The organism is Halobacillus locisalis, assembly GCF_013694105.1.
In the GTDB taxonomy this organism is placed as follows: domain Bacteria; phylum Bacillota; class Bacilli; order Bacillales; family Halobacillaceae; genus Halobacillus; species Halobacillus locisalis.
The window spans coordinates 1-57671 of the sequence record NZ_JACEFG010000004.1 but is presented as its reverse complement, the minus strand read 5'-3'; the positions used below and the strand labels follow the sequence as shown (position 1 = coordinate 57671).

Below are 57671 nucleotides of genomic sequence, written 5' to 3'. Positions count from 1 at the left end.
TCATCATCAGTATATGTCGTTGAAATCATAGAAATATTAACAAACCGCTCATCGATTTCATCTAGAATGGCTTCTTCTAATTCTTCCTCTAAGGCACTGATCGCATAGTCATCCCCCATCGCTCCCTCACCATTTCGATCATAGATTAGAAATTGCACCCCATTCGACGTATCCCTCACCTTTGCGGCATATGTAAAATCCGGGAAATTACCCATATTATCGTACAAAGTATCATAAATCTCCATCTGCCCTGAGTAATGACGATCGATGTACTGTTTAGCGTTTTCTTTAACAGCCTTCTCTTCGCCTCGGTCCGGCGTCATTTCAATTATGAATATAAGGACCACAAGGGCAAGAAAGACAACAATTGCTCCAACACTGATTAAGACCCATTTCATTGCCGTATTCATGAGAACCTCCTCTATTACGGGCACTCCTTTTCCTATACATATTTGCAGGAATATTATTCCACACACTCATACATATGTACACAAAAAGAGTGGTCCTTTCACGGGACCACCCTTTTGCTTACGCGGTAGAATGATAATCCACCATCGTTCTCTCTTTTAACGCAAGCCGAGCACGGTGCAATCTCGACTTCACGCATGAAGCAGAGATCTCTAGCTTTTCGGCAATCTCTTTTTCTTTCCACCCTTCAAGGCAACTTAACTGCAATACCACTCTCAACTTAGGCGGCAAGGCCGTGATTCTATGATGGACGAACTCCATTAGTGAACGCTGCTCGACAAAGGCTTCGACGTCAAAAGCTGCTTGTGACAATGGCAAGTCTTCAACAGGTAACGTAACCAGCCGCTTTTCTTTTCGAAGTAGATCAATCGCTTTTCGCGTCGCAATCGTTGCGAGCCAAGCCCCCACCTTCTTCTCTTCTTCTACTTCATCCATCTTATCGTAGGCTTTGATGAATGTTTCCTGGACAATATCCTCGGCAAGGCTCCGGTCTTTTGTAATTTTCACAGCAGCATAATAGACACGTTGATAGTAGGTGGTATATAAGTCACTAAAGGTACTGTCCATCATTGATCTCCTCTATTCGTTGAAATGTTGTTTGATGAAGTCTGGAGCCTCAGAAGCTGAAATACTTATGGCTCGCTCATCACTTCCACCGCTTTTCAAATTCGGGTAGAAAACAATTAGATATTCTGCATGGCTCCATGACTCTTCAGTCCGTAATAATGATTCAATTTCATCTGATCCGTCTAGAGTAAAAGGTTGAATGTTCCCTTCACTCTCGATGCTTCGATAGGCCCTCAAAGGAGAAGTGTAAGAAGGTTTCCAAGGGTAGACATCTACCTTCTCAATTTCTTCTGCTTGTAAGAAGGCCTTCTCATAAAGACCTTCCTCTTTCAGCCACTCCGTCGTCTTCATGAAAGATTGATCAATACTCAAATTATAACCGGGACGATCATTGTATTCTCTGTCTTTTAATTGAACATAAAGAGTGGAAGCTGCAGAGTTCGTTTTTATCATAGATTCATAGGACAAGTTATAGATATCCTTTTTGAGAACTTCCCAAAACTCACTCAACTTCTGCTTATCAAATAGATTGACATCCGTATCAGGTACCAGCTTAGGTGCTAGATTCACACCTAATACTTCACTTAAAGAGAGCTGCGTGATGGGATACCTTAATTCTTTATATTCTTTAGTAGCTGCTAATTGTTTGAAGTTTTCTTGTACCTTCTCGCGATCAAAGAAATAAGAACGATAGACGGACTTCCCATTTTCTAACTGATAGACAATGAAATGTCGGTTCTTACTTTCAGAGAAAGGTTCAGCTCGATCGATTAATTCACTGTGCAGTTCTCGAGTAGCAGCTATCGCTTCCTCTGACTGCATCAAATTGGAGTGATCACTTTGTAAGACCCTCCTATATTCATAGTACCCATCACCTACGAAAACGCCTTTAATGTCATCTTGCTCAGGCACAAACCCTTCAAATGGCTGAAAAGAAACCGGAAGTAGTACAAGGACCACAGAAACAGTTGCTGCATACTTCCCGAAAGCTTTCCAGTGAGCAGAACTGAACACTCGCCATGTTTTCTCGATAACCATAGTCGATAGTAAATAACCCAGTGATCCACCAGCAATATAACCGAACACCAATCCGTAATAGCTTCCTTGAGATTCACCGAAATAAAGCCCCGATAGTAAAGCCAAGCATAAAGATACACCGAAGATAAAGATCGGTTTCAGCCAAGAGATCGCAATGGCTTGAGAGGCTGATTCAAGTAAACGATTCTTATAAGCAATCAAACCGACGGCATAGAAAAGTACTGAAAAACCGAAGTAGATTGCAATAGATGTATATTCAACAGGTAATGGTTGTTCACCTTGTAAAGCAGGAGTAAATCCGAAAACATCTACAATCGGAGAATAATACTGCACGTTGTCTAGCATCACGCTGTCGCTCGAAATCCCAGTTACAAAAAAGCCAACATTATAGGCAACTAACCCGTATATACCGACAGGGAACAATAGAAGAATATAGGTTAATACACCTTGAACTGCAGACAATCCCGTAAGAGTTCCCACAAACACACTTGCCATGAAAACGACCACGGTGATTCCGATCATAACGAGTATCCAATAGCCTAAATCACCTATGCTATAAAAGAAAGATACATCCGTCGTTCCAATAAACAAGAGTAATACCAGACCCGTCATTATAATAGGTACAGTTAAAAAAATCAGACCCGACAGTAAGTGATAGTGAAAAAGTTTTTCCCTACGGATCGGCAGGCTATGCATAAAGTCTGAAGACGACCTCACATGCATGTAACGCATAAGGAAAACGCCCATTAATACCGGTATCACAAACAAAAACAGTCCCTGCAATTCATAGCTGAACATTCGAGAGAACAAACCATGTTCATTTGGTTCACGATGCAACATATCTGGTAGCGACAAAACGAGATTCATTGGTAATAGAAACAGTAATCCTACTAAATAAACAATCCCGATCCACCCGACATTCCTGAAATCCTGCTTCAACAGTTCTTTTCTAAACAAGGATGTTTTCGATGGCATAGCCAGCACCTCCCATTTCATAGATGAAGATTTCCTCTAGCGTCAATGGCAAGCGATCGAAAACAACCGGTTTATAAGACTGAATCGTTTGTGTTACCTGTTCTTCGCTTCCTTTGACAATCAACAATTGCACGCTACCACGCTTCTCCTGATGCAGAATTTGCAACTCACTTTCCAATAGAGCCTCACCGTCTTCCCTGAACGCAACTTGCACTTTATGGATATCGGCTTTAAGGTCATCCAGATCGCGTTCTAATAAAATTTCTCCCTTATGTAAAATCCCGACATGGTCGCAGATATCTTCGACTTCTCTTAAGTTGTGGGAAGAAATCAAAATCGTCATTTCACGATCGGCTACGTCTTGAATAAGTAGGTTACGAATTTTTTGCCTCATCACGGCATCTAAGCCATCAAACGGTTCATCTAACATAAGCACGTCTGGCATCACAGACATCGACAACCAAAAAGCGACTTGGCGCTGCATGCCTTTTGAGAACTGGCTGATTTTTTTATTCTCATCCAACTGAAAAAGCGTTTTTAGCCTTTGATAACGTTCTTCGTTCCACGACGTATAAATTCCTTGGTAATAATGAGCCATTTGTTTCGTTGTGTACTGCGGTAAGAAGTATAACGAATCTGGCAGAAATACTAGCCGCTGCTTGATCGATTCATTCTCAAACACTGATTCTTCAAGGACTTTAACCTCACCTGACTGTTGTTGAAGAATACCTGCTATTGTTCTCATCAAGGTCGTTTTTCCTGCGCCATTCGATCCGAGTAACCCGTAAATCGATCCCTTCTTTACCGTAAAACTGACGTCTGAAAGGATTGTTTCTTTCTCAAACGATTTATGTACGTCTCGTACTTCAATCATCCTGTTCCCCTCCCTCTACTTCACGAAGAAGTGTCTGAATTTCCTCGGTTGTAATGCCGAGATACATGGCTTCTGCGAACAATTTCTTCAATTCTTCGCGCACTTTGGTCAACTCCTCTTTATTTTGTGATTTCGTTACAGGGTGCACGAAGCTCCCTTTTCCTTTTAATGAATAAATGTATCCTTGAGATTCCAACTCACGATAGGCCTTCTGGATCGTGTTCGGATTGATGGTCAATTGTTGGGCGAGTTCTCTCACGGAAGGAAGCTTTTCATCTTCCTTCATCACATCATTGATGATCAGCTGCTTCAGCTTCTCTACAAGTTGTTCATAGATCGGCTTTCGACTTCTGATATCCAATTCGAACATGCACGCACCTCCTTGGTCGACTGTATTAACTGTATTAATATTTGTAGTACAGTAACTAGTATAGTGGAAGATATTTCATTTGAGAAGGGCTTTTTTTAAATTTTTCCATAAAAAAAGACAGGTAGATGGACTCGGTCAGCCCATCTACCTGTCTCTTTGCTCCCTTTTACTTAGGTAAATCTTCATTCGGTAACGTGTAAAAATCACGAATGTAACTGTAATCCCCAGCCATCCGACCGACTGGTTTCAATTTGTGCGGATCGACTTTATCTTGATCGTAATACACTTCATCTTTGATGTGGTACCCAACCACTTTTCCTAACACGAGATTGCCTTTGCCGACTTCTAACACTTGATCTAGCTCACACTCCATCTGCACAGGCGCATCCGCTACACGTGGCACTTGAACGAAGCTGCCGCCTTCTGCTTTCGTACCAGCAAGATTGAACTCATCTTCCTCAGAAGCATGTGCCTTACTTGTTTCGTGCATCTGATTCGCAAGCGATTCAGAGACGATATTGACGACGAACTGCTTAGTCTCTCTGATATTTGCAAGGGTATCTTTGTCTACTTCCCTCGCGCCCACTGAAAAACATAAGGTGATCGGATCCATGGACGCGACAGTGAAAAAACTGAACGGCGCAAGGTTCCGGATTCCGTCTTTGCTGATCGTCGATACCCAGGCGATCGGGCGTGGTACGACAGCCCCTTTGATCAATTTACTCATGTCATGATTCTTAAAATCATCGTGATGAATCAACATACAATCACTCCTTCTACTTCTTATCATACGTGACTTGAATGCTTTCCTCACGCCTTAAGATTCTTTGTTTAATAATGTTATATAAGGGAATATGTGGAACGTCAATCATGAAGGAGGCCATTTCCATGGCAGAATTATGGAGTGCATTTGAACAAGGGTTGGCAGACACTTCGAACTTCTTATGGACGTACCCCCTTGCTATTCTATTAATTGCAGGCGGGATTTTCCTGACGATTCGAATCAAGTTCTTTCAGTTTCGTTTCTTCGGTCACGTTCTGCATCAAACCATCGGTCAAATCTTCAATAAAACGAAGAAGACAGGAACCATCACTCCCTTTCAAGCTTTCACATCGGCCCTCGCCTCAACGGCCGGAGCGACTAACATCGTAGGGGTTCCGGTTGCGATTTCATTAGGTGGACCAGGGGCTTTATTCTGGATGTGGGTCGTCGCCTTGATCGGAATGGCAACGAAGTACTCCGAGATTTTGTTAGGAATGAAATATAGAGAAAAGAACGATAAGAACATATGGGTCGGCGGGCCACAGTATTACATAAAAAAGGCCCTCGGTTGGAAGTGGGTTTCGAGTGCGTTCGCCTTCTTCCTCATGATTGAACTGATCCCAAGTACAATGGTTCAATCGCTACTCAAACCGAGGGGGCATTTGGTTGGCCTGTCTATATCACCGGCGCCATTATGTGTGCAGCAATTGCCTTAGTCGTTTTTGGCGGGATTAAACGAATTGCCAAAGTGACGGATAAAATGGTTCCAGGCATGGTGCTCATTTACTTATCCATCTGTCTTTATGTCATTTTTGCCAACATCGATCAAATCCCGAACGTCTTCAGCCTCATTTTCACGCATGCCTTTACGCCGATTTCTGCGGCTGGAGGGTTTGCGGGGGCCGGAATTGCACAAGCGATCCGTTGGGGTACAGCGAGAGGATTGTACTCAAATGAAGCCGGACTCGGAACGGCACCCGTCGCTCACGCCGCAGCGAAAACAGACCATCCTTCGCGCCAAGCCTTATGGGGGATTTTCAGCGTATTCATCGATACCATTGTCATCTGTACCATCTCCGGACTCACCGTTTTGGTAACCGATGCTTGGACTCAAGTAGGAGAAGACAACGCCTCTAACATGATCAATGTCGCGATTGGAAATGAACTTGGTGATGCCTTTGGCAGTACTTTCATCTCACTCTTCCTCTTATTCTTCGTCATCACGACAATCGGCGTTCTCGTCTTTTACGGAGAAAAGCAGGCCGAGTATCTCTACGGGTTAAAAGCAGCTAAGGGCATGAGGATTGTCTATATCGTTGCTGTTTTCGTCGGAGCTATAGGTGGACTTCAATTCGTATGGCAATTCTTAGATTTGATTCTAGCTTTCGTCTTACTCACCAATATCATTCCGCTGCTCTTCTTACACAAGGAAATTGCAGCACTCACAAATGATTATGTGAACCGCGTGTATAAGAAAAAGACGAAGAAGCAGTCTGTAGAAATCTTCTATGAAAAGGATGTAGGATAAAAAAAGCAAGCGGGTAGTCCGCTTGCTTTTTTCAGTGTGGGGAGAAAGACGCTTTCGGTTCTTCCAAAATGAGAAGGAGCCGGTGGCGTGAAAACGACTCCCTTTCCGCAGGAGGCGGTGAGCTTCGCAGGTCGCTACGCGACCTGCGGGATCTCACCCAAGCCTCAGGATCCTGCAGGAGTGTCGCCGTTTCCACGCCACCTCAACAAAAGAAGGCTGAACCTCTAAGGATTCAACTACAATGAGGACCTCTACTGATGAAAGCACCATTTCCGGCAAGGTTCTGTTCTCCCTAATTCGTGCAGAGTGGGATGGAAAACGACTCGCTTTCCATTCCACGGTATTCTTAGATGATCTAACAAAACCTCTCCACAGACTTCTGCATTCAGCCTGAAAAAAGCAAGCGGGTGGTCCGCTTGCTTTTTGTCGTATAGAGATTATCTCAAGAAGACATGATTGCCGATGACGGTCGTCACTTCTTTTTTAGATAAATAAGCGCTCGTCGCTTTAGCTGGATTATAGAAAAATAGAGACTCATTATCAAATCCCTGGTAAGCGAGGGCTTCTCGAACGGCAGCTTTAGATTGTGCACTTGCCGGTTTGTTGATTTCGCCATTCATGACAGGTGTAAACTGATAGTCTTCATGGATGACTCCATAAAGAGAGTCTGGGAAAATCTCACTTTCTACTCGGTTCAACACAACGGTTGCTACAGCTACTTTGCCTGCATAACTCTCGCCCTTAGCCTCGGCTTCAACCAATCGGGCTAGAAGACCCCTCTCATACGTGTTCGGGTCAACAGGCAACTCTAGTTGCTCACCTGGATAAATCGTTGTCCCTCTTTTATTATTAACGGCCATCAATTGCGTTGTCGGTATGCCATTATAGGCGGCAATCTCATACAACGAATCTCCCGGCTTTACAGTGTACGCATTCCCGCTGTCCGCCGATGCGGGAGATGTGACCACTAGCAAACTAGCCATCATCGTTACAAAAACCATCAAACGCTTCACTACTATTCTACCTCCCTGTCACTTGTTCGTTAATAAAGTAACATAAAAGGCAGAATTGTTTCATTATTAATTCTTTCCATGTTTACCAAGGCTTTTCGAAGCATTTAAAAAGCCCCCTGCCTAAGTGAGACAGGGGTTCGAAATTATGCTTTTGACCATGTGGCGTTCATAGTCGTTCCGGCTGCTTTCATCGTCGTAAACACTGGACAGCGCTGGTCTGTCGTCTCTTTCAATTGATCAATACGTTCTTGGGATTCTGATGTCTTCACTTTCGCTTCTACGTTGACCGTGTCGAAGAAAGGCTTCACATCCGCTGTTCCCATTAATCCACGCATATCAAGCGTACCATTGATATCGAAAGAAATCGTTTCTAAATCGAAATCCATTTCCTTTGCGACCATATTGGCAATCACGGTCTCACAACTAGCAAGAGAACCAAGCATCGTCGCCAATGGATCTGGACCTTGATCGGTTCCGCCCATTTGTTGCGGCTCATCAATGGTCAGGCTGTGGTTCCCCGCCTTAATCTCTGATTTCATCCCTTCAGATTGACTGGAAATTTGCACTTTATGTTGTGACATGTACACATTCCTCCTCATTATGTTTGTCCGTTATACTATTCACAATAAATGACGATTTCAAACGGACGAATCGACAGAATGTAATCTATCTTACACGAAGGAATCCGTTATGCGGGCTCCATGTTTGAAAAAGGGTATAATAGAGAGAACGTTTCATTTCATACGCAAATAGGTATAGTCTATTTGGACGAAACTTTTATACTGTAGGTGATGTTATTGTTAGATACGCATGCACGTAAGTTTGTACAACCCACCATTGATAAATCCGCCGACTTTTTCTTGAAGCGCGGAAGAACGGCGAATCAAATAACCGTCCTGGCATTGATTGTCGGACTATCCACTAGCTTTCTATATGCATGGGGCTTACCTGTCGTTGCCGTGATTATGCTATGGCTATCAGGTTTTCTCGACGCCGTTGATGGAACGATGGCACGCCATACGAAAACCTCCCCATTCGGAACCGTCATGGATGTCACCTTTGATCGGATTGTCGAAATCGGTATGATCATCGCCATCGCTTATGTACACCCTGAAGTCCTATGGCCGCTCTTACTCCTCAGTGTCTCGATTATTGTGTCCATGACGATTTTCCTAGTTGTCGGAACGGTTTCTGAAAAGGCAGGCATGAAGTCTTTCTATTACCAAGCAGGGGCAGCTGAGCGTACGGAAGGATTCATTTTCTTCAGCATCATGCTATTGTTCCCAGATTTCCTATGGTGGTCGACGTTACTATTCTTCGCCGTTGAATTGTTTACTGGAGCGCAGCGGTTTTTGGAAGCGAAAAGGATTCTCTCCTGAATAGGAAAAACAAAGAATCATCCAGGTCTATCGCGCTCCTAGATGATTCTTTGTTTTATCTGCTTCGATCGCCAGCACACGGAATTTCCGTAGAAAACCTTCTTTTTTAAGCTGGCTCATGACCGAACTAGTCGTCTCTCTTGTGGCCCCGATCATATTTGCTAAATCTTGATGAGTCAGCTTCATTTCAATGGTCTGCCAGTTTTTCTTGCGCTTCCCTGTTTTTTCACTAAGCATAAGCAACAGGTACAGAAGGCGCTGCCTCACATCACTCAGCGCAATCTTTTCACTTAGACTATAGAAATCTTTCAGGCGAGAAGAAAGGATATCAATCAACTTCAAAGCAATCTTCGGGTTCTTCTCTAAAAAAGCCTCAAAGTCTTGGTGACTCAGTGTACATAAATAAGTATCCGTCATCGCCTCTACGTACATGTGATCATCCGTCAACGTAACAGTCGACGTTTCACCAAACACATTTCCGTCTACCAAAATATCCATTGTGAATTGCTTGCCTTCCTCATTCATGCGATATAGCCTAACTTGACCTTTTTTCAATAAAAAGAGGGCTTCCATTGGATGTTCGGGAGACAGGATCACCGTCCCTTTTTTCACGGGACTCATATGGCTCATCTGATCCAGTGTCTTCAGCTCCTCGTTCGATAATTCATCGAACAGGCTGATTTCAGATAATAAGGAAAGTTTGTCCATGTTGTTCACCTCATTTTTCGTTAGAATCTTAAAGGAGATGGAGTGTATGAATGTTCTTTATACGATTGATGGATGCCACATGTGCGCCGAGGCTCGTAAATCTTTATTGGACCGCCATATTCCATTTAAGGAAGTGAATCTTTTTCGCACTCCGGGAGCCCAAAAGCAGCTGAAAGAACGATTTGGTGAAGTGTACGTACCTGTAGTCCTTACTTCTGCCGCATCCATTAAAGGTAAGGAGATCTTTACACATTCTTTTCATAGTATAACGAATAAGTAAATTCAAACATACAAAAAAGGCTGCAGTCTCATTGTGCAGCCTTTTTACATATTGACTTCTCCACCCGCGATCCGTTTCACTCCTCGTATACTCGAAATCTCTTCTATGAGAGACAATACAGCGCGGTCCTTCGCTTTCGCCTCAATCATGAAATCAACCGGTTCTCCTAGCGACTTGAGTTCCTTAAGTAACGGACGAATAAAATTTAAGTCCACATAATCCGAGTGACTGCGGTATTCTTTCTCTGTCTTTGGGGAGGAAATATGAATCTTGGGCGGCACGTTCATATGACTCCACGTTTCATAAAAACGCGGAAGTAATGTTTCTAACGACTCGTCCTCTGTGTGATTCGCCATATAGTGGTGATAATCGAACATCATCGGAATCTGCTCTTTCTCACAAACTTGGAGCGTTTCTGTTGTCGTGTAGGTTTTATCATCGTTCTCAAGCGTCATTTGTTTCTTGATGGGTGCTGTGAGTTCCTTTAGGTTTTCATGAAAACGAGCGACAGACTTCTCTTTATCCCCGTAAGCACCCCCGACATGAAGATTAATATGACTCTCTTCGTGGAGGTCCATGGCGTGCATCATGGCGTAATGATACTCCATATCTTTCACCGCATTGGCCGTCACATGAGGACGATCGCTTGTGAAAAGCGTAAACTGATTAGGATGGAAACTCGTTCGTAAACCGTGAGTGCGGACCAGTTTGCCAATCTCCTCGTACAAGGATTGGAAAGGCGTAATGTAATCCCAAGGCACCTCATCATGGGTCGCGAGCGGCACGATGGATGAAGAAAAACGATACAGCGGCAGTTCGTGTGCAATATTGTAATGAATATTCCGGATCGTGTGTTGCAGATTGGTTTTTGTAATACGTTCGAGTTCTGGAATGCGGTCTTTTTCATCGAGCTTCTGATACCTGGAGTATGTCATCGTTTTGGCAGGGGTTGCGTCCCAAAGCGATAGTGCGTGTGACACGTAACCGAACCGGATTCTCATACTGTGGCCTCCTCTCTCGTCAACTGTTCCCACTTTTCAGGGTTTTTATTCTCTTGTTGGGGGGTGGATGGGTCTTAGTTGGGTGAGGCTTTTTGTGTTTATGTGGTGTGGTTTGCGCGCGACTTTTGGATTTTTTGGGAGTGCTCAGACTCTTTTGCGAGCGCTCAAACCTTTTTGCGAGCGCTCAACCTCTTTTGCGAACACTCAAACCTTTTTGCGAGCGCTCAACCTCTTTTGCGAGCGCTCAAACCTTTTTGCGAGCGCTCAAACCTTTTTGCGAACGCTCAAACCTTTTTGCGAGCGCTCAAACCTTTTTGCGAGCGCTCAAACCTTTTTGCGAGCGCTCAAACCTTTTTGCGAGCGCTCAAACCTTTTTGCGAGCGCTCAACCATCAGTCATTCACTTAATGCGGTACCTTACACTTTTTCCGATTCCGCTCACCTCTAGCGAGTACCTCTTCAGCAACCTCTTGATCACATGACGAGAATCTACTCTAAGAAAGAACCTCGCCTCTTCATTAGTAATCCACGGCGAAATGAGATAAGCGTATTCTTTCAGGGCCTGTTCGTGTGCGTCTATACTTCGTTGTTTACAATACAAGCAAAACCAAGCCCTTTGCTTCCGCCTCATATAATAACGCCCACACCCCAAGCACCTTACCCCATTCAAAAAGTCACCCCTCTTCAATCTAAAACGATTCACTACATCCACGTTCGGTTCTACATGAGCATCCCGGAGCGCCTTTCCAATTTTCAGAAGAGCTTCTTTACTCCACGCACGTCCGCGGTAGTCCGCTCCCACTCTTTGAATCGCATCAAACAAGGAAGATCCTCGGATCACTTTTTCATGAATATCGGGTTCACAGTTCTGGAATTCGAGGCTGCATTTGGTATGGGACATGATGACGAGATGATGGATCGGCATCTTAAGAGAAAAATGCTTCATGAGCCACTCCCCCAGTAGTCTTGATTGCCGCTCGACTTGTTCGACAGGATCAGCGTCTCCTTCTCGTGTTCCGTCTTCTTTGATGCGGGTCATTTGATGGGATTGTCGGTCGATGATGATGCGGCCGGAGCGATTTTTCACTTCTAGGAGTAATACATAGGTAGGAAATAGAATCAGGGTATCGATTTGAAAGTGGGCGATGCCATCGTACAAGCGGAGGTCATGCAAAATGAGGTGGTAGCCTTCTAGGTATCCAAGATGAAAGGTGATGGATTTCTCTCCATACTCCCCTGCTTTTCTTATTCCCAAGGCTTCTTCAACGTCCTTGCGTTTAGGGTGGTCTGCGGCTAGTCTGACAAAAGCAAACTCACACCCCACCCGTCTGACGGATTCATTTTGTTCTTTTAACAACAAGCGTGATCACATCCTTTCTTTTCCATTAAAGCACATTTAGACAAAAAAAGAACGGCTGACCTGAGTCAACCGTTCCTGATTTATTATCTTACGTTCATTTCTGATGGTTTTGGACCTTTGCGCTCGCCACGATCTAATTTGTTGATCGCATTCATATCTTCAGCAGACAATTCAAAATCGAATACATCGAAGTTTTCTTCAATACGTGATGGTGTCACGGACTTCGGAATGACGATGGTATCGTTTTGTAAGTGCCAGCGAATGATCACTTGCGCAGGCGTTTTGCTGTGTTTTTCTGCAATTGACTGAACCGCTTCATCCTTCAACACTTCGCCACCTTGCATCAAAGGGCTCCATGCTTCTAAATGGATGCCGTGTTTGCGGCAGAATTCTTTCAGTTCATTTTGCGCCAAGTACGGGTGACACTCGACTTGGTTGACCGCAGGCTTCACGTCACACTCATCCATCAAGCGCTCAAGGTGCTCGATATCAAAGTTACAGACGCCGATCGCTTTCACTTTGCCATCTTTCTGCAGCTGTTCAAGCGCTTTGTATGTTTCTACATAGTCATCAAACTCAGGAGTCGGCCAGTGAATGAGGTATAGATCCACATAATCAAGACCTAGTTTATCGAGGCTTGTCTCAAGTGCCTGCATCGTATTGTCGTATCCTTGATCGGTGTTCCACACTTTTGTTGTGATGAACATTTCATCGCGACCTAGTCCGCTTTGTTTGATGGCTTCGCCGACTTGCTTCTCGTTGCCATAGATGGCAGCTGTATCAATATGACGATAGCCTGTTTCAAAGGCTTTTGTGACAGCAGGTACCGCTTCGTTCTCTTCAACTTGCCAAACACCAAAACCAAGCTGTGGCATTTCCACTTGGTTATGTAACGACATGGATTTCATAAGATAGACTCCCTTTCTTTTTGAGATTACATGTAAAATAGTAGCACACGCGCGCCTCTACATGCCGAGATTTTGCTCAGCCAGCCCCCTTAAGCGAGCACAAAAAAAGCACTAACGAACGCTTACGAGCGCTTCCTTGATGCTTTCGGATAAATCATGATCATGCGGTACATTAAAAAGGAAAAAATAGTAAAGTACAGCAGGGCACTGATCGAGTCAGGCACGGAAATGTTTTTCAGCACGACCGTCAAAATCAACGGAATTGTCGATGCGTAAGCGGTCATTTTCCACAACTGCTGATACGTCAGCTTCCTGCCTAATGCTTTCCTCAGCAGTAGCGCTCCCCCTGCAAAAACCGATACGCCGACAATGATCAAGAATATGATCAAGAGCGGGTAAAAGACGAAGACTTGGGCGAGATACAAACCGCGTGATACTTCAGTTAAGCTTGAGTCCAGGCGAATGATGGTCCCGATCAAGTCTGGTAAAAATAATATGGTCAGAAGCAAAAATAAATAGCCGATCGTAGAGGTTATCCCCTTACGGTTCAACCTGAACATCGCTTCTTTTTTCGGTAAACGAAAACTGTTCATAAGTGAGTCGAAAAATACCATGATGATCTCCTGCCTTACTCAGCAAAAAGCGCTAATTCTTCTTCAATTTTGGTACGAATTTTCTCAAGCGCCTCTTCAGATGTTTTCCCGAACACACGCGTGCCGTTGACGATGGCGTATGGTCTGACGGCACACATGCCACAGAAGGAGAGGCATTCGTTCATGAGTACGGCCACATCAGGGTATTCGGACTCGATGATGCGCTCGATGTCTAGTTCGGTAATTAAGTTTCCATCACAAATCTCGACGACTACAACCCCCATGGTTACCTACTCCTTTCTATCGTTAAGCTAAACCTAAAATCTCCCGTGCATACGCTTCATCTTGCTCCATCTGTTCAACAAGGGCATCTAAGCCCTGGAAATCTGTTTCGTCTCTTAAGTGTCGTAAGAATTTCACAGACACTTGTTGATCGTATAAATCACCGGAAAAATCCATGATATACGCTTCTACTTTATAGGAATCCCCGTTGACAGCGGGACGATAACCGGCGCTGATCAACGTGTAATAGTAGTCTGGTGCTTCTGGATACAATTTGACCGTTCCAAGATAAACGGCTGGTTTCACTTCCACGTATTCTTCAATCTGTCCTAGATTGAGCGTTGGATAGCCGAGCTCACGGCCAAGTTGCTCACCTTTTACAACCTTGCCCGTTATTTCAAAAGGACGTCCGAGCATCGATTGGACAGCCTCCATCTTCCCCTCACGTACAAGGGTACGAATGGATGTGCTGCTGATTTTCTCTCCGTGGTTTTTCGTATGCGGTACAATCGTTACAGCTATGCCGACTTCTTCACATAGCTCCTTCAAGCCGTCGGCATCAGAGCCTCGTCCTTTTCCAAAGCGGAACCCTTCACCCACGACCAGATGTGTAATCGACAACGGACGTAAATGCTCATTCACGAAGTCACGAGGAGATGTCTTGGCATATTCTTTGTTAAACTGAACATGGAAGTACCGATCGACACCGAAGTCTGTGAGCAACCGTTTCAAGTCCTCATAGGATGTTAAGGACGTTTTGTACTGCTCGTCTTCTTGAAGCACCCACTTAGGATGATCTGAGAAACCGTACACCGCCAGTTCTTCATCGGTGACAAGCGATTTTGCCGTCTCCAACAGATGTTGATGACCAAGGTGAAGGCCATCAAACTTCCCGATGACGACGACCTTCGGATGATCTGATTGTGGCGATTTTGATGTGATCTGGATTGTTTCCATCCCCAAGCATCCCCTTTATCCTTTGATTAAACCTATTAATTATATTACACCATGTCTATTGAAGCAACCAACCGAGCCGTTTTCAACTATTTTGATTGGAAGTGATAAAATGATTGAAAAAGCAAGAAGAATTGCGACAGAAGCGCACGCTGGACAAAAGCGCAAAAACTCGAATGAGGACTATATCGTACATCCAATTCGCGTCGCTGAACGATTGGCCGCTGCCGGTTTCGGCAAGGAAGTCGTTTGTGCAGGGTACCTTCACGATGTAGTCGAAGATACTTCTGTAACTCAAGAGGACCTTGAAAAGGAATTCGGACGAGAAGTGACAGCCCTCGTAGCTATGCACACCGAAGATAAAAGCAAATCTTGGAAAGAACGCAAACAACATACGATTGACGTGGTCAGGAGTGGTTCCTTAGAGGTGAAAGCGTTGATTGTCGCAGACAAACTAGATAACTTACAATCCATCCACAATCAGCTTCAAGCAGGCGAGCCTGTTTGGGACGCCTTCAACGCAGGATACGAACATCAAAAATGGTATTACACATCCGTCCGTGACGTCATGAGTGAAAATTTAGACCCAGAACTAGTCCCTCGCTATTTTGATGAATATGACCGATTAGTTAAAAAAACGTTTGATTAAAAAAACCTGGAACCATATAGGCTCCAGGTTTACTGTACGACTGGTGGATAGTACGCTTCAATAATGTCCTCATCTGAATGAGGGATTTCTTCGCCTCTTACCATTTGAGCGTTATTGATACACCCGCTCGTAAGGAGGATGATGTCATTTTCCTGTCCGAGTTCAAGCGATTGTTGGACGCCTTCCGCTCGGGTGAGCGTCGTGTATATGTGTTCCGCATCTGGCTGGCGGAATCCGGATTTCACTTGTTCGACAATCACTTGAGGATCGTGATAGCCAGGATGGTCAACCGTGACCACAATGGCATCTGCCTGTCCATCAATCATCGAAGCCATCTTCGGCATTTTATTGAAATCACGGATCCCGATGCCAGCAATCATGACAATCAATCGATTATATTCAAGCTTCTTCACTTCTTCCACGAGGCGGTTCAGCGCAACAGGAGTGTGCGCATAATCCAGAATCACCTTTTGCCCACAAGAGGTGTGAATGACTTGGAAACGTCCTTCTGGCCCTTCAAGGTTAGGCAAAACCTCTATGATTTTATCGATGCTGTACCCTAAATGAAGAGCCGTTCCGATGGCCGACAAGACGTTTGCCACGTTGTACGTACCATAAACCGGTACGAATACTTGTCTGACAGAACCCTTGTAATAAAGGTTGAAAATCGAACCTTCCTCCAGCACTTCGATCTGATCGGCTCTCAAATCCGCCTTTGGATTTCCTTCAATGCTATACGTAATCATTGTACCTTGATGTTCACGTACCAGATCTTCTCCCATGCCCTCATCGTCTATATTGACGACTTGATGGGCTGCTTGCCTGAACAAACGCATTTTACATTCTTTATAATGATCAATCGTCTTATGGTATTCCAAATGTTCTTCCGAGAAATTCGTGTGAATGGCGACATCAAAGTGGATGCCTTGCACCCGCTTCTGATCTAAAGCGATAGAGGACACTTCCATCACCGCCGCTTCGTCTTCTAATTCATATAAATCATTAAAAATATGATGCAGATCGGCCGATTCCGGGGTGGTTGGCGTGCTCTTCTTATAAATGAGCTTATCTTTCGATGACCAGATTCCCGTTGTTCCGATCGATCCCGTCGGTAATCCCACTAGTGTCAAAAGAGAACGAACATAAGCAGCAACCGTCGTTTTACCATTCGTTCCGGTAACACCAATCATTTTCATCTGTTCGTCGATGGCACCATAATAGAATTTTGCAAATGAAGCCATCGAGTCCCGAATATCTTCAACGACGATAAACGTACTTCTCGGGTGCTTAGCACTCCATTCCCGAAGAACGACTACGTCTGTGCCAATCACTACACTGGCCCCGAAGCGTAAAGCTTCTTCAACATATAGATGGCCATCATATTGATCTCCTTTGATGGAGAAAAAGGCAGACTGCGCTTCAACTCGTTTCGAATGAAAGGAAAGGCTTGAGACCTCTTGTTCCATGGGTCCGAAAATATGTGTATGTTTCATATGCTGATGTGTTTCAAAATTTATTTTCATCGTCATTTCCTCACTCATAGTATAGTCTTTATCGTCGTCTGAATTCGATAAAAGTATGTATGTTTGCAACAAATAAATCGTATGTATTTGATAACTATTTTACCACTGTTTACTTAGACTGTATCGAAACTTTTTCCCTGAGTGTGGCGGTTTAAAACGTAATTAATGAAAAAAGGACATACGTCCCGGTTTTATGGAATAAAAAGGTTCAAAAAAACCCGCTTGAGCTATTTCAAGCGGGCACCTATCATGTAGTCAAAGGCTCTACGTCCCTATCTGCCTGTGACGTATTTTTCTCTTTATACATCAGTACCGTCAAGCTGATCAACGTCACGAGAATCGTCGCGCCCATATCTGAGAGAATCGCCACCCATAACGTCAACCAACCCGGAATCGTCAGCAACAAGGCAATCGCCTTTAACCCAAGGGCAAGCCCGATATTCAACTTCACGACACGATTGACGCGCTTCGCAATATTGATCGCAAACGGCAATTTCCCTAAGTGGTCCTGCATCAGAACGATATCCGCCGTTTCAATCGCACTATCCGTCCCTTTGCCCATCGCAATGCCAAGGTCAGCCGTCGCAAGCGCCGGCGCATCATTGATGCCATCACCGATCATCGCAAGCGATCGCCCTTCCTTCAGCACTCTCACTTGTTCAACCTTCTGTTCTGGTAAAAGGTCTGAATAGACGTCCGTCATACCGATTTGGTCGGCCACCATACGAGCGGTCTGTTCATGGTCGCCTGTCAGCATAATCGTGTGCTCAATCCCGGCGTCGTGGAGGAGTTTAATCAACGTCCGGCTTTCTTCCCTTATTTCATCTGCGACGCCGAACAAGCCGAGCACATCATCTTCGCTTGAAAGGATAACGATCGTGAATCCCTCTGCCTTCATCGCATCGATATCCGCTTGTTGCTGCTCCGATATCGTCAAATGACGAATCGTCTGTTCGCTCCCCATATAGAAGTTAGCATCTCCGATAACGGCTGTCACTCCTTTACCAGGGGTGGTTTGAACATCAGATGGTTCCACGAAATCACTACGATGCTTCTCTACTTCCTGCATGACCGCACGGGCAATCGGATGAGAGGAATTTTTCTCAATCGATCCAGCAACCGAATAGAAGCGATTCTCATCGTATATCTTCGTTTGATGGACAGTCGGCTCACCTTTCGTAAGCGTTCCGGTTTTATCAAAAGCGATGCTGTCGATTTTACCAAGCTTCTCTAAAAACACGCCGCCTTTCACGAGGATTCCCTGGCGTGCATTCTTCGTAATGCCTGACACGATCGCAATCGGCGATGATAAAATCAAGGCACACGGACACCCGACGATCAGAACGGCAAGACCTTGATAGAACGCATCTCCCCATCCGGCCCCGAAGACGAGTGGCGGCACAACCATCACAAGCGCTGAAATGACCATAATGAGCGGAGTGTAATATTTGGCGAAGCGGTTGATGAATAGTTCTGTCGGTGTCTTCATCTCTTGTGCTTCTTCCACAAGATGAAGAATCTTCGCCAGCGACGAATCTTCATAAGGCTTCGTAATACGGAGTTTCAATAATCCCTCATTGTTGATACTTCCACCATATAACGCCTCACCGCTGCTTTTTTCAACAGGCAAGGATTCACCGGTGATCGCCGCTTCGTTTACGGAACTCACCCCTTCGATCACTACCCCGTCAGACGGAATCTTCTCCCCTGCTTTGACAACAACAAGATCTCCTTCACGCAGCGAATCGATCGAAACCGTCCGTTCCGTACCGTCTGTCAAAAGTGTCGCCTGTTTCGGCGCGACGTCCAACAGCTTCTCCATAGAGTTTCTCGCTTTTTCCATACCGAGACCTTCTAAATATTCATTCAACCCGAACAAGATCGCGACCATTGTGGCTTCACGCCACTCGCCAATCGCTACGGCGCCAACAAGGGCAATGGTCATTAATGTATCAATATTGAACTTCAATTTGACCAGGTTTTTCGCACCTTTCAAGAAGGTTTGATACCCACTGATCCCCATCGCCATGATATACATCATGATCAAAACAAAATTTGGAACCACAGGCGCAAGTACGAAGGTCATACCAAAAATCAGACTGGAGATGATCACGAGCTGTTTCATGTTCAGCCCATGTGAATGATCGTGACTATGATCTTCTTCCTCTACGATCGATGCACCGTCTGATTTCAATATTCTTCGTACACGTTGTAAATCAACCCCATCATCAACGACGAGCTTGCTTGATGAAAACTTTAACTGTGTACCTTCCCCGTGATCCAGCTTCTTCATTTCCGTTTCCATTTCCTGTGCGCAATTCGCGCATGACAATCCTTGAAGTTTGTATTCCTTCATCGGTCATCCTCTCCTCTAATGGTGAAGGGCGTGGTTGATCGTCTGCTGTAAGACATCGATGACGTGCTCATCATCGTGAGAGTAAAAGAGTGTCGTTCCCGCTCTTCTATATTTCACTAATCGTAAGTTCTTTAAAAAACGTAGTTGGTGAGAGACCGTCGACTGCCTAAGGTCTAACGTATCGGCAATTTGATTCACGGACATTTCCTGCTCACACAACAAATGCAAAATCCGGATTCGTGTCGGGTCTGAGAGCGCTTTGAACGTTTGCGAAACGACAAACAACGTCTCCTCATCTAATTCTTCCACTTCTTGATCCTTTTTTTCCTTGTTCCGATTATTTTCCATGTTTGACACCGTCCTTATATGCGCATATATTCATATATACACTTATCGTATGTTCATCATGCTTTTTTGTCAACGGGAGCATGCCTATGTTTATAAAATTTTGTACGTGGGAAAATTACATATATGGCCAACAGGCCTGAAGCAGATGATTTGCAGATCCTTCAGAATGAGGATTATGATACTTCACATAGCTTTTCAAAATTAGAGGAGGAATGTTGAATATGTCTAAAAAAGTACTAATGGTTGTCACAAACCACGAAAAAATCAATGATGAGCTGTCCACTGGAATTTGGTTATCTGAATTCGGTGAAGCATACAATGAGTTCAAACAACACGGATACGAAGTCACGGTTGCAAGCCCACAAGGCGGCGTTTCACCGGTAGACCAAGGTAGTGTCAGTGAAGATGAACCACAAGAAATTCTAGATACGAAACCACATCTAGAAAATACAACACCGATCAGCGACGTATCATCAGAAGACTTTGATGCGATCTTCTTGCCTGGTGGTCACGGTACAATGTTCGACTTCCCAGACAATGAGAAGCTTCAAAAGCTATTGCGCGAATTTTACGAAGCAGACAAAATCGTCGCTGCCGTATGCCACGGTCCAGCCGGTCTAGTAGGCGCTACGCTGTCGAACGGCGAACCACTTGTCAAAGGCAAGCGCGTGAACGCCTTTACAGATTCTGAAGAAGCAGAAACAACGCTCGATCAATATATGCCTTTCCTACTTGAAAGCAAATTGACTGAACTCGGTGCTGATTTCCGCTCCAGCGGTAACTGGTCCACTCACTTCGAAGTGGATGGCAACCTGATCACAGGTCAGAACCCTCAGTCAACAGAAGCGGTAGCTAAAGAGGTTGTAAAACAACTGAATTAATCAAGTTAAGAGGACCTGCGCGCAGGTCCTCTTTTTTATGTAATACTCGCTAGGAATGGGTGTCCAAAAAAGCGTGAATTCTGTCCGGAATCCCCCATCAAATGTCCGAATAAGGCGTATTTGTCCGGAATAATACTTCTTTTGTCCGAAATAGTGCCCCTCTCGTCCGATTAGCTCAAAGAAATGTCCGATTTATGTTCTAATGTCTATCCTTTCTATTAACATGAATAGAACAACTGTCTAGCATCAACTCACCCAGTTATGTCATGATGTAATACAGAAAGGGTGATACCATGAAGAAAACCTTCGACCATACAGGCATCGCGGTCCGCAATATCGAGGACAGCATCCATTTATATACAAAAGTCTTTGGAGGCGAGCTGATTGATCGATATCGTAGTGAAGCAACAGGTGTCGAAAGTGAGATCGCGATTATTGATATAGACGGAGATCGCTTCGAGCTGCTGATGCCGACCAATAATACGACGTCTCCAATCGCTCGTTTCATTAAGCAAAAAGGGAAAGGGGTCCACCATATCGCTTACCGGGTGGATGACTTGGATGAGGCTTTGGTGGAGCTTGAACAACAAGGAATTCGTACATTAGAGGGGTCGCGCCGAACGAATAAGCACGGACGCAGGTTGATTTACTTAAACCCTGCCGATACAGAGGGGACAATCATTGAATACTGCGATTATAAGGGGTAGAGAAGAGTTCTAAAAAAAGCCACCGGCGTCTATGCCGATGGCTTCCTTTTATTTACTCAATTGCTTCATTCACATCAAATTCCGCCGGGTCGAGCTCTGTCTCCTCGCCCATGACGAGCTTCGCTAATTCTGCGCCTAAATAAGGGCCGGATGTCAGGCCGGATGCACCAAGACCATTGGCGACGTACAGGCCAGTCGTTTCAGGGATGGGACCGAACACGGGCAATGAGCCTGGTGTGAAAGGCCGGAACCCAACGCGCGTTTCGACGAATGTACTGTCTTTCAATCCAGGGAACATTTCTAAAGCCTTATCAAAAATATAGTGCAGTCCACCAGCTGTCGAGCGGTTGTCGAACCCAGCTTCCCGCTCGTGTGTCGCACCGATCACGACACGCCCGCCTTCGAATGCAAGCAAATACTGATTATTCGGTGGCATCACGACAGGCCAATCTTCCGTATTTTCTCCCGGTACGTCCAAATGAACGATTTGGGCTTTTTGAGGAGAAACAAGAAATTCGACACCGAGCGGAGAGATCAACTCTTTCGACCAAGCCCCTCCTGTTACGAGTACGTCCCCTTCAATCGTTTCTCCGTTCACTTCTACGCCCGTCACGCTCTTCTCTTCATGGATCAGCGTAGCATCCCCTTGAATAAATTCAGCCCCGTTCTTCTCTGCTGTACGTAATAGAGCATCACGAAGTTTACGGCCATCCACACGGGCCGCTCCGCTCACATGAATCGATTCGTAGCCTTCCGCGACAGCAGGAAATCGCTGCTTCGTCTCTTCTGCTGAGAGATGAGTAATTTCACCAATCTCCGGCGCCCCATCCTCTTTCCGTTTCGTGACGCGTTCAATCGCTTTTTTCAATTTTTCTTCATCACGCTGTAAACTGATCGCCCCGACACGGCGGTATCCCGTATCCGTCTCGCCAGCCTCTTCAAGCTCGGCGATGAGTTCTGGATAGTATCTCGCTCCGCCTTTCACAAGACGATACCACTTTTTATTCCGACGCTGCGCAAGCCACGGACAGACAATGCCTGCCGCCGCTTCGGTCGCTTGCCCGATATCTTTTCGATCGACAATCGTTACATCCTTACCTGCTTTAGCCAAATGATAGGCCGTTGAAGCACCTAAAATCCCCGCTCCAACTACAATATATTTTCCCACGTGAAACACCTTTTTTCTGCATAGTTTGTGCCATCATTGTACACGCGAGCGTCATGCGGAAGCAAGCTCCTCTCCTGTGTGCTCTTCACCTAACGCCTTGTAATGCTTCGTCATCGGGAACACGATACTCACTACGACGAGCAGGACCCCCGCGCCAACGACCGTCGGTATCCCTCCCCATACTGTACCGACCCATCCGCCAACAATCAGACCGCCAAGGAAGCTGGCGTGCAGAATGGAGTTGATGATTCCGCTCACCCTGCCAAGGACCTCCTCTGAGACGGATTGCATATACAAACTGTTCAGCGGTACATTCAAGAACGTATTCGATAAACCAACAAAACTCATCCACATATAAAGCGGAGCAAGAGGCCATGTTTGATGAATGTGAAAGGCCGGCCATATGGCGATACAAATCACACCTGTCACACCTATAGTTGCGATAATCAACCGGTTTGACTTCATTTTTTTCATCACAAAAGGAACGAGTAGAGCCCCCGCTACACTGAAGACCCCTTCCACTGATTCCAACAATCCGAAATGGAACTCTCCTATATCAAAGACGTTCAGTACAATGTGGAGCACATTGGCACCGACGAGGCTCATCACGAAAGCCGCTAAGATCAGCAACCAAACGATCCCTTTCAAAAAAGGTTCATTCTTTACAAGCGTTACCCCTTCTTTCAATGACTCGACATACGTGGATTCCGGTTGATCAAACTCAAAACCGTCACGCTTAATCGAAAGGGTGGCGATCAAAACCGCTGATACCAAGAAGGTTGCGGCATCGATCATAAAAATGATCGACACGTGATTGAACAAGAGCAGGGCGCCACCAATCGACGGAGCGATGATGTTCATCGCCATATATGTTGACTGAGAAAGCCCCACCGCTTCTGGTATTTTCTCTTTCTCGATTATTTTAGGAATCGTCGCCGTTTTAGCCGGCTCGAAAAACACGGTTCCGATACCTTGAAGAAAGATCAATACAAGCAACCCCACTAAAGAATCATGAGCTGGAATCATACATAACAAAATCACGAGTCGATAAAGGTCTGACGCCACAAGCGTCACTTTTTTCGACATCCGGTCAATGACAGGGCCCACGAAAACACCGAATAACAAGTTCGGTATATACCTCGCCATCAGTACAAAACTGAATACAAGCGGACTATCAGACAACTGACCGACAAGGAAAATCACGACAATGTGCGTGATTCCATCCCCAAGCTCTGACACGACTTGGGCACACCACAGCTTTAAGTACGTAGATTTTTCAATAGATTGAACATAGCTCCACACCTCATTAAAATATATTTTATCGTTAAAAATAATTAAACTAAACGAGTGTATTTTTGTAAAGAGGCGGAAAATAACCCACACCGTTCAACCCCTTTCATATCAAGAGGTTCGGTCGTTAAAATTTTTTTGAATGATCAGTGGCATTCTGATATATTGATACAAGAGGTGTTATCTATGATTGATAATTTAGAGATTGCAAAAGCACTATTTGATGAGAAGCTCAACCGCTTGATTGAGAGCGTGGACGAAAAACCGAAAACGGTGAAAGAAATGGCCGAAGAATTCAACGAGAAACCATCACGTCTGTATTATCCGATCCAGAAATTGATGAAGTTAGGGTTACTTAAAGTGGATCACGAAGAGATGATCGGCAACTTGACCGAGAAATATTATACATCCGCTCACCTCGAAGACATGAGCATGGAGGGCGATTTTGCCAGAGAAAACAAAGAATTTCTTCTGACGCAAATCATGGCTTCTCTTCAGCGGGGAATTGAAACCATCCGTCAAGATTTAGAAGCGGACCCTGTACCCGATCACTCCAGTGCGATGTTTGATGAAACGAAGGTTTCCTTGACGCATGAGGAATGGAATGATTTGAACAAAGAAATCGCGGACTTGATCAAAAAGCGAAGTCGTTCATCAGAGGGAGCGTCCACATACACCTACAGCTTGCTCACCTACCAGACAGAAAAAAAATAAAGACGTCCTCGAAGAGGCGTCTTTATTTACTGTTCTCACAAATGTATTGGTAACACTTTTCTATCGTACTCTTACAATCATGTGTATCAGGACTTTCCATTTCATACAAACCATATGGATTCTTCGTGATCGTGAATGGAGAGATATATACTGTCGATTGATGAGAAAGTTTTTGAAGTTCTATGAAAATCGGATCCTTCTCCCTACCCCAATCAAACCAACTCGTCTGCTCCATTTCACCACGCACCCCACTGATAGATTTTCTATAGGGAGTATTTCGTCATGATTAAGGAAAATACCTTTATTATCCGGTGACCACTTCAACTTCCCAGTCCCCATTTACATAAAGACCGACAATTTCGTCGAACGGATAGCCCCAGCTGCGGATCAACTCGATAGACTGCTTAATCTGCTCCGTCTTCTTCTCACGCGGTACAGGATTACCTGCACACCCTTCATGCCCGACCACCGCTAACACTTTAGAGCCATGGGCATCTGTGGATACTTGAAGTTTGGACTGAATGGCTTTTACTTGTTGATCCGTCCCCTCTAAGATCACCTTTGTCGGGCCTGCCTCTGTGATCATATCCACATAAGGAACATTGTATTTTTCTTGCATCCAGTGAATGACAGGAAGCTGAACTCTTCCATCCATACAATTGATCGCTGTTACAAAATCTGACATAAAAAAATCCTCCTCCTTCTTTTTAAAATATTCTATCATATGTACCCACGAATAAGGAGTATTAGCTCGCTTCGAACACATCCTCCATTCACATCTTTTTACAAAAGCACTATCAAAACCTTAGTATAGTAATAAGACAAATTTCTTTGGAGAGGATGTTGTTCGATGAGTCAACGTGAATGGTCACTGATAGACATTCCATCGTTAGAAGGTAAAGTCATTGTCGTCACAGGAGGTAATGGGGGACTTGGCTATGAAGCTGTCAACGTATTCGCGAAAAGAGGGGCTACGGTCATTCTCGCTTCCCGCTCTGTAGAACGCGGGCAAGAAGCACATGCGAAGATCGTGAAAGAAACACCTCAGGCAGATGTTGAAGTCATGGAACTCGACCTCGGTGATTTAGAGTCCGTCCATAATTTCGCGCATGCTTTCAAGCAGAAATATGATCGCTTAGATGTGCTGCTTAATAATGCAGGCGTCATGACAACACCTTACGGCAAAACGAAAGACGGCTTCGAGCAGCAACTCGGAATCAACCACCTCGGTCATTTCGCACTGACCGGACTGCTTTTCGACCACATCAAACAAACACCCGAGGCTAGAATCGTCAACATTAGTAGTAACGCTCATAAGTCTGGGAAGGTAAACTTTGATAATTTGATGTTCGAAGGCGGCAAAGGATACACACCGATGAAAGCTTACGGTCAATCGAAGCTTGCCAATTTATTGTTCACTTATGAGCTGCAACGGAAAATCAATGATGCTGGCTTAACGGTGAAAAGTGTAGCCGCCCACCCGGGAATCGCCAACACGAACTTAACTCGTCATATTGAAAATAAAGCGTTATTCAAAGTTGTAGGTCCTCTTCTCGGATTCATGACTCAGGACTCGTTTAACGGTGCACTGCCCGGCATACGCGCCGCGACAGATCAGACTGTCATCGGCGGTGAATATTTCGGTCCATCCGGCTTCCAGGAATTTAAAGGAGATCCTATTGTGGTGCTTCCGATCACGGCAGCTTATGACGTGATGGATGCGAAGACTTTATGGAAGAAATCTGAAGAACTGACTGGTGTAGAATTCCCTGTATCAGAACAAGCGAAAGAACATCAACCGAACTAATCCATATCAAGCGCAGAGCCTGGAGCTCTGCGCTTTTCTGTATTTTGAAGGAAGAAAAGTGTCATGAGAGGAGCTATCTCGACATTTTTGCAAACAGATGGCGCTCATAAGTGCTCTGATCTTCCTCCTCTCGACTCTTTTCAAAGGTCGGTACATGCAAAACCGTCATGAAGCATCCTCTCTCTACCGTTTTACGTGCTAGAAAACTTAGAAATAGTTGAGACAAGTAAATAAAAGAAGAGCGTACCCCGTCTAGGTTACGCTCTTGCTCGTTGTCTTAAGGAAGTAACACAATTTTCCCGAGTTTCCCTGATTCCTTAAAGTATTTCTGCGCCTCTTGTGCTTGCTCAAGGTCAAAGGTTCGATCGATGATCGGCTTCACCTTGTGGTCGCGAACCGCGTCCATGAGTTTCGTAAAGTCTTGACGCGTTCCGAGCACAGACCCAAGCAAAGAAATATGCTTCAAGTACATTGTACGGAAGTCGAGTTCTGTGATTTGTCCTCCTGCAGAACCGGACGTACAGAACTTGCCTCCTTTTTTCAAGACGTTCAATGATGTATCAAAAAGAGCGTCACCAACAACATCAAGTACTGCATCAACCGGGCCGTTGTTCGCATCTAATATGTCTTGTTCCAAGGAGTCTGATCGGTAGGACAACACATGAGTGGCGCCTAGTTCTTTCATCCGTTCCTCCATGGACAAATCGCCGACGATTGCAATGACATTCGCTCCGAATACGTTGGCTGCAATTTGAACATTGAGGGACCCGACGCCTCCGTTCGCACCTGTCACCATGACCGTTTGACCTTCTTTAAGATCTAATTGCTCGACCATATGCCATCCAGTCAGCCCACTTACGGAGAACACCGCGCTCTCTTCATACGTAGGTAAAGCCATCGGTTCGCATAATTCGGCTGGCCAGACGACGTATTCTGCATATCCACCGTCATACTCAGATCCGATGAAACTCATATCTTCGGAAATATGTTCTTCGCCTTCCTTGCCACTAGACGTAAAGGGGAACAGAACAACCGCTTCACCAACCCGTGATTCATCTACACCTGAGCCAACCTCGACAATGTCTCCTGTGATATCAGACCCTGGTGTCCTTGGAAAGTGAACACCTTCAGGGCGCCAACCTGATTGTTCACCAGTGCCATAGGCCCCTTCCCTCATCCAGATTTCTGTATTGTTGATCGCACACGCTTTGACTTGAATCAATACTTCGTTTTCTTTCGGTTTAGGTTTGTCGATCTCTACAAGTTGAAGCTGGTCGACATCACCATAGCCCATTACTTGAACAGCTTTCATCGCTACCACTCCTCCTCTACCTTCTTATACCCAAAAGCTATGGAAGTTAGTAGTATTCGTCAAGTAAAGAGAATCCATGTTTATATTAATATTTAAATTTCCCGACTTCTGTCTGAAGGTCTTCCGCAAGCTTCGAAAGCTCACTCGAACTATTCGTCACTTCCTCCAAGGAGCTTGCAGATTGTTGGGCAGAGGCAGATGTTTGTTCGATGCCTGCCGCGGACTCTTCTGATACTGAAGCAATCTCTTCTACAGAGTTCGCCATAGTCTGACTATCCATTGTGACATTTTCTAAGTTCTCTGTGATACGTTGTATATCGCTCGCCATCGTTGTGACGGACTGTTTAATGTGAGAGAACGTCTTGTTCGTATCATTTATTTGCTGGGTACCTTGGCTGACCTCTTCATACCCCTTTTGCAAAGATTGAACGACTTCATTTGATTCCGTTTGAATGTTGTTCACAACCCCCGTGATATCTCCGACAGAGTGACTGACTTGTTCTGCGAGCTTACGAACTTCATCCGCAACGACAGCAAACCCTTTCCCGTGTTCACCCGCACGTGCAGCTTCAATTGCTGCATTCAATGCTAGAAGGTTGGTTTGCTCAGCAATGTCCTGAATCACTTGTACCATTTTAGATATTTCTTTCGATTGTGAATCCAGCCCCTGTACCTTAGCAACCGACTCCTTAACGATTGCATCAATGGTGTCCATTTGTTCAACAGACGTACGCATTGACGCACTGCCTTCCTCGGTCATATTCAGTACTTGTGTCGAAGCGTCCTGAACCGATTTCCCTCTTTCGTTTGCCTGCTCGATTTTATTTGCAAAATTCTTCATCAATTCAGTGAGTTCCATCGTTACATTCGCCTGTGATTCCGATCCTGACGCTAACTCTTGCATCGTTGTGGCAATTTGCTCACTACCCGTGCGGACCTCTGAAGACGATTGAGCGAGTTCCTCACTTTGAGAAGACAATTGTTCTGTTGCCATCGAAACATTACCAAGTAGATGTTTCAGGCTCTCTTTCATTTCTTGAACTGATACAGAAAGCCGGCCAATTTCATCTTGTCGATCTTGTTGCAAATCCACCGTTAAGTCTCCACTCGAAATTTCCTTCGCTTTCAATTGCAGTGTTTTAATCGGATTTGTGATACCTCTTGCTACAAGAAGAGAAATCATAACCGAGATCAGAATGACGACCGCTAATGAAATCATAATCGGGTAAATAATCGGAAAGGCATCTGCCTCGAGTTCAGACAAATAAACTGTCCCTATGAAGATCCAACCCGTTTGTTCATTTATTGTAAAACCCAGCGTTTTCTCTTGGCCTTCGAAGCCATAACGTACCGTACCTGAACGTTCACCATGAGCCATGATTTTTTGATAGTACTCGGACTCTGTAATATCTTCATTTATGTAATTCTCATCTGGGTGATAAACAAATGCTCCCGAGTCACTGATGATGGCAGCATAACCTGTTTCACCTATCTCGACGTTTTCTGTAACGGCAACGAGTCCATCTTTACTCACCCCGTTATTCATAGCGTCGTTGATAATCTTCGTTTGTTCTTCTACACTTTCCACCAACTTCTCTGTTGTAAGCGATACACTATAAAGATAGCTGACTACCCCAATCACGATCGTTGACACTAGAATCAAAGTGAGAAAAGGAATTAATATTTGTCGCTTTAAGCTTTTCGTAAATATCGCACTCCATTTGTTTTTCATTTGATCACTCCCCTTTACTTGGAATCGTTCCCATAATCGAATAACCCACGACATAAAAAAACACGCTTACGATAAGCGTGGCTTCTACAAAAAGCGGCCCGGCTACCTTTGCATCATGCTTTAGGTCCGAAACTTTGCGTCCTTACCTTTCGATAAGTTTGCCCACGATTTATACGATTGGAACTACTACTTTAAACCTATATCAATATAACATAGGTGATGAGAATATGAAATTTTCTGCCTATAATCAACAGGAACGATTTTGAAAAAAAAGCCCAAGGCACAAAACCTTGGGCTCAAGAAAGAATTATTTATTGATCGTTTCCGTCACATCCACCGTGCGTTTAGCTTGGTGTTTGACTGCTTTTTCGACATCCTCCTGCATCTTGCCATCTTCCCCTACCGTTACGCTTGTTCCGTATGGGTTTCCGCCTGCTTCAAAGGTGACCGGATCGCTATAACCCGGGGCAGCGATGACGGCTCCCCAGTGGAACATCGTCGTATATAAGGATAGAAGAGTTTTCTCTTGTCCTCCATGCTTGTTACTTGCAGACGTCATCGCACTTACGACTTTGTTCACTAATTTTCCGTTAAACCACAGTGCGCCAGTAGAATCAAGAAACTGCTTGACCTGTCCCGGAACGTTGCCGAACCTGGACGGCACGCTGAAGATGATCCCATCTGCCCACTCTAAATCCTCGAGCGTAACTTCAGGCACTTCCTTCGTAGCTTCCAAATGTTCTTTCCAAGCGGGATTCTGATCAATCGCTTCTTGTGGTGCCAATTCTGGAATCTTCAGTACTTTCACATCCGCTCCAGCTTCCTTCGCACCTTCTGCAGCCCATTGGGACAATTGATAATTCGTTCCAGTTGAACTGTAATAGATAATGGCTATTTTCGTTTTGGGGCGTTGTTCCTCTTGCGCTTCTTGACTTGCTTCTTCTTTTTTTGATTTACCGAATAGCTTATCTAAAAAACCCATTCCGCCACCGCCTCTCTTTTTTTAACCGTTGAATATAATATCTACTGGAGTATTTCCCTAAGTAGACATCCTTAATCATTTATTTTTAAATAAATATTCTTTAATTAAAGATAATGAGTAATATGGAGGATAATGTCGAAGAGTTTCTCTACAAACATAGCACTACTCTGTTGTAAAATAGATGAGGATAGTCAATGAGTAAAGAATTCAACGAATAATAGGGAGAGAGTAATTTATGGTATCGAACCAATCGTTTTCTGTGACTGCACTTATGGAGAAAGAAGACTTTCATATCGAACCGATCAGCCGTCGCATCAAGGTGTACGAGCTTCCTGATGAAATCAGCGAGTCGTATATGAAGGGACTACATGCCGTTGCAGAAGAGATGGATTGTGACAAGATTATCGTTTACGTACAAACAGGAAGTGATGCGGAAACGACCGTAAAAGACTTTTCGTTCCAACAAGAAGCAGAAATCAAAGGATTCTTTAACGGAAAAGATGCAACGATTTATGCAAGTTTTCTGGATCAATCGAGAAACCTTCCGGACCCTGAGAATGTCATCTCAGATGTAAAAGCGATGAATGTAGCAGAATGTAAAAAGCGCAAGCTACAAGAGGGATACTCCATGATTTGGGGAACCGAAGAACATGCAGAAGAAATGGCGGCTTTCTATGCCTCCGTGTTCGATCAGTACCCAACTCCAATCCATGACCCGGAATATATCGTGCAAATGATGAGAGATGACGTTTATTTCTCTCTCATTTATCACGAAGGAGAACTTGTGAGTGCTTGTTCAGCAGACCTCTTCACAGATTTCAATGCAGCAGAATTCACCGATTGTGCCACACTCTCCTCACAAAGAGGAAAAGGCCTTTTGTCTATTCAATATCCGATGTTAGAAAAGAAGATGAGAGAACTCGGCGTTCACACGATGTTTTCTTACACAAGAGCTATTTCCATGGGGATGAACATCGTGGCGGCTCAACAAGGGTTCTCATACGGAGGATGCATGGTGCAAAACAGTACCATTGCGACAGGACTCGAGGATATGAATATTTGGTACAAAGCCTTATAAGGAAAACGAACGCCTTTTGTGGGCGTTCGTTTTTTTCTTCATGCTTGTGATGACTGATTACTCGGGGAAGATTGTTTCGCCTGCTTTTGTAAATAGTCACCTATCCCCATAGCACAAACACTCATATCGAGTTTCAAAATTTCATAGACGGGATGATCACTTGGGATGTTGTGGTCCTCTAAATAGGAGGTGACGCGGGTCAGGAGACGACGTTCAATCTCTTGTAGACTATTGCCTGTTTTCGCTTCTTCAACAAAGATGGGAATCCACTCGCTCACTTGTTCGAGAGCCACTCCAGGCTGTTCAGATACTCCGAAATGTCCAAAGAACAAACGCTCAGGATGGATTGTCCTAAACCGTTCGATCGACTGCTGCATCGCTTCTGGATCGAACTGATTCGGGGATGTCGTGGGTAGATAGAACGTCAGCCCATAATCTTCAGTCTGATGGTACCGAATGCCAGCGGTGTCCCCGATAAATAATCCTTGGCTCAACGAGTCATGGATAGCAATATGGTGCTTCGCATGACCTGGGGTATCGTAAAAAGTCAACGTCCGATCCGCTCCGATCGACAGCCTCTCCCCATCAGATACAGCGGATAAACTTTCTTCATCAATCGGAATGATCGGTGCAAATAATTCGTCGAAATGGTCGCCATACACCATACGGGCCCCCGCTTCTAGCCTTGATGGATTAGCCAAATGACGCAATCCCTTCTTATGCACATATACAGTAGCGTTTGGGCATTCTCTTATAAGCAATCCAGCCCCACCAGCATGATCGAGATGGATGTGTGTAAGGATCACATTTTCGATTTCCTGCGGTGAAATCCCGAGCGATTCGAGCCCTTTCAGTACGTGTGGCACGGATGGACTAGGACCCGTTTCGATGAGCGTCGTATGCTCGTCTTGAAGCAAATATGTACCTGTCCGCCCTTTGAACCCCATGTCATACCCATCTATAAGATGAACCCCGTCTGCAACCTTCATCTAATCGCCTCCCTAGTTTTACATTCAGTTTACTAAAAACCGGGCAAAAATGATACCGCTTACATAGAGAGCTCGTTTCTATTTTTCATTGAATCATCAAAAATAAATATATTGGCTGGGGTGGTGAACTGTTTCCCCTTACCTCCCAAACCACTTTTTGAAAACGAATCATACAAAAATTTCTTGTCACAAAGTAAGAACTGGGTGAATATCATGGTTTGTGAGGAGTTGATGACAATGACAGACGATCGCAACATGTATAACCAAACCCAAAATCCGTCTCATAGTCAGTGCCAGGAACACAAGAATTACTATGTGCTGATTCAACTGAACGACGGGCGTCAACTGGATGGGATCATCACCGATGTGACCAAAGACCAGATTGAGATGTTAGTCAGCGAATCTGCAGACGACTCAGAACAGCGCCAATTTGGAGGACGTTATGGCTATCGACGCTATCGCCGGAACTTCTTCCCGATTGCGGGGCTCGCTTCCCTAGCTTTGCTTCCATTCATCCGTCCCTATCCGTACTATAACCCTTACTACTATAATCCATATTACTACCCGTATTATTAAGACGTTACCTGCCATTCTCCAACATCTTATCTCATTAAATAACCACCTCCCATGCGAAGGCACGGAAGGTGGTTTCTTTTTATCCAAATACACTTTTCTCTATTTGCTTCATTTGATAGAAATAGCCTTGTTTAGTCATCAGTTGATCATAGGTACCTGTTTCTACAACAGCCCCTTCTTCCATTACGATAATTTGATCCATTCGGTCAAGTCCCGTCAGGCGGTGGCTGATCAAGACGAGCGTATCTTCTTTTGCTTCTTCAAATAAATGATGGTAGATGTCGCGTTCTGTCAGGGCATCGATGGATGAAGTGGGTTCATCGAGCATCCATAGACGCTCTCCTCTAAGCATCGCACGAGCAATGGCCAAGCGTTGCTTCTCACCACCCGAAAGGTTCTCCCCTTTTTCAAACACTTCATCATCGAGAGTGAAAGCTGATAATTGTGCTTGTTCTAAGGCTCTTGCCATCTCTTGATCTGATAGTCCTTCTTTAGCAAGTGACAAGTTGTCCCGTATCGTTCCAAAGAAAAAGTGGGTTTCCTGCAAGACAACATTGGCATGCGCCCACAAGCTTTCCTGATCGAGCGATGCTATTGGCTTGCCGTCGATACGAATATCCCCGTCGGTTGCCGGTTGAACTTTTAGAAGCAACTGCATAAGGGTCGATTTCCCTGAGCCACTCGGACCGACAATGGCGGTTTTCGAGCCAGGTGATAAGTCGATGGTCACCTGACGTAATGAGTCCCTTTTTTCATCAGGATAATGGAAACTCACCTTGTCCAATTGAAAACCATAAGGAGTCTCGCCTGAAAGGGGAGCAGCGCCTTGGTCACCCTCAACGCCTTCGACGACATTGAACAGACGCTTCGAAGCTCGCCTGCTATCATCGAAGTGGCTCGGAAGAACAGCCATCGGCGCGGCATTTTCAAAAACCGTCAAACTGATCATGACGAGCATGGCGAGAAACAACCCGTTCAAGTCCCCCTCACTGACGAGGAACGCACCGAGCCCTGTCACAACCCAAGAAATCATCAATGTAGCGAACGTATTCATTGACTGGCTGTACACGCGTTGTTTGCCTTGTTTTTCTTGCTCACGTACATACGTCTCAGAAGATCCTTCTAGCTCCAGTTCTTTCCCCTCAAGCTGCTGATAGATTTTCAAGTCTCTAAAACCATAAAGAAATTCGGTTACGTCCGTCGATAGTTCGCCGCGTGCCTCTCTAACACGATTCTCGATTTTCCGCTGTCGTAGCGCAAACAAAAATGGAATGAGAAATCCCGTCAGTAGGAGCCCGACAAGCAACACGACAGCTATGCCAAGCGAGAAGATTGTCGTAAACGCAATGGTCGCAAGAAAGATGATCACCATGACGACCGGCGGATAGTAGACGCGTAGAAAGAAGTTTTGAAGACTCTCCACATCTCCTACAATTCGTGCCAACAAATCCCCGCTTCGGTAACGCTGAAAAAGGCGCGGTGCATGCGGCTCTAATTTTTCATAAAATGCGAGTCGAATGTTCGAAAGCATCGTGAATGTCGCACGGTGCGAGAAGTAACGCTCGGCATAGCGGCCAAGGGCTCTCACAAATCCGAACAGTTTCAGGAAGGCAATCAATACCGTCAGTGCATACAAAGGCGGAACGAGCGCGGCTCTTGAAATCAAATAGCCACTCGATCCAAATAAACCTACAGCGGCAATGCCTGCTAGAAAGCCGAAGAAAATCGACAGGAGGATATCCTTTTTCTCTAGTGTCACAATCTTCAAGATGGACGTTAATTCCTTCATGCCGTATCCCCTCCTTGCTGCACATCGACCATTTGTCTGTATTCCTCTGCACGCTCGAGTAATTCTTCATGCTTGCCTGCTGCGACTAATCTCCCATTGTCTAAGAAAAGAATGTGATCAGCCTTCCGGATGGTGTGCAGACGGTGTGCGACCGTAATCACCGTAGACGTTTGTGAGAGTTCCTCAATCGAAGACTGCAGGATTTGTTCTGTTCTTAAATCAAGCCCTGTCGTCGGCTCGTCAAATAGAATGACAGATGGTTGCTTCAGAAACGCGCGTGCAATGGCCAGCCGCTGCTTTTCGCCTCCTGACAGCCCACGCCCTGCCTCTCCGATCGGCGTGTCATATCCCTGTTCCAAGGATTCGATCAGTTCACTGATTCCTGCTTTCTTCGCCGCTTGCTCCACTTCTTCGCGTGTATGGTCACCGCGACCACCAATCGCAATATTATCTTCGATGGTCCCCGCAAACAGATAAGGATTTTGTGAAATATAGCTTAGCTGCTTGAACCATTCTCTTTCTTGATAATCATTGAGCGGACGCCCGTTCACCTTTACGCTTCCTTCTGACGGTCGCATCAGTCCTGCAATCAAATTCAACAGCGTAGACTTGCCCGAACCACTTCGTCCGACAATTGCCACTTGGCTTTTCGATGGAATCAGGGCTTGTACATCATTCAATTGAAAATCATGGCCACTGTCATAGCTGAAAGTGACCCCGTCCAAGTTCAATTCAGGTGGCTGTTGAACTGCCAGCTCCTGCTCGCCCCACTCCATCGATTGCTCCTCTTTCTCTAATTCTTCTGCTAGTTGATTCGCTGCACCAGAACTCCCTCTACCGGTATGAAAGGCACTTCCGAAGTCTTTCAGCGTCAGATAAAATTCTGGAGCAAGCACAAGAATGAAGAACGCTGAAAAGAAAGGAATGCTCTCATATACGACAAGACGGATTGCAATTTCAAGTGCAATAATCCCGATACTGAGCATGGAAATGAACTCCAACATTAAGGAGGAAATAAAGGCGACCTTCAACACATCCATCGTCGCATCCCGAAAACCTAAACTGCTCTCTTCAATGACATCTCGCTGCCTCTTCGACTTGCCGAACAGCTTAAGTGTCGTAAGTCCCTGCAAGGTATCCAGGAAACGTCCGGAGAATGCGGACATCTTCTCCATTTGTTCTTCCGATTTCTTCTTTGTCATCACTCCGACAATCGCCATGAAAAAAGGAATAAATGGAGCCGTGATCAGCATAATGATGCCCGACGTCACGTGCTGGGTGAACACGACGACTAAAATCATAATCGGTACGATGGCTGTCGATATCATTTGGGGTACATACTGACTGAAATAGCCGTCCACCTCATCGACAGCATCCATCAATACACTGACTTTTCTCCCTGACTGCCCTTGTAGGGAGGCCTGAACTGGGTTGCGTGAGAATTTATTTAAGATCCGTTCTCTGAATTGCTTCTTCGCATATGCCGCCATGGAGACGCCCGTCCGACCGTGAAGCCATGTGAACAAAGCCCGTCCCGAAAGCACTGCGAATAGCCCCAGTAGAAGCGGTATAATATCTTGGAACGATTGGTTATCGAGAAACACACGCTTCACGATCGCCACGAAAAAATACGACTGTCCAATAATCGTCGCCCCGATCAACACAGAAGCGAACGTCAATAGAAAGATCGCTTTTCTCTGTCCAAACGCAATCTGACTTAGATGCTTCATAAAGTCATATCTCCTCACCTATATTGTGAATAAATTCACATGATGCTTCTATTATAATAGAACAGGCTATAAATTTCTAAAGATTGATTCAGATATTTTATGACAATTTAGTTTCATTTTTACCTATATACCCTTTAGGCATACAGGATATCAGGGTTTGATAAAACAATGTGTGTAAATGAAAGAAGCTTTCTTCCAGATTTGTCTGAAAGAAAGCTTCTTTGACTTAATGTCTTTCTGTTTTTTGCTTCTGATATCTCCTCTCCATCAACCACCACATCAGACCACTGTAAATGATTCCGAAAATGATGGCATTAATGATCTCGACTCGCAAGCGCTCCTCTGTACCGGTGACGGCATTATAGAGCAGGTTGACCCCTAGGTAGATCGGCATCATGAGTAAAACCCCGTACACAAGGAAGAATCGCCACTTCCCCTTTTTCCTGATGTCTTCCCACTGAAGAAGCTGTTTCTTACGATTAAACATGGAGCTGCAACCAACCTTCTACGTTTCTATTAAATACTTGAGGTGAATCCATATTGGCTGTGTGCCCTGCGCCGGGGATCACCCCTACGCTTATCTCATCATTCAGTTGTTTCAAATAGGTCGTCGCTTCTACTTCGTGTCGTTCTTGATCACCATTCAAGAGAAGAATGTTCTCTACTTGGAGGAGTTGTTGGTCTGATATCGCAGGATACTCAAAAGTCATCATGTAAAGCACACTCCGAAGAGTCTGTTTCCATTTTTCCCCGTGCAAATTTTCAAAGTGATCGGCTGTATCAGGAGCATGGTTTTCTATATGTAAAAATTGATCATACTGCTTTTCCATCAGCGGTTGTAAATAATCCGGTACAAAGGGAATGTAGCCCGTTAACACTACCCCTTTGACTAAGCTCGGAAAGCGGATAGCAGTATGAATTGCCAGCGATGCTCCTAATGAAAGGCCGAGAATGAATCCTGCTCCATGCTCTTCTATGTAATCTCTCAACCATTCTAGTGTCTGTTGGAAGTAATCGTTCTCGTATTGTGTTCCATTCGTCCCGTGTCCTGGTAAATCAAGAGCAACCACTTCATATTTTTCATTGAAATATTCGATTTGCTGATTGAAATGGGTCTCTCCTGTCCCCATAAATCCGTGTACCATATAAAGTTTCTCCAAAAGAATTCCTCCTTATATTGAATGCTTGGACCTCCATAAATGAGAGAGGTGGGTGTCCCGAAAAATTGTGACCTATGTCCGAATAAGCTGAGAAGATGTCCGATAACATGCGTCCTTTGTCCGAATTAACGGTGAATGTCCGAAATGATACGTCTCTTGTCCGAATTAGAGGAGTGGATGTCCGAAATCTCACATTACTTGTCCGAATGGCTCATGTAAATGTCCGAAATAGAACCCTGTTTTATCTAAACGCACCCTCAAGGCTCAGCGCTCCAACTTTCAAGCCTTCAATGATTCTAAAAACCTTGCAACATCCTCACGACTCCGCAACAAAACAATCTCTTTCGTTATATCCTCCTGTTGAAAAGCACGAAACCGCTCCCGCATTCTTTTCTTGCGACGATGGTAGGTGGTTACAATAAATTTCAGAAACTCGTAATCCAACTTCTCCTCACACCCTTCGCCCATATCCTCTCTCGTCTGCCCACGGTTGTGCCACCATCGATTGATGACACGATACAAGCAAATGTATAGAGGCAGCTCAACATATACGATCGTATCCGCACGCTTGGCACGAAGATCATAGGTACCTGAGTAGTTCCCTTCTATAATCCAAGCGTCTCGCTGCACCACCTCTTGTTGTTTGGCTGCAAACTCCTCTTGGGTTGATTCGATCCATCCCGGCTTCCAAAACATTCGGTCCAAGTGGAACACGTCGAGCCCCAGTGATTCCCCCATTTGTCTCGCCAATGTAGATTTTCCAGTACCAGCCGATACACCTAACACCATAATACGTTTCATAAGCAAACCCCCTCCATTACTTCGGTATTCGTTGAAAGACTTACCTAAAAAAGGCATTTGTATCTATCATAATGAATGAATCCCACCAAATCCAACATTTTTCCAGTTAGCCTTATGAAACCCAGCGTATATCGTTTGATTCCCTCCCCCCTACCCTCTACACTTACGATAGAAAGGGTGATCCATATGGGACAGAACATTCAAGGTAAAACCGCTTATATCACAGGGGCAGGTCGCGGAATCGGAAAAGCGACCGCGCTCGAGCTAGCCCGTGAAGGCGTTCACGTTGGGTTGATGGCACGCACGGAAAGCAGCCTTCAAGAAGTGGCGGAAGAGGCAAGGGCACTTGGTGTACAAGCAAGCGTTGCCGCCGTCGATATTTCTGATCTCTCATCCGTGGAAGCAGCCGTGGCGAAGCTTGAAAACGACCTCGGTCCAACTGATATTTTGATCAATAACGCAGGCATCGGCTTTTACGGATCGATGTTAGAAGCGAATCCGGATGAATGGAAGAAAACCTTCGAGGTCAATGTGTTTGGAACGTATCATGTCACGCGTACCGTTTTGCCACAATTGATTGAGAAAAACCGTGGCGACATCCTCAACATCTCTTCTAGTAATGGCTTGAAGGGAACGGCAGGAAGTACAGCGTATAGCGGAACAAAATTCGCGGTCCAAGGTATGACCGAAGCGCTCATGCAGGAAGTCCGCCGCAACAATATCCGTGTGATGACATTGAACCCGAGTCTTGTCGCAACAGAGCTTGCCTTCGGTGATGAATTGGATGATCAGGACAAAGAGAAATTCATGCAGCCTGAAGATATGGCGGAATATATGGTTTCCACATTGAAACTTCATCAACGTATATTCATCAAGCAATCGCTTCAATGGGCGACGAATCCATTTTAAGAGAAAAGGCTGCTCCGGGATGGGGCAGCCTTCATTTATTAATCCAGATCCTTTTAAGGTTTTATGTAATCTAAACAATTCACAAAAAACCTTTTGCTATATAATACTTTTTGAATAGCTATACTTTAACAGAACTAATGAAAAATCGATGCTGTTTCGCTTCAAAATAACCATGCTTTTCTATATGGTGATGAACGTCAAGAAGCTGCTCTTTGTACCCTTCCACCGTAAAGTCCGGCACTTGCCAAGGAATCGCCTTCAAATAATACAAAAGCGCTCCGACATCATAGAACCGTTGAACAGGAAACTCCTCTTTTGCTTCTTTCACGCGGAAGCCTGTCTGCCGAAGACCGTGAACAGCCGCTTCCAAACTCCAATTCTCGTACACATTCTCAGGAGAACCGAAAGCTTCATTGATCTGTCTGCAATCATAGCCGCCCACCTGCTGCGTGATGAATGTTCCCCCTGGTTGAAGAATCCGGTGAACCTCGTAAGCGGAGAACGATTCGTGCTTATTCATGATCACATCAAATTCGTCGTCTTCAAATGGAAGCTTCGAGTCCTCTTTGATCGCTGCCACCCGCACACCGAGTGGTTCAAGTCGTTCTTTTGCCAGCGGAATATTCGGCTCGTACCCTTCTGTTGCTGCCACTTTTTCCGGCAAAGGAAGAAGCTTCGATAACAATTCGCCACCACCTGTCCCCATATCAAGCAACGAGTCCGCTCGTCTTACATAAGGCAGTACCTGGCTTCCATACGACCAAGATAAAGCCCCGCTCTGAATCCGTCCCGTTTCACTTACGAAGGAAAAATCCCAGCCACTAAAGGTTTCTTCGAAGTCTTTCACATATTGGTCAAACGTTTGATTAACTGTCATTCAGGCTCCTCCTCCATCAGCTGCAGCGACCGCACCAATCGATCCAGCCATAATCGCTGTTTGCTGTGCTTGCATGATGACTTCCATACTTGTAAATAACCCGGCCTCCGCTACGGCATGCTCACTGAGGGCTTCACTCACGACGAGTTGCACCGCTAATTTATAGTTCAAGTCTTTATGCCAACGATACTTCTTCTGCTTATTTAATTTATCCCGAATCACGCGGACCTCGTCCACCGACTTACGGGACCCTTCTACTAAGGCGAGAATTCCGACATCTGGATAGTGCATCGTCTTCGGTTTCATGGACGCTCTTTTCAATTCATCGAAGACGCCAAAAGTTCGCTCGATCAGTAAAGAAGAATCGTGTTCTGTATCCAACGAAAGCATCTGACTGAGAAACTGCAGGTTGTTGCCATTCCAAAACCTGTTCTTGCTCAATTGACGATAGAAAGTTTCCATCCGTTCAATCAGATCATCCACTTCGCCTTCCTGCTGAGACAAAATCACAGCGAGCGGATAATCGTCTTTTGACGTAATGAACGGATGCTCCCCTTTCATTCGCCCATAAATCGTAAGCGAACGTTGGATGGCGGCATCATGGTCGCCTTCATCATTTTTTTGTTGAAGCAAAGCAAGTGCCGCAATATACGTGAAATTGTTCCGCTTGAATCCTTTCTCAATCATGCGATCATACAAATCACTGTATTGATGAAACACCTCTTTCGGATTATCAAATCGTGTGTCCAACCAAGCCGCTACTGTAAAACGAATCGTCTGACGTAAATAGGAGAACACCCCTGGTCATTTTTTATGTACTCGCACAGCTGGTAGTATCGTTCAGCGTCAAACGCCTTGTCGTTCACCACATAAACAGAAGCCGCCATCATGAGGATGCGGTCATCCGTCCATTTATTTTTCTCATTCATCGCTGAAAATATATCCATCATCTGCTCTGTTTTCTGTTGCAACATCATCCGATCACGCTCCCTTTCCTCTATTTACGGAATAATCAGGATAAGGTTTCATCACGTATAGATGACATTCTTCATTAACATTGTCGAATCCTCGAGTATCTTTGTCGAAATCTTTAATTACAGTGTCGAATTCTTCAATGTCTCTGATGATATCTAAAATAGCGTTGTCGAATTCTCGAATAACGCAAAAAGAAGCCGGGAGCGTGTCCCGACTTCTCTATTAGGCCTCTTCTTCCGCAAACTTCTTGATGCGCGCTTCGATCTCATCACGCACACGTTGGAAGACGGCCCACTTCTCTTCCTCTGTACCTTCTGCTCTCGCTGGATCATCGAATCCCCAGTGATAACGCGTCACGTGTGCAGGCGTCATCGGGCATTTGTCATTGGCATCCCCGCAAAGCGTAATCGCATACGCCGCATTGTTCAAAATCTCATTATCGATCATATCCGATTGTTGATCGCTGATATCGACATCCACTTCGTTCATCGCTTTGACGGCTTTCGGGTTCAATCCGTGTGCTTCGATCCCTGCCGAAAGCACCTCGTATTTGTCACCTAGATATTTTTTGCCGAACCCTTCTGCCATCTGGCTGCGACAAGAGTTTCCTGTACATAAGAAATAAATGACTGGTTTGTTAGACATGTTGCATGCACTCCTTTTATTAAATAATAAGTAACCAAATATAGAGACCGACTAATGTAATGAACAATGTCGGCACGGTTAAGATGATTCCGACCTTGAAGTAGTATCCCCACGATATGCGGAAGCCTTTCATGGATAGAACGTGGAGCCACAATAGCGTGGCGAGTGAGCCGATCGGTGTGATTTTCGGACCAAGGTCAGATCCGATCACGTTCGCGTAAATAAGCGCCTCTCTCATCGTGCCGGTTGTGTTCGTTTCGGCAATCGCGAGCGCATCAATCATGACTGTCGGCATATTGTTCATGATCGACGATAAAATCGCTGCAATGAAGCCCATCGAAATCGTTCCGACGAATAACCCTTGATCAGCCGCTCCTTGAATGACGCCTGCTAAGACATCGGTTAAGCCGACGTTACGAAGGCCGTAGACCACGACATACATCCCGACAGAGAAGAAGACAATCGCCCAAGGTGCTCCTTTTACGACATCCGCCGTCTTCACCGCTTCGCTTCGTCTTGCCATCATCAAGAAGAAGATCGCGACGATTCCTGCGATAATCGATACCGGGATCCCTAATGGTTCACTGGCAAAATAGCCGACGAGCAGCACCGCAAGAACGCCCCATGACATACGGAACATCTTCCCGTCCTGAATCGCCTCTTTCGGCTTTTTCAGTTGAGATAAATCGTAATCTTCTGGAATACTCTTTCGGAAAAACAGGAACAACACGAGCATACTTGCGCCGAGGGAGAAGAAGTTCGGTACAATCATGCGTGAAGCATACTCGATAAATCCGATATCAAAAAAGTCCGCAGACACGATATTTACTAAGTTACTGACGACGAGTGGAAGGGAGGTCGTATCCGCGATGAACCCGCTTGCCATAATGAACGGCAGAATCATCGCTTCTTTGAAGTTCAAGTTCCGGACCATCGCGAGTACAATCGGCGTTAAGATCAGCGCCGCTCCGTCATTCGCGAACAAGGCAGCGACGACGGCTCCAAGCAGCGTGACATAAATGAACATCCGCTTCCCGTTCCCCTTCGCTACACGGGCCATGTGGAGAGCGGCCCACTCGAAGAAGCCAATCTCATCCAGTATTAAAGAAATAATAATGATGGCAACAAAAGCAAGGGTCGCATTCCATACGATATCCGTAACGGCAAGAACATCCTGAAAGTCGACGACCCCTGCGAGTAATGCAAGAATCGCCCCACCACAGGCAGACCAGCCAATCCCAAGATTTTTAGGCTGCCAAATGACAAGGACTAATGTAAGTATAAAAATAAGTGTAGCAACGATAGCTAAATTCAATACAATCCTCCTACGAATCACACTGGATACGTAATCCTTCTTTCTCCAATGCAACTAATTTCTCTTTTTGGTCTGGAATCTGCTCCAATACGTGCTCAACCATCGAATAGGCCACATGTTCCGTATTCAAGGAGTAAAAGATCCACTGTCCATTCCGGCGCTCTTTCACTAAACCAGCATCACGTAACTTGCGCAAATGCTGACTCACGGAAGGCTGGCTCATCTGCAGTACTTCTACAAACTCACACACACAGCATTCACCGCTTTTCACCATGCCGAGAATCGTCAACCGTGTTTTATCTCCCATCAGCTTCAATACTTGAGCGGCTGACTCTAATTCAATTATTGTTTTCTCCATCTTCTCACCTCGCCTTGATCATTATATAAGCATATACTTATATATGCAATTGTATATTTGTAAAAAATTAAATTTACTTGCTTTTCATTTATTTCCCATATAAAATACAATTAATCAAACATTTTTGATGAAAGGAGCATCATCATGAAAGAAATGCCTGTAAAGGATATATCTTTAAACACTACCTTCCAGTCGTATCAAAAGAAATTCAAAGCATTAGCGGATGAGCGACGTTTGCAGATCATGTATGAGATCACTCAAGCAGGTGAAGTATGTGTCTGTGACTTATCAGAGACAATGGACCTCCCACAGTCTAAACTATCTTACCACTTACGAATCTTACTCGATGCACAGATGATCCTGAAAGAAACACGTGGTACATGGAGTTATTACACGTTAAACGATGAGCAAGTCAATCACATCTTATCTGAAGAACTTTGCTGTTTGTTCAGAAGTGACTAATTTTTTTACGCAATTAATCAATTTTTTTTGATTAATAAATCAACTTTTCTTGATTAAGGAGGATCATCATGTTTGATATTTTACAAAGTTTTTATAGGATCGCCTTGGAACTTACCGTACTCTTTATTGGTGTTTCGTTTCTTATTAATCTTTTCCAAGGTCTTATTCCTTACAAAAAAATAGAGGCGATTTTAGAGAACAGTCCTTCCTACATAAGTGCGTTGTTTGCTGTTCTCTTTGCCTTTATTACACCATTCTGTTCATGTTCGACCATCCCCATTGTCGTGAATCTATTACGAAATCACGTTCGATTTTCTATTGTGATGATCTTTTTATTTGCTTCCCCCGTCCTTGACCTCACGATTCTTACTCTCATGACTTACTTACTAGGGTGGAAGGTGAGCGTAATCTACACCTTAACCACTACATTTCTTTCTATACTTATCGGCTTTTCTTTACATGCGTTAGGATTCGAGTCTCAATTAAAAAACGTCTACGTCGAACATACCTCGCAGTCACCTGAGAAAAAATTCGATCTTCGTTTTGCGGTAAAGGAGACGTTTTCCTTAATGAGAAGTGTCTATCCTTACTTGATTATCGGAGCCGGAATCGGGGCTGTCATTCATGGAGTTGTGCCAGCCGATTGGATTGCCCAGTACTTAGGGGGAGACACGTGGTGGCTTGTCCCCATTGCCGCTATCATAGGTATTCCTTTATACATCCGTTTGTCCACCATGATTCCCATTTCCCATATGCTGATGGCCAAAGGTATGGCTTTAGGACCGATGATGGCTTTGATGATCAGCTCTGCCGGAGCAAGTTTGCCAGAAATTACACTCCTTCATAGCATCTTCAAAAAGAAACTTGTTGTTGCTTTCATTGTCTCTGTTCTATCCATGTCCTCTATTTCCGGGTTGCTCTTTTACTTCATTTAAGGAGGTGAGAATATGAACTGGCTACAACAATTACTTCGTCCGACTAAAAGAGAGAACTGCTGCAAAGTCGTGATTAAAGAAGAAAAGGCTACCGCGCAAAAATGTTGTAGCGGCAAATAACTATACGCCCTCCCTCTCCCTTTCATAAGATACTATAATCTTAGATTGAAAAGGGAGGGTGGACAATGAAGGACGACCGCTTCCTACCGAGATTCTGTCTTTTTCCCGGCTATAAATACTGCGGACCAGGGTGTAGTGGACCTGGTGAGCCATTAAACGCTGTCGATGCTGCCTGCAAGAGGCATGATGAATGCTATCGTTATTATGGGGATTACTGCGCCTGTGACCTTGCTTTTCTCCAAGAGTTAGAACGGTTGCAAAACCCCTACACGATTGAGGGGCGTCATGCACGTAAGATGTACAATTACATGAGGTTTCAAAGGTTATTTACGTGTGGTTTCAGATGATCCGTGTAGTCTGCTCTAGCTATAAGACATCTTTTCATAAACTAATAGAGGGGAAAGGCAACATTACACCCTTCCCCTCTATTCATAATTCATCACGACGTTTCATCCACAGGAACCTCGATATCGCTCGGGTTGATTAGAATCATATGTTCCAACCTTTCTCCACCACTATAACTTGAGCCGTTGACCGATTTAGAAGGGAAAATATTCTCCTCTTCTGAATTAAGCGGCCTCCACCCAAACCTTACATAGGGATGATGAGACATTGACGAAAACAAACCACCGTTATCCTGATTGATATTTCTGAATGACTCCATCAAATGAGACCATCCTTCTGGTAGTGGCAACACTCCATACGATTGATCGGCTACTGTAACACTTTTCTTCATTTGAACACCAGGTTGATAGGTTTCGTTCACACTATTTGTAATATGGTATCCTCGTTCACGCATCAGATAAAAGTCGATTTCCTCGACCGCATCATCCGGGTGTATATTCCAGAAGACATGATAGGAAGAGGGATCGCCTTCCTCCACCTTCCACAGCATCGGGTCTCCAACCATCGAAATATTGCGAGCCTTCCACTCATTTCGACTCCAAACCCAGAGGCTTACTCCGTAGTTAGCGTAATCCGTGATAAAAGGAACAAACCGCTTACGTTCACTGACCTCGATCACGTCTTGAATCTGACTGGCGTGGGCATCTGCGAAGACTTGATTGATTCCTTCCACCGCTTCCGCCTGCTTTGGAAAAGAAGAGGGGGAAGAAAAGAACCACCAATAGACAAAGACAGTAGCGGCTATGACGAAAGCTCCGAATCCAAACCAGAGCCGCTTTTTCTTATTCATCCAATTCCCCCACCAAAACAGACTGTTCTGTACGATAATAGTACTGCTCTTGCATGGTTGTAATCAATAGACCTTTTCCATCTTCTTCGATATAAACCTGACTGTCAGCTCCGCTCCCCCACTTCGAATCAGCATCTTTCAATAAATACGGAAAGCGCTCATCTCGTTTATTCGGGTCTTCCCAGAGGTCACCTTCTTTATACCACTGCACACTGTTTACAGCCTTCTGATTCCATTTGGACAAATCCTCCAACGCCTCATCCCGCAAAGCAACCTCTTTCGCGGATGGATGGGATGGGACAACCGAAGCTTCTGTCACATCAGCTAGATACGTAGATGGTTGGTCGGGAGGATAAACGAGATCTTGCCCATAAACAGAAAGCAAGCTCGTCGCTAAGAAAAGGAAATTCGACCAAAAGCCGAGCCACGCAAATCGCCTATAGGCAGGCCACTTCGCTTCTTTATTTTTTAAGGCCGCGTACACGATCCAAACCCCAAGCGGTAAGATGGGAAAACGCATAACGGTACTATCCATCAGCCAACTAAATGAAAAAGAGAATACACCTATAAACAGGACAATAAATGCCTTCCATCGTGTTGGATTAATCTCTTGCTTTATGTATAGAAAATGAGCGATGACAAGGATGACTCCCCACGCGAAAATACTGAAAAGGGTAGGGATCAATTCAAACTGAAGATTCCACACTTCAAACAACCTCCTGATTAAAACATTTGTATGTAAAAAAACGCTTGAACCTTGTGTAGGTTCAAGCGTGTCTATTTTACTCTACCGTAACACTCTTCGCAAGGTTACGAGGCTTATCAACATCACAATCACGGTGAAGCGCTGCATAGTAAGAAATCAGCTGCATAGGTAGAACTGATACAAGTGGAGTCAGTAACTCATGCACTTGAGGGATGACAAACGCATCGCCTTCTTTATCGAGCCCTTTCATACTGATGATCATGCTGTTCGCTCCACGTGCTTCAACTTCTTGCACGTTTCCGCGGATGGAGTAGTTGACGTTCTCTTGTGTCGCAAGCGCGATCACAGGTGTGCCTTCTTCGATCAAAGCGATGGTACCGTGCTTCAGTTCTCCTCCAGCAAAGCCTTCTGCTTGAATGTAGGAGATTTCTTTCAACTTCAAGGAACCTTCAAGGCCAACATAGTAGTCAGTACCTCGGCCGATGAAGAAACAGTTACGCGTTGTCTGCAAGTACTCGCGCGCTAGGTCTTCGAATTTCTCTTTCTGATCCGCTAGGGCTTCCATCGTGTTCGCTACGATACCAAGCTCTTGCATCGGATCGAAATCAAGTTCGATGCCCTTCGCACGTGCCGTATCAACCGCCAAGATAGCCAGTACGGCCATTTGTGCTGTGTACGCTTTTGTTGAAGCTACAGCGATTTCTGGACCCGCGTGCAAGTGCAACGTGTAGTCCGCTTCCCGGGAAAGGGTAGATCCTGGCACGTTTGTAACCGTCAGTGCCGGGTGACCTAATTCTTTTGTTTGAACAAGTACGGAACGACTGTCCGCTGTTTCACCACTTTGAGAAATGAAAACGAACAATGGATTCTCTGAAAGGAGTGGCATGTTATAAGAGAATTCACTAGCTACATGGACCTCAACTGGAATGTTCGCCAATTTCTCGATGAACTGCTTACCCAGGAGACCGGCGTGGTAGCTGGTACCTGCTGCAATGATGTAGATGCGATCGCACGCTTTCATTGCGGCACGCACATCAGCATCAAGTTTGATGTTGTCATTCTCATCCTGGTACTCCTGAATGATTTTACGAATAACAAACGGTTGCTCATCGATTTCTTTCAACATGAAGTGAGGGTACGTACCCTTCTCGATATCAGAAGAATCAATTTCAGCTGTGAATGGTTCACGAGATACTTTTGTACCGTCCAGCTTCTGAATTTCCACACCGTCACGGCGAACGATCACCGTTTCTTTATCCATCAATTCAAGGAACTGATCTGTTACGTGAAGCGCCGCCATGGAGTCTGATGCAACCATATTGAAGTCATCACCAAGGCCGACCAATAGGGGACTCTTGTTTTTCGCAACGTAGATTGTGTCTTCATTCTCAGCATCCAGCAAAGCGATTGCATAAGAACCTGTCAGTAGTTCAACCGCTTTACGGAAAGCAGCCGCTACGTCGTTCATATCGTTGTGCAATACTTCGATCAATTGAACGATGATTTCTGTATCTGTGTCACTCTTCAACTCGACGTTCTCCAAGTACTCATCACGTACATCAACGTAGTTCTCAATTACACCGTTATGAACGATTGTGAAACGGCCAGATGTACTTTGGTGAGGGTGTGCATTCAATTCACTAGGTACTCCGTGAGTCGCCCAACGCGTATGTCCGATACCTTGAGTGGATTTAATACTCTCGTCAACCGCTTCGCGCAATGTTGCGATACGTCCTTTGACTTTAGATACGTTGACACCCTTGTCATTCAAGGTCGCGATTCCCGCTGAGTCATACCCTCTATATTCAAGTTTTTCCAATCCAGTTAATAAAATGTCCTTCGTATCCTGCTGTCCGATATATCCTACAATTCCACACATAAGTGTTGTCCTCCTCTATCTCTAAGAGACAGGGCAACGAAAAGCAATTGATATTCAGGGGCTTTTCGTTGCCCCTCTCCCGAAAAAATTCTATTTGTCACTTGGTTCACATCATTTGGTCAAAGAGTCGCCTCTTCGGTTTAATATGTGAACATACGGTTGAAGTGGAACAACCGGGAGGCATCCGCCGAACGCTCGATGAACCTCCTCCTCGTCAACTGTGCATCATTCGTCAACACAGTCCTGGCGCTTTATCATATACCTTTCTACTCCGTCCCTCTCTTTCCATTCTATAATAAACCCTTTTATGACATTGCCTGAATTCTATTCCATTAAACGTATTCCGACAATATTTTCAAGGACAGCCTCTATTTTACCTGAGTCTTGAGTGGCCGGTCAACAAAAATTCTACCCGTCATAAAACTGTAAGCCACCTGTAATAAAATATGCGCAAGGAACTGCTGTTGTGCCCCTTGCGCGTTTTACTCTATATTATTGTTCTTTCATCCCTAGTTCTTCTTGTACGACGGTAACGACTTTGTCACAGTACTCTTCGCACTGTTCTTCCGTCGGTGCTTCCACCATGATGCGAACAAGGGGCTCCGTGCCAGAAGGACGTACGAGTACACGACCGCTATCGCCCATCTCTTCTTCCACCGCTTGAATCGCTTCTTGAATGCGTGGGTGTGTTTGGACTTGCTGCTTATCAATGACACGAACGTTCTTCAGCACTTGTGGGAACTTTTCCATTTCTCCTGCAAGTTCAGAAAGAGGCTTACCTGTTTCTTTCATGACGTTCACTAATTGCAAAGCAGTCAATAGCCCATCACCTGTTGTGTTGTGTTCTAAGAAGATGATATGACCGGATTGTTCGCCACCAAGATTGTAATTCCCGCGACGCATCTCTTCCATCACGTAACGGTCACCCACAGCCGTTTTATCACTCTTCATGCCTTTCGCTTCGATCGCTTTATAAAAACCAAGGTTACTCATCACTGTCGATACGACTGTAGAATGATTCAATGTTCCATTTTCGTTCATATGCTTTGCGCAGACGTACATGATGCGGTCCCCGTCAACAAGGTTACCTTTTTCATCTACGGCAATCAGACGGTCTCCGTCTCCGTCAAAAGCAAGGCCGATATGAGCGTTCTTCTCTTGAACGACCTTCTGCAAGGCTTCTGGGTGAGTCGAGCCACACTCTTTATTGATGTTCAATCCATCAGGCGATGATCCGATTGAAGTAATATCCGCTTCCAAGTCAGCAAATAGATGTGAAGCAAGTGATGACGTTGCTCCGTGAGCACAATCAAGAGCGATATGCAGACCTTCAAAATCATAATCCACCGTCTGTTTCAAGTGTTGCAAATATTTCTGACCGCCTTCGAAGTAGTCATTGATTTGGCCGAGATCAGCTCCAGATGGACGTGGTAAAGTATCTTCTTCTCCATCGATCAATGCTTCGATTTCCTTTTCTTGAGCATCTGTCAGCTTGAAGCCATCTGGCCCGAAGAATTTAATGCCGTTATCCTCGACGGGGTTATGAGAAGCAGAAATCATAATTCCCGCTTCAGCTTCCAACGCTTTTGTCAGGAATGCGACACCTGGTGTTGAAATGACGCCAAGACGCATCACTTCAGCCCCAATTGATAGCAACCCTGATGCCAAAGCCCCTTCAAGCATTTCTCCTGAGATTCGTGTATCACGACCGATTAGAATCTTTGGTCTCTTTACCTCTTTTGTTAAAACGTATCCGCCATATCGGCCTAGTTTAAACGCTAGTTCTGGTGTTAGTTCTTTATTGGCGACTCCGCGGACGCCATCAGTTCCAAAATATTTACCCATGTGTTGTGTCCAACCTCTCTTTCCAATCTATGCTTGTGCGATGATGCAAACGTAAATGCTTCATCTTATGAAGAAGTGCCTTCTGGTGACTCTTCTGTAGACGCTTCACCTTCTTCACCGACTTGATCAACATCAATCATTACTTTAATGGTTTTGGGATCGACTTTCGTTACGCCTTGAGGAACAGGGAGATCGACGTCAATCGTCTGATCTTCCGTAATTTCTGTAATGTCGACTTCCACTTCTGATAGTGCTTCTATCTCGGCAAGTACCTCTTCTGGTCCATAGAGGGTCACTTGCTGCGTCTCTGTCGATAATCCATTGACGATAATTCCCTCAGGTGCGCCGCCGATAGCGGTGAGTTGAACAGGAACTTGCTTCGATCGTTCAACCACAGGGACCGTGACCTCAACCGCATTCGGGTCGACCAGCACATTCAGCTCGTTCCCTTGATTGTCATATACTTTCACAGGTGCTTCTTGATTTTCAATGGTTTCTGCCGCTGCTCCTACATCAATAATCGCTTTAACAGAAGCCACTCGATCCACGGCAGATTCTGAACCTGTAATCTGCACTTCTGCTGGGCTTGCTTCCGCTTCGCCGAGCACTAAATCAGATGAAAGTTTGCTTTCATTAATATAATCCACGTTCACCGAAAAGTTTTCACTTACCTTCTCTTCGATCGTCACTTCAATCACTTTCGGTTCAATCGTGACAGCAAGTTGATTCGAAATGCCCGAATGCTGTAAGGATACCTCATGTGTACCCGGTCCATAACCATTCAGGTCAACGAACACTTCGAAGTTTTCTTGGCGTACCACTGGTGTGACCGCAGAAGCGGGTCCTTCAACGGTAACGGATACTTCTTGCGGCAAACCACTTACCACGTATTCTTCACTATCGAAACGAATCTCAAGCGGAACGTTGTCCATGACTTCCATATCCGAAGACGAATCATTGAAAAATAACGAGTCCGAATCCATATTATCATCAACATTTACCGTTACCCACAACAACCCGGCGAGAATCAAAGAAATAATTCGTATGAACCATACGCTTCTAAACCAATTATCCATTCTTTTTCCCCCTCCAGTTCCACGATTTTACCGCAGGGGAAGAGTAATCCAATTCTTTGCGTAGTATCTCTTCCAACTTCACTTGGTCTAAGTCACGATGCAATTCACCGTTTTTCGTACAAGAAATCGCTCCTGTCTCCTCTGAGACAACAATCGTCAGGGCATCGGTAACTTCACTGATCCCCATCGCTGCACGGTGCCTCGTCCCTAACTCTTTCGATATGAAGGGACTCTCTGAGAGTGGAAGATAACAAGCCGCAGCGACAATCTCATCATCCTTAAGTATGACCGCTCCATCGTGAAGAGGTGTGTTCGGAATGAATATGTTTGTCAGTAACTCGCTTGAAAGATGACCTCCTACACGAATGCCTGTTTCCACATAGTCTCCCATTCCGGTATCTCTTTCAATCGTGATCAGAGCCCCGATCCGGCGCTTCGCCATGTATTGACACGACTTAATAATCGCCTGAATCGATTTCTCGGTATCTTCTTCTTCAGCTGTATTCCTACTAAAGAAGCTTCCTCGACCCAGTTGCTCAAGCGCCCTTCTCAACTCTGGCTGGAACAAAATAATGATCGCAAGAAAACCCCACGTAATTGCCTGTGACATCAGCCACCTGAGTGTGGTCAGTCCAAATAAATTACTCAATAACCAGATCCCCAACACAACGAAGATCCCTTTTAATAGCTGGACAGCCTTCGTGCCTTGGATTAGCATGATTAATTTATATACAACAAACCAGACAAGGGCAATATCAACCGTGATTAAGAAATAATCTAATACATCCAATCCCCCATCAAGCATGCATACACTTCCTTTTATATGAAAATAACACGTAATATCAAAATAGTTGAACCTGTATCATTATATCACACTTCGATTTTCCAATATATGAAGAAGGCAACAAATTCCTTCGACACAAAAGGCGACATTGTTCCTTATTCCCCATTATTGTAGTAGTCAGTCATTATCTCCCCCATATCTTGAAGAGCCCGTTTAGAGATGTTTTGGTGATTTCCGTTACCTCATGAAGTTTTCGAAGGTCCGGGAAATGACTCGCTTTCCGTGGGCATGTGCTGAGCTTCCTCAGGCTTCGCCTTGCGGGATCTCACCGGTCATGTACATCCCACAGGAGTCTCGCCATTTCCCGGACCTTCTTGCTTTTATGAGGGGAACGGAAACATCAGATGAGCTGGTTCACCTCAAAAAAAGGGGCTGTGCGGGTATTTTGCTAGCCAACGCACTGTTCATGTAGGAGGTTCGTTCCACTACATTTTGATAGGGGTGGTTTTGAAACAGCGAGACTCCCGCGGGAGAAGGAACCAGGCGAGACCCCACAGGGAGTGTCAACGACAGAGGAGGCTTGCCGGCTCCCCCGCAGGAAAGCGAGTTGTTTCAAAACCAGCCCCTGCTCTTAATCTGGTGACGAACCCTGTACATCCCGGAATCAAGTGTTCAAGGTTACTGCCCGATTCTCGAATAGACATCATTATTACTTATCATAGACTTCTGAATAAAATAAAAAAGACCGTCTTTTAGAAGACGGTCCTGTTCTTACTTATTCATCAGATCCAAACGAGAAGATGTCAGTTACGACTCCCTTTGTCTGATACCAAATCCATTCGTAAATCTCATTCACTTCCGTGAGTTCACCTGTATAGGCTCTCAATGTTGAAGAATCCAATCCATTTTCGATGGATCCTTCTGGTTGGCCATTTACAATATCTCCATTAATGATGGTGACATCTCCGTTGATTTGGCCATCAATTTTCAAGTCGCCATTACGGACCGTCAAATCTCCATTGACGGTGACGCCTTCAGGTACGATGACGATGTCCTCTTTGATCTCCAAGTTCTCCTGTTTGGAAACTGTTACTTGCTGATCTTGATTCCAAGCGGTGGTGATGCCGCTGAACATTAAGATGAAAAATACAGCCGCCGCCGTTAGAATCGGGTGTCTTTGGAAAAGACGGGCGTAATTCTTCCTCTTTTTCTCTTTTGGAAGATTCGCCATCACATTGGCCGTGAAATCGTTCGGCGCAGACGCTGCATTCGTATTCGTAATGAGAGTCGTCGTACGCTTCAGTTCATGAAAATGGGTTTGGCAGGATTGGCAAGCTTGTAAATGATCACGCAGTCGTCTCTCTTCTTCTCTATCTAACTCGCCATCCATGTATTTGTGCATGAGTGCAACAGCTTCTTTATTGCATTTCATTCCCTCTCAACTCCTTTACACATGTCGAAGCCTTTTGCGTAAAGCTTCCCTGCCCCGATGCACTCTGGTCTTTACGGTTCCTACAGGGATGTCTAATATTTCCGCGATTTCTTGGAGAGCCAATTCGTCCAAATAACGCAGAACAATGACGCTACGGTATTTAGGAGGTAACGCCAAAATTTCTCGATGGATGTAGGATTGAAGCTCTAAACTTTCCACTTCTTCCTCAGGTAACGCTTGGTCAGCCGCTAACTGTGAATACATATCTAATCCATCGGTACCTCTAACTTCTGCATCCAGATGATAATCCGGTTTTTTCTTACGGATACGATCAATCGTCAAATTCGTCGCTATTCTGTACAACCACGTTGAAAATTTGCGACGTTCATCGAATGAGTGAATGTTCGTGTAGGCCCGTATGAAAGCTTCTTGTGCTAGGTCCTCTGCTTCGTAAGAGTTTCCAATCATCCGCAGGCATATATGATACACCTTATTTTGATAGAAGGATACGATATCCTCGAATGATGACTGGTCTCCTTTTTTCACTTCTTTTATTTTCTGTTTAATCATGGATTCCATCTGCTATACCTCCGCTATACTTGCGGTCGATATCCTATACGGATGACCTCGCCCTTAGGTTTCAAAAAAAAGATAATTTATTCTAGTTTATTTTCTCCTCATATCGGTTATAAGACATAATATGTAAAATGTAAAGAGGAGGATTATATATGCACCGAGAAGCTTTCTTAGTAAAAGAAATTGAAACTTGTCGAGATGAAATGACCCGTGTTGCATTCACGAACTCCCTCACATCACCAGAAGTACTTCAAGTCAGCGAAAAACTGGATCAGTTGATGAACGAATACGATGGAATCGCCCAAAAAGAATACAGTCATATATAGAATAAGCCAAAAGAATCAGAAACACAAAATAAAACAGTCACTCGACATTATGTCGAGTGACTGTTTTTTAGTTTTCTATTTTAAACTTTCTCCGAACAAGGATCCCATCAGACCGACAGCTACAGTAGCCGTCTTGTTTTTCTCATCCAAAATCGGGTTCACTTCAACGAACTCGGCGGATGTGATCATTCCGGATTGATAAAGCATCTCCATCGCCAAGTGGCTCTCACGATAGCTCAATCCACCAAGAACCGGCGTCCCTACGCCAGGTGCTTCATTTGGATCAAGGCCGTCAAGATCCAAGCTCAAGTGCACGCCATCTGTTCGATCCTTAAGGTAGTCCATGGATTCTTCCATCACTTTGGTCATACCCATGCGATCAACTTCGTGCATCGTATAGACTTTGATTCCTTTTTCTTTAATCAGCACACGCTCTCCTTCATCTAGTGAACGAGCACCGATGATGACAATATTCTCAGGCTTGATTTTGGGTTCGTACCCATGAATGCTTGTCAGTTTTTCATGACCGATTCCTAAACTTACAGCAAGGGGCATGCCATGTATGTTTCCAGATGGAGAACTATCTGCCGTATTCAAATCCCCATGGGCATCGTACCAAATCACACCTAAGTTATCGTAATGCTTAGAAAGACCTGCTAATGTTCCCATGGCAATACTATGATCTCCTCCGAGTACAAGAGGGAATTGTCCTTTCTCAACGACCTGATCGACTTCAGCAGCTAAACGGCTGCTACCTTCTGCAATCTCATTCAAGTTACGTAGATTGTCTAACTTCTCAGGGTTGCTCACTTTCGGACGAGGGATTTCAATATCCCCCAAGTCTTCTATTTCATATTTAAGTTGTTCTAAACGTTCAATCATTCCAGCGTAGCGGATGGCACTTGGTCCCATATCTACGCCTCTTCTCATTTGTCCTAAATCCATAGGAACACCGATTATGGAAAGATGGTTATTCATTCAAGTCTCCTCCTTTATTCGCTATTTCTATTGTATCCGTTTTATTATGAATGACTCAACCGGACATCATCGTGTATATATATACGCTGTCACATGGTATATAAAAGGTTTTCTGCATGTTTACAACCTATAGGAGCGTCGTGGATCATATGTACACAACCAGTAATGGCCTAATTGATAAGTACACGGTAAATTCTGATACCGCTAAAACATACAATTCCTTCTATGCCTCCAAGTTAAACCTTTCTACTAAGAAAGAACAAATACTCATTGCTACGCGATCCGATTTGCCAATGTAAGAATCATGATATAAAAAAAGACATCACATGGATGTCTTTTACCTTATTAAATCATATGTAGTTCAAGTTATGTATGGTGGAGCCTAGCGGGATCGAACCGCTGACCTCCTGCGTGCAAAGCAGGCGCTCTCCCAGCTGAGCTAAGGCCCCGTATCTTATGGAGCGGGAGACGGGATTCGAACCCGCGACCCCCACCTTGGCAAGGTGGTGTTCTACCACTGAACTACTCCCGCAATGGTATAATAATAGAAATGAGCCATGAAGGATTCGAACCTTCGACCCTCTGATTAAAAGTCAGATGCTCTACCAGCTGAGCTAATGGCTCACAATAATAAAAGGTATTTTCTTGATGAATCTCTCATGAATGTAACGTACCCTTTGAGTAGGCATCATAAATTATAGGTTACATATGCATATCATTCAATAATAAAGAAAATGGCTGGGCCAGCTGGATTCGAACCAGCGCATGACGGTACCAAAAACCGTTGCCTTACCGCTTGGCCATGGCCCAACGTTACAAAGTTAGTATAGACATGATCACACTTTTTATTCATGTCGTGATCGGTTTTTTCCATAAAAATAAGCTGATCATAAGCTACCAGCGAATTACTAGGGAAATAAAAAAATGGTGGAGGGAGTAGGACTCGAACCTACGAACCCGATGGGAGCGGATTTACAGTCCGCCGCGTTTGGCCAACTTCGCTATCCCTCCACGTATAAGAAAATCTCTTAGTGGTGCCGGCCAGAGGACTTGAACCCCCAACCTACTGATTACAAATCAGTTGCTCTACCAGTTGAGCTAGGCCGGCGCGTATGAAGTTTTAAATGGTGGAGGATGCAGGGCTCGAACCTGCGACCCCCTGCTTGTAAGGCAGGTGCTCTCCCAGCTGAGCTAATCCTCCGGGATATATAAGTGGTGACCCGTACGGGATTCGAACCCGTGTTACCGCCGTGAAAGGGCGGTGTCTTAACCACTTGACCAACGGGCCAAAAGTACAATATTCTTCAGAGCTTCCAGCCGGACTTGAACCGGCGACCCCTTCCTTACCATGGAAGTGCTCTACCACTGAGCTATGGAAGCAAGTGGCTCCAACGGTAGGATTCGAACCTACGACCGATCGGTTAACAGCCGATTGCTCTACCACTGAGCTACGTTGGAATAATGGATAAATAGTTAGCAACTAAGTAAATAAGGAAGAATGACGTGGCGGCGTCCTACTCTCACGGGGGTAAACCCGACTACCATCGGCGCTGAAGAGCTTAACTGCTGTGTTCGGCATGGGAACAGGTGTGACCTCTTCGCCTTCACCACCACATCATATAAGGT

General features: G+C 44.9%; 57 protein-coding genes, 10 tRNA genes, 1 rRNA gene, 2 pseudogenes and 1 riboswitch (1 of these 71 running past the window's edge). Of the genes and pseudogenes, 15 read left to right on the top strand and 55 right to left on the bottom strand.

Annotation, left to right across the window (positions count from 1 at the left end):
* From H0266_RS17185 to H0266_RS17160, 6 genes are all read right to left on the bottom strand, one after another.
* On the bottom strand, positions 1-410 hold the 5' portion of the coding sequence (locus H0266_RS17185) for a hypothetical protein (RefSeq protein WP_181473682.1). 232 nt of this gene lie to the left of the window's left edge; 410 of the gene's 642 nt are visible here — the first part of the coding sequence; the start codon lies at positions 408-410; the stop codon falls past the left edge of the window.
* Between the two features lie 118 nt (positions 411-528).
* Positions 529-1035 carry an RNA polymerase sigma factor gene (locus H0266_RS17180; protein WP_181473681.1) on the bottom strand — a complete coding sequence of 169 codons (507 nt, stop codon included), beginning with the start codon at positions 1033-1035 and terminating at the stop codon, positions 529-531.
* Between the two features lie 12 nt (positions 1036-1047).
* Positions 1048-3048, bottom strand: a complete 2001-nt coding sequence (locus H0266_RS17175) for a DUF6449 domain-containing protein (RefSeq protein ID WP_181473680.1) — start codon at positions 3046-3048, stop codon at positions 1048-1050.
* Positions 3023-3922, bottom strand: coding sequence for an ABC transporter ATP-binding protein (locus tag H0266_RS17170; protein WP_181473679.1), 900 nt, complete (start codon positions 3920-3922; stop codon positions 3023-3025). Before H0266_RS17170 ends, H0266_RS17175 begins: the two co-directional genes overlap by 26 nt.
* Positions 3915-4331, bottom strand: a complete 417-nt coding sequence (locus H0266_RS17165; protein ID WP_343063343.1) for a GntR family transcriptional regulator — start codon at positions 4329-4331, stop codon at positions 3915-3917. The genes H0266_RS17170 and H0266_RS17165 overlap by 8 nt, the downstream gene beginning before the upstream one ends.
* A 127-nt stretch (positions 4332-4458) precedes the next feature.
* On the bottom strand, positions 4459-5055 hold the full coding sequence (locus tag H0266_RS17160) for a flavin reductase family protein (RefSeq protein ID WP_181473677.1): 597 nt from the start codon (positions 5053-5055) through the stop codon (positions 4459-4461).
* A gap of 125 nt (positions 5056-5180) precedes the next feature.
* Here H0266_RS17160 and H0266_RS17155 point away from each other — a divergent pair.
* Positions 5181-6583, top strand: a pseudogene (locus H0266_RS17155) (alanine/glycine:cation symporter family protein).
* Positions 6584-7020: 437 nt separating this feature from the next.
* On the opposite strand, the gene H0266_RS17150 reads toward H0266_RS17155, so the two are convergent.
* Both H0266_RS17150 and H0266_RS17145 read right to left on the bottom strand, forming a co-directional pair.
* Positions 7021-7596 (bottom strand): cell wall hydrolase, encoded by a 576-nt coding sequence (locus tag H0266_RS17150; protein ID WP_343063330.1) that lies wholly within the window; start codon positions 7594-7596, stop codon positions 7021-7023.
* A 143-nt stretch (positions 7597-7739) separates the two neighbouring features.
* Positions 7740-8177 (bottom strand): OsmC family protein, encoded by a 438-nt coding sequence (locus tag H0266_RS17145; RefSeq protein WP_181473676.1) that lies wholly within the window; start codon positions 8175-8177, stop codon positions 7740-7742.
* Positions 8178-8393: 216 nt separating this feature from the next.
* Here H0266_RS17145 and H0266_RS17140 point away from each other — a divergent pair, with 216 nt between their 5' ends.
* Positions 8394-8975: a CDP-alcohol phosphatidyltransferase family protein gene (locus tag H0266_RS17140; RefSeq protein ID WP_181473859.1), complete on the top strand. Its 582-nt coding sequence runs from the start codon at positions 8394-8396 to the stop codon at positions 8973-8975.
* 27 nt (positions 8976-9002) lie between these two features.
* Here the strand turns inward: H0266_RS17140 and H0266_RS17135 are convergent, their stop codons facing one another.
* Positions 9003-9683, bottom strand: coding sequence for a Crp/Fnr family transcriptional regulator (locus H0266_RS17135; RefSeq protein WP_181473675.1), 681 nt, complete (start codon positions 9681-9683; stop codon positions 9003-9005).
* 46 nt (positions 9684-9729) lie between these two features.
* Here H0266_RS17135 and H0266_RS17130 point away from each other — a divergent pair, with 46 nt between their 5' ends.
* Positions 9730-9963, top strand: coding sequence for a glutaredoxin family protein (locus H0266_RS17130; RefSeq protein ID WP_181473674.1), 234 nt, complete (start codon positions 9730-9732; stop codon positions 9961-9963).
* A gap of 44 nt (positions 9964-10007) precedes the next feature.
* Here the strand turns inward: H0266_RS17130 and uvsE are convergent, their stop codons facing one another.
* The 6 genes from uvsE to H0266_RS17100 form a co-directional block, all read right to left on the bottom strand.
* The gene (gene uvsE, locus H0266_RS17125) at positions 10008-10964 is read right to left on the bottom strand and encodes a UV DNA damage repair endonuclease UvsE (protein ID WP_181473673.1); all 957 of its coding nucleotides are present in this window, start codon (positions 10962-10964) and stop codon (positions 10008-10010) included.
* A 399-nt stretch (positions 10965-11363) separates the two neighbouring features.
* Entirely contained in the window at positions 11364-12320 is a 957-nt protein-coding gene (locus tag H0266_RS17120; RefSeq protein WP_181473672.1) for a nuclease-related domain-containing protein, read from the bottom strand.
* A gap of 86 nt (positions 12321-12406) precedes the next feature.
* Positions 12407-13231, bottom strand: a complete 825-nt coding sequence (locus tag H0266_RS17115; RefSeq protein ID WP_181473671.1) for an aldo/keto reductase — start codon at positions 13229-13231, stop codon at positions 12407-12409.
* A gap of 122 nt (positions 13232-13353) precedes the next feature.
* On the bottom strand, positions 13354-13824 hold the full coding sequence (locus tag H0266_RS17110) for a DUF1189 family protein (protein ID WP_246364182.1): 471 nt from the start codon (positions 13822-13824) through the stop codon (positions 13354-13356).
* 35 nt (positions 13825-13859) lie between these two features.
* Positions 13860-14108 carry a YuzB family protein gene (locus H0266_RS17105; RefSeq protein ID WP_181473669.1) on the bottom strand — a complete coding sequence of 83 codons (249 nt, stop codon included), beginning with the start codon at positions 14106-14108 and terminating at the stop codon, positions 13860-13862.
* 22 nt (positions 14109-14130) lie between these two features.
* The gene (locus H0266_RS17100) at positions 14131-15063 is read right to left on the bottom strand and encodes a bifunctional riboflavin kinase/FAD synthetase (RefSeq protein ID WP_181473668.1); all 933 of its coding nucleotides are present in this window, start codon (positions 15061-15063) and stop codon (positions 14131-14133) included.
* A gap of 58 nt (positions 15064-15121) precedes the next feature.
* Here H0266_RS17100 and H0266_RS17095 point away from each other — a divergent pair, with 58 nt between their 5' ends.
* Positions 15122-15709, top strand: coding sequence for an HD domain-containing protein (locus H0266_RS17095; RefSeq protein ID WP_343063328.1), 588 nt, complete (start codon positions 15122-15124; stop codon positions 15707-15709).
* Between the two features lie 29 nt (positions 15710-15738).
* On the opposite strand, the gene H0266_RS17090 is transcribed toward H0266_RS17095, so the two are convergent.
* From H0266_RS17090 to H0266_RS17080, 3 genes are all read right to left on the bottom strand, one after another.
* Positions 15739-17202: a UDP-N-acetylmuramoyl-L-alanyl-D-glutamate--2,6-diaminopimelate ligase gene (locus H0266_RS17090; RefSeq protein ID WP_343063327.1), complete on the bottom strand. Its 1464-nt coding sequence runs from the start codon at positions 17200-17202 to the stop codon at positions 15739-15741.
* 277 nt (positions 17203-17479) lie between these two features.
* Positions 17480-19588, bottom strand: coding sequence for a heavy metal translocating P-type ATPase (locus H0266_RS17085; protein WP_181473666.1), 2109 nt, complete (start codon positions 19586-19588; stop codon positions 17480-17482).
* A 15-nt stretch (positions 19589-19603) separates the two neighbouring features.
* Positions 19604-19936: an ArsR/SmtB family transcription factor gene (locus tag H0266_RS17080; RefSeq protein WP_181473665.1), complete on the bottom strand. Its 333-nt coding sequence runs from the start codon at positions 19934-19936 to the stop codon at positions 19604-19606.
* Positions 19937-20157: 221 nt separating this feature from the next.
* Here H0266_RS17080 and H0266_RS17075 point away from each other — a divergent pair, with 221 nt between their 5' ends.
* On the top strand, positions 20158-20817 hold the full coding sequence (locus H0266_RS17075) for a type 1 glutamine amidotransferase domain-containing protein (protein WP_181473664.1): 660 nt from the start codon (positions 20158-20160) through the stop codon (positions 20815-20817).
* A gap of 293 nt (positions 20818-21110) precedes the next feature.
* Positions 21111-21524, top strand: coding sequence for a VOC family protein (locus H0266_RS17070; protein WP_181473663.1), 414 nt, complete (start codon positions 21111-21113; stop codon positions 21522-21524).
* A gap of 52 nt (positions 21525-21576) precedes the next feature.
* On the opposite strand, the gene H0266_RS17065 is transcribed toward H0266_RS17070, so the two are convergent.
* A complete protein-coding gene (locus tag H0266_RS17065) occupies positions 21577-22692 on the bottom strand; it encodes an FAD-dependent oxidoreductase (RefSeq protein ID WP_181473662.1) in 1116 nt (371 codons plus the stop codon).
* 51 nt (positions 22693-22743) lie between these two features.
* The gene (locus H0266_RS17060; protein ID WP_181473661.1) at positions 22744-23994 is read right to left on the bottom strand and encodes an MFS transporter; all 1251 of its coding nucleotides are present in this window, start codon (positions 23992-23994) and stop codon (positions 22744-22746) included.
* 174 nt (positions 23995-24168) lie between these two features.
* On the opposite strand from H0266_RS17060, the gene H0266_RS17055 reads away from it, so the two are divergent.
* The gene (locus H0266_RS17055) at positions 24169-24696 is read left to right on the top strand and encodes a helix-turn-helix domain-containing protein (RefSeq protein WP_181473660.1); all 528 of its coding nucleotides are present in this window, start codon (positions 24169-24171) and stop codon (positions 24694-24696) included.
* Between the two features lie 304 nt (positions 24697-25000).
* On the opposite strand, the gene H0266_RS17050 is transcribed toward H0266_RS17055, so the two are convergent.
* A complete protein-coding gene (locus H0266_RS17050) occupies positions 25001-25381 on the bottom strand; it encodes a carbonic anhydrase (RefSeq protein WP_181473659.1) in 381 nt (126 codons plus the stop codon).
* A gap of 165 nt (positions 25382-25546) precedes the next feature.
* Here H0266_RS17050 and H0266_RS17045 point away from each other — a divergent pair, with 165 nt between their 5' ends.
* Positions 25547-26503: an oxidoreductase gene (locus H0266_RS17045; RefSeq protein ID WP_181473658.1), complete on the top strand. Its 957-nt coding sequence runs from the start codon at positions 25547-25549 to the stop codon at positions 26501-26503.
* Between the two features lie 277 nt (positions 26504-26780).
* Here the strand turns inward: H0266_RS17045 and H0266_RS17040 are convergent, their stop codons facing one another.
* The 3 genes from H0266_RS17040 to wrbA all read right to left on the bottom strand — a co-directional run bounded on the left by H0266_RS17040 (position 26781) and on the right by wrbA (position 30529).
* Positions 26781-27815, bottom strand: a complete 1035-nt coding sequence (locus H0266_RS17040) for a zinc-binding dehydrogenase (protein ID WP_181473657.1) — start codon at positions 27813-27815, stop codon at positions 26781-26783.
* Between the two features lie 85 nt (positions 27816-27900).
* Positions 27901-29547, bottom strand: a complete 1647-nt coding sequence (locus H0266_RS17035; RefSeq protein ID WP_246364179.1) for a methyl-accepting chemotaxis protein — start codon at positions 29545-29547, stop codon at positions 27901-27903.
* 89 nt (positions 29548-29636) lie between these two features.
* Positions 29637-29720, bottom strand: a riboswitch (cyclic di-GMP riboswitch).
* A gap of 134 nt (positions 29721-29854) precedes the next feature.
* Complete coding sequence (wrbA, locus tag H0266_RS17030; RefSeq protein WP_181473656.1) at positions 29855-30529, bottom strand: NAD(P)H:quinone oxidoreductase; 675 nt, start codon at positions 30527-30529, stop codon at positions 29855-29857.
* A gap of 235 nt (positions 30530-30764) precedes the next feature.
* On the opposite strand from wrbA, the gene ablB reads away from it, so the two are divergent.
* Positions 30765-31607, top strand: a complete 843-nt coding sequence (ablB, locus tag H0266_RS17025; protein WP_181473655.1) for a putative beta-lysine N-acetyltransferase — start codon at positions 30765-30767, stop codon at positions 31605-31607.
* Positions 31608-31645: 38 nt separating this feature from the next.
* Here the strand turns inward: ablB and H0266_RS17020 are convergent, their stop codons facing one another.
* Positions 31646-32596: an MBL fold metallo-hydrolase gene (locus H0266_RS17020; RefSeq protein WP_181473654.1), complete on the bottom strand. Its 951-nt coding sequence runs from the start codon at positions 32594-32596 to the stop codon at positions 31646-31648.
* Between the two features lie 183 nt (positions 32597-32779).
* On the opposite strand from H0266_RS17020, the gene H0266_RS17015 reads away from it, so the two are divergent.
* Positions 32780-33172, top strand: coding sequence for a hypothetical protein (locus H0266_RS17015; protein ID WP_220127323.1), 393 nt, complete (start codon positions 32780-32782; stop codon positions 33170-33172).
* A gap of 79 nt (positions 33173-33251) precedes the next feature.
* Here H0266_RS17015 and cydC read toward each other — a convergent pair whose 3' ends face one another.
* The 5 genes from cydC to H0266_RS16990 form a co-directional block, all read right to left on the bottom strand.
* Positions 33252-34961: a thiol reductant ABC exporter subunit CydC gene (gene cydC, locus H0266_RS17010; protein WP_181473652.1), complete on the bottom strand. Its 1710-nt coding sequence runs from the start codon at positions 34959-34961 to the stop codon at positions 33252-33254.
* Positions 34958-36691: a thiol reductant ABC exporter subunit CydD gene (gene cydD / locus H0266_RS17005; protein WP_181473651.1), complete on the bottom strand. Its 1734-nt coding sequence runs from the start codon at positions 36689-36691 to the stop codon at positions 34958-34960. Before cydD ends, cydC begins: the two co-directional genes overlap by 4 nt.
* A 226-nt stretch (positions 36692-36917) precedes the next feature.
* Positions 36918-37178 carry a hypothetical protein gene (locus tag H0266_RS17000; protein WP_181473650.1) on the bottom strand — a complete coding sequence of 87 codons (261 nt, stop codon included), beginning with the start codon at positions 37176-37178 and terminating at the stop codon, positions 36918-36920.
* The gene (locus H0266_RS16995; protein WP_181473649.1) at positions 37171-37851 is read right to left on the bottom strand and encodes an alpha/beta fold hydrolase; all 681 of its coding nucleotides are present in this window, start codon (positions 37849-37851) and stop codon (positions 37171-37173) included. Before H0266_RS16995 ends, H0266_RS17000 begins: the two co-directional genes overlap by 8 nt.
* A gap of 279 nt (positions 37852-38130) precedes the next feature.
* Entirely contained in the window at positions 38131-38652 is a 522-nt protein-coding gene (locus H0266_RS16990) for a P-loop NTPase family protein (protein ID WP_181473648.1), read from the bottom strand.
* Positions 38653-38838: 186 nt separating this feature from the next.
* Between H0266_RS16990 and H0266_RS16985 the strand changes: the two genes are divergently transcribed.
* Positions 38839-39561, top strand: coding sequence for a 3-ketoacyl-ACP reductase (locus H0266_RS16985; RefSeq protein WP_181473647.1), 723 nt, complete (start codon positions 38839-38841; stop codon positions 39559-39561).
* Positions 39562-39679: 118 nt separating this feature from the next.
* Here H0266_RS16985 and H0266_RS16980 read toward each other — a convergent pair whose 3' ends face one another.
* From H0266_RS16980 to H0266_RS16955, 5 genes and pseudogenes are all read right to left on the bottom strand, one after another.
* Complete coding sequence (locus H0266_RS16980) at positions 39680-40438, bottom strand: class I SAM-dependent methyltransferase (RefSeq protein ID WP_181473646.1); 759 nt, start codon at positions 40436-40438, stop codon at positions 39680-39682.
* Positions 40439-41325: pseudogene (locus H0266_RS16975) on the bottom strand (DUF4003 family protein). It abuts the gene before it with no gap.
* 310 nt (positions 41326-41635) lie between these two features.
* Positions 41636-42058, bottom strand: coding sequence for an arsenate reductase (thioredoxin) (gene arsC / locus H0266_RS16965; RefSeq protein ID WP_181473643.1), 423 nt, complete (start codon positions 42056-42058; stop codon positions 41636-41638).
* 19 nt (positions 42059-42077) lie between these two features.
* Complete coding sequence (locus H0266_RS16960; RefSeq protein WP_181473642.1) at positions 42078-43373, bottom strand: arsenic transporter; 1296 nt, start codon at positions 43371-43373, stop codon at positions 42078-42080.
* A 10-nt stretch (positions 43374-43383) separates the two neighbouring features.
* On the bottom strand, positions 43384-43731 hold the full coding sequence (locus H0266_RS16955) for an ArsR/SmtB family transcription factor (RefSeq protein ID WP_181473641.1): 348 nt from the start codon (positions 43729-43731) through the stop codon (positions 43384-43386).
* Between the two features lie 144 nt (positions 43732-43875).
* Here H0266_RS16955 and H0266_RS16950 point away from each other — a divergent pair, with 144 nt between their 5' ends.
* From H0266_RS16950 to H0266_RS16940, 3 genes are all read left to right on the top strand, one after another.
* Positions 43876-44193: an ArsR/SmtB family transcription factor gene (locus tag H0266_RS16950; protein ID WP_181473640.1), complete on the top strand. Its 318-nt coding sequence runs from the start codon at positions 43876-43878 to the stop codon at positions 44191-44193.
* A gap of 65 nt (positions 44194-44258) precedes the next feature.
* Positions 44259-45128, top strand: coding sequence for a permease (locus H0266_RS16945; RefSeq protein ID WP_343063342.1), 870 nt, complete (start codon positions 44259-44261; stop codon positions 45126-45128).
* A gap of 185 nt (positions 45129-45313) precedes the next feature.
* Positions 45314-45595, top strand: a complete 282-nt coding sequence (locus H0266_RS16940) for a phospholipase (protein ID WP_181473638.1) — start codon at positions 45314-45316, stop codon at positions 45593-45595.
* Between the two features lie 92 nt (positions 45596-45687).
* Here H0266_RS16940 and H0266_RS16935 read toward each other — a convergent pair whose 3' ends face one another.
* The 8 genes from H0266_RS16935 to sigW all read right to left on the bottom strand — a co-directional run bounded on the left by H0266_RS16935 (position 45688) and on the right by sigW (position 54744).
* Positions 45688-46443 (bottom strand): hypothetical protein, encoded by a 756-nt coding sequence (locus H0266_RS16935; protein ID WP_181473637.1) that lies wholly within the window; start codon positions 46441-46443, stop codon positions 45688-45690.
* The gene (locus H0266_RS16930; RefSeq protein WP_181473636.1) at positions 46436-47149 is read right to left on the bottom strand and encodes a hypothetical protein; all 714 of its coding nucleotides are present in this window, start codon (positions 47147-47149) and stop codon (positions 46436-46438) included. The genes H0266_RS16935 and H0266_RS16930 overlap by 8 nt, the downstream gene beginning before the upstream one ends.
* 76 nt (positions 47150-47225) lie before the next feature.
* A complete protein-coding gene (gene glmS, locus H0266_RS16925) occupies positions 47226-49028 on the bottom strand; it encodes a glutamine--fructose-6-phosphate transaminase (isomerizing) (protein WP_181473635.1) in 1803 nt (600 codons plus the stop codon).
* Between the two features lie 492 nt (positions 49029-49520).
* Positions 49521-50873 (bottom strand): phosphoglucosamine mutase, encoded by a 1353-nt coding sequence (glmM, locus tag H0266_RS16920; protein ID WP_181473634.1) that lies wholly within the window; start codon positions 50871-50873, stop codon positions 49521-49523.
* Between the two features lie 65 nt (positions 50874-50938).
* Positions 50939-51949, bottom strand: a complete 1011-nt coding sequence (locus H0266_RS16915) for a CdaR family protein (protein ID WP_181473633.1) — start codon at positions 51947-51949, stop codon at positions 50939-50941.
* A complete protein-coding gene (gene cdaA / locus H0266_RS16910) occupies positions 51942-52754 on the bottom strand; it encodes a diadenylate cyclase CdaA (RefSeq protein ID WP_181473632.1) in 813 nt (270 codons plus the stop codon). Before cdaA ends, H0266_RS16915 begins: the two co-directional genes overlap by 8 nt.
* A gap of 754 nt (positions 52755-53508) precedes the next feature.
* Complete coding sequence (locus tag H0266_RS16905) at positions 53509-54165, bottom strand: anti-sigma factor family protein (RefSeq protein ID WP_181473631.1); 657 nt, start codon at positions 54163-54165, stop codon at positions 53509-53511.
* A 15-nt stretch (positions 54166-54180) separates the two neighbouring features.
* On the bottom strand, positions 54181-54744 hold the full coding sequence (sigW, locus tag H0266_RS16900) for an RNA polymerase sigma factor SigW (RefSeq protein ID WP_181473630.1): 564 nt from the start codon (positions 54742-54744) through the stop codon (positions 54181-54183).
* A gap of 149 nt (positions 54745-54893) precedes the next feature.
* Between sigW and H0266_RS16895 the strand changes: the two genes are divergently transcribed.
* Positions 54894-55067 carry an aspartyl-phosphate phosphatase Spo0E family protein gene (locus H0266_RS16895; RefSeq protein ID WP_181473629.1) on the top strand — a complete coding sequence of 58 codons (174 nt, stop codon included), beginning with the start codon at positions 54894-54896 and terminating at the stop codon, positions 55065-55067.
* Positions 55068-55142: 75 nt separating this feature from the next.
* Here the strand turns inward: H0266_RS16895 and rocF are convergent, their stop codons facing one another.
* The 12 genes from rocF to rrf all read right to left on the bottom strand — a co-directional run bounded on the left by rocF (position 55143) and on the right by rrf (position 57660).
* Entirely contained in the window at positions 55143-56045 is a 903-nt protein-coding gene (rocF, locus tag H0266_RS16890; protein WP_181473628.1) for an arginase, read from the bottom strand.
* 373 nt (positions 56046-56418) lie between these two features.
* Positions 56419-56494: transfer RNA gene (locus tag H0266_RS16885), tRNA-Ala, on the bottom strand.
* A gap of 8 nt (positions 56495-56502) precedes the next feature.
* Positions 56503-56577: transfer RNA gene (locus H0266_RS16880), tRNA-Gly, on the bottom strand.
* A 19-nt stretch (positions 56578-56596) separates the two neighbouring features.
* Positions 56597-56669, bottom strand: a tRNA-Lys gene (locus tag H0266_RS16875).
* Positions 56670-56780: 111 nt separating this feature from the next.
* Positions 56781-56855 (bottom strand) — tRNA-Gln (locus H0266_RS16870).
* 115 nt (positions 56856-56970) lie between these two features.
* Positions 56971-57056: transfer RNA gene (locus H0266_RS16865), tRNA-Tyr, on the bottom strand.
* Between the two features lie 21 nt (positions 57057-57077).
* Positions 57078-57153, bottom strand: a tRNA-Thr gene (locus H0266_RS16860).
* 17 nt (positions 57154-57170) lie between these two features.
* Positions 57171-57246, bottom strand: a tRNA-Val gene (locus H0266_RS16855).
* Positions 57247-57258: 12 nt separating this feature from the next.
* Positions 57259-57333, bottom strand: a tRNA-Glu gene (locus H0266_RS16850).
* A 20-nt stretch (positions 57334-57353) separates the two neighbouring features.
* Positions 57354-57425: transfer RNA gene (locus H0266_RS16845), tRNA-Thr, on the bottom strand.
* 3 nt (positions 57426-57428) lie between these two features.
* Positions 57429-57503: transfer RNA gene (locus H0266_RS16840), tRNA-Asn, on the bottom strand.
* A gap of 43 nt (positions 57504-57546) precedes the next feature.
* Positions 57547-57660 (bottom strand): 5S ribosomal RNA (rrf, locus tag H0266_RS16835).
* Positions 57661-57671 lie beyond the last annotated feature (11 nt).

Excerpts from the sequence above, each read along its gene's own strand:
- H0266_RS17180 (WP_181473681.1), bottom strand. The coding sequence starts at position 1,035 with ATGGACAGTACCTTTAGTGACTTATATACCACCTACTATCAACGTGTC.
- H0266_RS17175 (WP_181473680.1), bottom strand. The coding sequence starts at position 3,048 with ATGCCATCGAAAACATCCTTGTTTAGAAAAGAACTGTTGAAGCAGGAT.
- H0266_RS17170 (WP_181473679.1), bottom strand. The coding sequence starts at position 3,922 with ATGATTGAAGTACGAGACGTACATAAATCGTTTGAGAAAGAAACAATC.
- H0266_RS17160 (WP_181473677.1), bottom strand. The coding sequence starts at position 5,055 with ATGTTGATTCATCACGATGATTTTAAGAATCATGACATGAGTAAATTG.
- H0266_RS17145 (WP_181473676.1), bottom strand. The coding sequence starts at position 8,177 with ATGTCACAACATAAAGTGCAAATTTCCAGTCAATCTGAAGGGATGAAA.
- H0266_RS17135 (WP_181473675.1), bottom strand. The coding sequence starts at position 9,683 with ATGGACAAACTTTCCTTATTATCTGAAATCAGCCTGTTCGATGAATTA.
- H0266_RS17130 (WP_181473674.1), top strand. The coding sequence starts at position 9,730 with ATGAATGTTCTTTATACGATTGATGGATGCCACATGTGCGCCGAGGCT.
- uvsE (WP_181473673.1), bottom strand. The coding sequence starts at position 10,964 with ATGAGAATCCGGTTCGGTTACGTGTCACACGCACTATCGCTTTGGGAC.
- H0266_RS17115 (WP_181473671.1), bottom strand. The coding sequence starts at position 13,231 with ATGAAATCCATGTCGTTACATAACCAAGTGGAAATGCCACAGCTTGGT.
- H0266_RS17110 (WP_246364182.1), bottom strand. The coding sequence starts at position 13,824 with ATGAACAGTTTTCGTTTACCGAAAAAAGAAGCGATGTTCAGGTTGAAC.
- H0266_RS17105 (WP_181473669.1), bottom strand. The coding sequence starts at position 14,108 with ATGGGGGTTGTAGTCGTCGAGATTTGTGATGGAAACTTAATTACCGAA.
- H0266_RS17100 (WP_181473668.1), bottom strand. The coding sequence starts at position 15,063 with ATGGAAACAATCCAGATCACATCAAAATCGCCACAATCAGATCATCCG.
- H0266_RS17090 (WP_343063327.1), bottom strand. The coding sequence starts at position 17,202 with ATGAAACATACACATATTTTCGGACCCATGGAACAAGAGGTCTCAAGC.
- H0266_RS17085 (WP_181473666.1), bottom strand. The coding sequence starts at position 19,588 with ATGAAGGAATACAAACTTCAAGGATTGTCATGCGCGAATTGCGCACAG.
- H0266_RS17080 (WP_181473665.1), bottom strand. The coding sequence starts at position 19,936 with ATGGAAAATAATCGGAACAAGGAAAAAAAGGATCAAGAAGTGGAAGAA.
- H0266_RS17075 (WP_181473664.1), top strand. The coding sequence starts at position 20,158 with ATGTCTAAAAAAGTACTAATGGTTGTCACAAACCACGAAAAAATCAAT.
- H0266_RS17070 (WP_181473663.1), top strand. The coding sequence starts at position 21,111 with ATGAAGAAAACCTTCGACCATACAGGCATCGCGGTCCGCAATATCGAG.
- H0266_RS17055 (WP_181473660.1), top strand. The coding sequence starts at position 24,169 with ATGATTGATAATTTAGAGATTGCAAAAGCACTATTTGATGAGAAGCTC.
- H0266_RS17050 (WP_181473659.1), bottom strand. The coding sequence starts at position 25,381 with ATGTCAGATTTTGTAACAGCGATCAATTGTATGGATGGAAGAGTTCAG.
- H0266_RS17045 (WP_181473658.1), top strand. The coding sequence starts at position 25,547 with ATGAGTCAACGTGAATGGTCACTGATAGACATTCCATCGTTAGAAGGT.
- H0266_RS17040 (WP_181473657.1), bottom strand. The coding sequence starts at position 27,815 with ATGAAAGCTGTTCAAGTAATGGGCTATGGTGATGTCGACCAGCTTCAA.
- H0266_RS17035 (WP_246364179.1), bottom strand. The coding sequence starts at position 29,547 with ATGAAAAACAAATGGAGTGCGATATTTACGAAAAGCTTAAAGCGACAA.
- wrbA (WP_181473656.1), bottom strand. The coding sequence starts at position 30,529 with ATGGGTTTTTTAGATAAGCTATTCGGTAAATCAAAAAAAGAAGAAGCA.
- ablB (WP_181473655.1), top strand. The coding sequence starts at position 30,765 with ATGGTATCGAACCAATCGTTTTCTGTGACTGCACTTATGGAGAAAGAA.
- H0266_RS17020 (WP_181473654.1), bottom strand. The coding sequence starts at position 32,596 with ATGAAGGTTGCAGACGGGGTTCATCTTATAGATGGGTATGACATGGGG.
- cydC (WP_181473652.1), bottom strand. The coding sequence starts at position 34,961 with ATGAAGGAATTAACGTCCATCTTGAAGATTGTGACACTAGAGAAAAAG.
- cydD (WP_181473651.1), bottom strand. The coding sequence starts at position 36,691 with ATGAAGCATCTAAGTCAGATTGCGTTTGGACAGAGAAAAGCGATCTTT.
- H0266_RS17000 (WP_181473650.1), bottom strand. The coding sequence starts at position 37,178 with ATGTTTAATCGTAAGAAACAGCTTCTTCAGTGGGAAGACATCAGGAAA.
- H0266_RS16990 (WP_181473648.1), bottom strand. The coding sequence starts at position 38,652 with ATGAAACGTATTATGGTGTTAGGTGTATCGGCTGGTACTGGAAAATCT.
- H0266_RS16985 (WP_181473647.1), top strand. The coding sequence starts at position 38,839 with ATGGGACAGAACATTCAAGGTAAAACCGCTTATATCACAGGGGCAGGT.
- H0266_RS16980 (WP_181473646.1), bottom strand. The coding sequence starts at position 40,438 with ATGACAGTTAATCAAACGTTTGACCAATATGTGAAAGACTTCGAAGAA.
- arsC (WP_181473643.1), bottom strand. The coding sequence starts at position 42,058 with ATGTCTAACAAACCAGTCATTTATTTCTTATGTACAGGAAACTCTTGT.
- H0266_RS16955 (WP_181473641.1), bottom strand. The coding sequence starts at position 43,731 with ATGGAGAAAACAATAATTGAATTAGAGTCAGCCGCTCAAGTATTGAAG.
- H0266_RS16950 (WP_181473640.1), top strand. The coding sequence starts at position 43,876 with ATGAAAGAAATGCCTGTAAAGGATATATCTTTAAACACTACCTTCCAG.
- H0266_RS16940 (WP_181473638.1), top strand. The coding sequence starts at position 45,314 with ATGAAGGACGACCGCTTCCTACCGAGATTCTGTCTTTTTCCCGGCTAT.
- H0266_RS16935 (WP_181473637.1), bottom strand. The coding sequence starts at position 46,443 with ATGAATAAGAAAAAGCGGCTCTGGTTTGGATTCGGAGCTTTCGTCATA.
- glmS (WP_181473635.1), bottom strand. The coding sequence starts at position 49,028 with ATGTGTGGAATTGTAGGATATATCGGACAGCAGGATACGAAGGACATT.
- glmM (WP_181473634.1), bottom strand. The coding sequence starts at position 50,873 with ATGGGTAAATATTTTGGAACTGATGGCGTCCGCGGAGTCGCCAATAAA.
- H0266_RS16915 (WP_181473633.1), bottom strand. The coding sequence starts at position 51,949 with ATGGATAATTGGTTTAGAAGCGTATGGTTCATACGAATTATTTCTTTG.
- cdaA (WP_181473632.1), bottom strand. The coding sequence starts at position 52,754 with ATGCTTGATGGGGGATTGGATGTATTAGATTATTTCTTAATCACGGTT.
- H0266_RS16905 (WP_181473631.1), bottom strand. The coding sequence starts at position 54,165 with ATGAAATGCAATAAAGAAGCTGTTGCACTCATGCACAAATACATGGAT.
- sigW (WP_181473630.1), bottom strand. The coding sequence starts at position 54,744 with ATGGAATCCATGATTAAACAGAAAATAAAAGAAGTGAAAAAAGGAGAC.
- H0266_RS16895 (WP_181473629.1), top strand. The coding sequence starts at position 54,894 with ATGCACCGAGAAGCTTTCTTAGTAAAAGAAATTGAAACTTGTCGAGAT.
- rocF (WP_181473628.1), bottom strand. The coding sequence starts at position 56,045 with ATGAATAACCATCTTTCCATAATCGGTGTTCCTATGGATTTAGGACAA.